The following is a 43,662-nucleotide window of genomic DNA, read 5'->3' on the forward strand; positions in this document are numbered from 1 at the left end:
CACTCCCCCAGCAGCTCCCGCTCCCGCTCCTCCCCCAGCCCGGTGACGGGGTACCTCGGTCAGAGCGCGGAAGAAGTTTCGCTTCGTGCCCGCCAGGCAGCCGCTCGCCCGATGCGGGCCAGCTGAGCGAGCATCTCGCCCGGCGGCCTCGTGACATCGATCCGCACCGGCTCGACGCGGTGACGCGAGATGGTCTCGACACGACGACGTCGACCCCGCTCGCCTGTCCCCCCTAGAACGACCGGGTCGAGCGGGGTAGCCCCCATCCGTGGTCACTCGTCCCGCTCGGCTGGGTCGCTCCTTTGCGACGGCGCGTCGAAAGGCGCGGTCTGAGCCGCATCGTCTTCGCCCTGCGATCCATTCGCGCGACGACGCAAGGCGCCTTCTGCGAGGCGGATGGAGAGGTCGTCTGTCGCTGCTCGGCCACGAGTCACCGCCTCGTCGCCGAAGCGACGGGCTGCATCGAATCCTTCAGCGCCCGTCTCGAGGACCTTGTCGCGGGCGTCGGCCACAGCGGCGAACCAGCCCCTGGCCTTCATCGAGTCGCGGAGACGTTCAAGGCCGACGTGGAGGTGGAAGTCGACCACACCGCTCGCGAGGCGGTCGCTCGATTCGACAACAGCACGGGCGCCGAGCGGATTCAACAGAACTCGCGCATTTGCACTGCCCGCAGCCGAGTCCATACGAGCGATCAGGCGCTCCGTGCTGCGAGCGATCGTGTCGAGCCGGTTCTTCCGAGCAGTCTGCAGGCCGATGCGGTGCTCATCGAGATCGTCCGCAGCCGAATCCAGGACTCGATCGATCTCGAGAATCGCGGTCGATTCCTGCAGCTGTATGCATCGGGCGAGCACGGCGAGCCACTCGCGGACCTTCGGCTCGGCCTCCCGGGTCGCCTTCGCGATGTCTCCCAGTTTCGTCGTCCGCTCGAGCTTCTCGGCCAGGGCGTCGAGCTGTCGCAGGGCGTAGGCCTGAGTGCGTGCGAGGGTCAAAGTGGTCGACTGCACTTTAGACCACGTGACCTCGGACACCCGACGAGTCCGCTCGCGAATGGTCATCGCCTCCTCGATCACGAGGTCGACGCCGATCATGTCGGCCAGTACGGCGTCCTTCTGGTTGCGGAGAAGATCGTCCACCTTCTCGTCGATCGTCGCGAGATAGTCGTTTATCTCGTCGATCGACTGCTGCATGGAAGCTTGCGCCATCATCCCCGCCACGCTCGACAACGCTGCCGGGTTGGTCAGGAGCGCCCCGGGGCCGGTCTGCGCGAACTGGACGATGCTCTTGATCCGGCCGTCCTTGCCCTGCACGACACCCATCGCGAGTCCGCTCTTGGAGTTCACCATGTGGCCGTGCTTCCGCAGCGCAGTGGCGGATTGCTCGGTCAGTTTCACCCATCGACCGGAACCGGCCGAGATCGCGGCCGCTGCCTGCACTACGCCCGCCGCCGCGCCGGCTGCCGGTCGGAGGCGCTCGAGTCCAAGGTCCTTCGATTCGAGACCCTCCGAATGCAGAAATCGGTCCACAGCCGAAGGCTCTCCGATCACGGCTATGCCGTCAGCGTCCTCGATCAGCTGAATGTCGTCGTCCATAGTCGGCTCCTGTCGGTTCGATCGCGCTCCTCTGGGAACACATGATGCTCATCCCACCATGTGCTCGGATCGGAGGAGAAGTGGGCCACGGCGCGGGCGGAAGATGACTGTCGGCTCACGAAGGATTGCTCCGTCACTCGTTACGGCGGTCCCGGGATCCACGCGAGAAAAGCTGTCAGCGCGGGGCAGGACTCCCGGCGTCAGCGGAACCACGCGAGCCCGGCACACGCCCGGTCCCCGTCACGACGCCGCGCACCCCGCCGACGTCAGCGCCCCAGCACCCCCGCGTACACCGCGAGGTACTCGTCGACCATCCGGTCCACCGCGAAGCGGCGGCGAGCCGTCTCTCGCACGGCCGCGCGGTCGAGGAGTCCGACCCGCTCGACCGCGGCGACCGCCTCCGACAGGGAGCCCACCGCGTACCCGGTGACGCTCTCGTCGATGACCTCCGCCATCGATCCGCGGCGGTACGCGATCACCGGCGTCCCGCACGCCATCGCCTCGACGACGGAGAGGCCGAACGGCTCGTCGAAGCCGATCGGATGCAGGAGCGCGAGCGCCCCGCCGAGCACGAGGGCGCGCTCCTCCGGCCCGACCGAGCCGCGGTAGACGACGCGCGTCCCGTCGACGAGCGGCTCGACCTCCTCGCGCCAGTAGCGCTCGTCCTGCACGATGCCGCAGATGAGGAGGCGGCGCCTGGCCACGGCGGCGATCCGGATCGCCTCCGCCGTGCCCTTGTCGGGGTGGATCCGGCCGAGGATCACGAGGTCCTCTCCTCCGGATCCGGCGGGGAAGCCGTCCACGTCGATCCCGTGGTGCACCGTCGCCGCGTAGTCGAGCTCGGGGGAGCGGTCGCTGTCCGAGATCGACACCAGGTGCTCGGTGCGCGGGTGCCGCAGCGCCTCGCGGTAGGCGGGCAGGATCTCGGGCCCGGAGAAGCCGTGCACCGTCGTCACCAGGAATACGGCCGCGGCGGCGTCGACGTCGACGCAGCGGCGGATCAGGAGGCCGGCGCCGCGAGTGGCGTCCTCGCGGCCGTGCCCGGCGGGGAGGACCTACTCGAGGAGGAAGGCGCGCCCGTTGATCAGCAGCGTGTCGCCGTCGGTCGCGGCGAGAACGCCGAATTCGTCGACGGAGCGGGTGGAGTCCCCGGCGGTGTCCGAGGTCGCGGCGACAGCGGGAGTGGCTGCGGCGGCGGTGAGGAGGAGCCCGCAGGCGAGTGCGGTGATCACGGTCGTGCGGTTCATCGGCGTCGTCCTTGGCGTCGTGGTGGGCCGCTTCTCGTGGAGGCGGCGGGAACTGATTCGAGCCTAGGGCGCCGAGCCCGTCAACGCCCTGGGTCGTTCCTTGGGTTCAGCTATGAAGTACCGTGCAGCCATGCCCTGGGGACGCCTCTACTTCGCCGTGCAGGCGCTCGGCGGAGCGGCTTGGTGGGTCGCCGTGGCGCTCGTCCCCGCCGTGCGGATCGCGACGCTCGGCAGCCTCGATCCCGTCCCTGTCGCGGCTCTCGACCTCCCGCTGTTCGTCGGCGCCTCCGCTCTCGCCGCCGCCGGGATCCGCTGGGCGGCCGTCACCGCGACGGCCTGGACGCTCCTCGTCGCGGTCGCCCTGGCCGTCTGGGCCACCCTGACGGGGGAGGCGGGCTGGGGCGTCGTCGCGATGCTCGCCGCGGCGGGCGGCTCCGTCGTCGCGGCGTGCCTGCTCCTGCTCGGCCGGGTGCCCACGCGCTGGATCGCCTCCGGTCCCTTCTCCTTCCGGGTCGCGACCGCGGGCCGCCGACCCGGATCGCACCTCGCCGCGACCCTCGGGCAGATCGCGGTGTTCTGGGGTGGCGCGCTGGTCGTCGTCCCGCTGGTGATCGCCGCGCTGGAGGAGCGCTGGGGCGTGGGCCTCGGAGCGGCGCCGCCCGCGGTCGTCGGCGTCGGCGTCCTGCTGCTGGTCGCGGCGAGCGCGCTCGGGATCTGGTCGGGGCTCACGATGTCGCTCCTCGGCGACGGCACGCCGCTGCCGATCGCGATGACCAACCGGCTGGTGATCGCCGGCCCCTACCGCTGGGTCCGCAACCCGATGGCGGTCGCCGGCATCGTGCAGGGAGCGGCGGTCGGGCTGCTGCTCTCGTCGTGGCTGGTCGTGCTGTACGCGCTCCTCGGCGCCGTCGTCTGGAACCAGGCCGTGCGCCCGCTGGAGGAGGCGGACCTCGCCGCCCGCTTCGGCGCCGACTTCGAGCGCTACCGCTCGCGCGTCCGCTGCTGGGTGCCCCGCCGCCCGGAGCCACTGCCGCGCCGGGGGTAGCCGCCGCCGCGGTGCGCTCGTCGAGGCGTTCCGCTCCCGCCGGGACACCGCCGCCAGGCCGGCGTCTCGCCGACGAGGGCGGTGTCTCGAGGTGACGGACGCGCCTCTCGGGACGGCGACGCGCCTCGCCCGCCGACCCCGTCACTCCGCGGTGCGCCCGCGCCCCACCACCGCGGCGACCAGCCCCGCCGAGACCGCGGCCAGCGCGACCAGCACCCCGCCCACGCCGACTGCCCCCGCCACGAGCGGAGTCGCGAGCGCCAGCGCGACACCGGGGAGAGCCAGCCGCGCGGGCATCGGCTGGTGCTCGCCGAGCGGCGCGTGCACCGCCCACAGGATCAGGACGAAGACCGCGACCGGGACCGCGACGGCCGCGCCGATCACCGTGTCGGACGCCTCGAGGTGGCCCGCGGTCGCGGCGACGGCCGCTTCCAGCCCGGATCCCAGCGCCGCGAGGGCCGCGAACGCCGCGAAGTGCGCGTAGCCCCAGCGGTAGGAGAGGCCGCGCCGCCGCTCCAGCAGCTCGCCGGAGGGATGCGAGAACGACAGCCACCACAGCGCGAACACGATCACCAGCCCGCAGGCCGCGACCAGCACGAGCGAGGTGCTGACGCCCGCCTCCGTCACCGCCCGCTGCACGCCCATCACCGCCGCGAGGACGCCCTCGCCGAGCAGGATGATCGTGAAGAGCCCGTACCGCTCGGCGACGTGGTGCGGATGCCAGTTCGCGTCCCCCGCCCGCTGCGCCCAGAGGGGCACCGCCAGCTCGCAGGCGACCAGGAGCAGGAAGCTCACCACCCCGACCTCCTCGGGCAGGAGCAGCCGCAGCAGCCAGCCGACCTGCACGATCGAGAAGCCGACGGCGTTGCGCACGGCGGAGGTGCGGTGCTCCGGAGTGGACACGGCGACGCGGATCCACTGGCTCACCAGCGCGAACCGCATGATCGCGTAGCCGATGGTGATCGCCCGGTAGTCGCCGTCCTCGAAGCCGGCCGGCACTCCCGCCGCGAGCACCAGGACGCCGCCCATCTGGGCGAGGGTCAGCAGCCGGTAGGGCACGTCGTCGGTGTCGTACCCGGAGGCGAACCAGGTGAAGTTCATCCACGCCCACCAGATGGCGAAGAACACCATGCCGAAGGGGAGGAGCCCCTCGGCGAGGTGCCCCTCCTCGGTCGCGTGGGCGAGCTGCTGGGCGATCTGCGCGATCGCGACGACGAAGGTCAGGTCGACGAGCAGCTCGAGCGGACTCGAGACGCGGTGCGCCTCGTCGATCGCGCGCGGCTGCATCCGCACGCGGAGGGGGTGCGCGGGGGAGGCGGGCATGCGCTCATCCTGCACCCGGAGGGCTTCTGCGCGAGTGCCGCGCCCGCCTCCCGCGACCCTCGGCGCGCGCCCTCGCATCGAGCGTCCAGAAGTCGTCGCACTCGAGCGCGAGTGCGACGACGATCGGACACTCGCGGACGGCCGGACCTCGCCAGGTCGGGCGCAGTCGACACCGCGAGCAGGCAGGAGTCGCGGTACTCGCGCTCCCGTACGGCCACTTCTGGGTTCTCGTGCGCCCCGGGCGACACCCGGCGGCCCCGCGCCCGCGGCCCGCGCCGGCCCGCGCAGGACCCCCGCCTACGATGGGTCGGGATGTCCCCCGAATCCGCGCTCGCCGCCCCGACCCGCGCGTCCCCGGGCGCCCGGCGGTCGCGGCGCGGGCCGCTCCTCGGGCTCGCCCTGGTCGCCGTCCTCGTGGCGACGCGCCTGCTCGCCCCGGACGCGGCGGGCGACGCCCTCTCGGACGCGGTGCGCGACTTCCTCACCCTCTCGATCAGCGTCGTCATCGAATCGCTGCCGTTCGTGTTCCTCGGCATCGTCCTCTCGATCGCGGTGCAGCTGTGGGTGCCCGAGGCCGTGCTGCTGAGGGTCCTGCCGAAGCGGGCGCTCCCGCGGCGGCTCGTGATCTCGCTGCTCGGCGTGCTCCTCCCGGTCTGCGAGTGCGGCAACGTGCCGCTCGCGCGCGGGCTGATCGTCAAGGGCCTCTCGGTATCGGAGTCGATGACGTTCCTCCTCGCCGCGCCGATCGTGAATCCGATCACCATCGTCACGACCTACCAGGCCTTCGGCTGGGCCGACGGGATCCTCGTCTGGCGCATCGTCGGCGGCTTCGCGATCGCGAACCTCGTCGGCTGGATCTTCAGCCGCCACTCCGAGCCGATGAGCCTGCTCACCGACCGCTTCCGCGCGGCGTGCGAGGCGGGCGAGCGGCCGTCCCGCTCCCTCCGCGACCGCTCCCGGCGCAGCGTGCTGCTGTTCGCCGAGGAGACCGGGGCGATGATGCCGGCGCTGTTCGTCGGCGCCGCCATCGCGGGGCTGATCCAGGTCGGCGTCTCGCGCGACGTGCTGACCACGCTCGGCGGCGACCCGCTCTGGTCGGTGCTGGCGCTGATGGTGCTCGCCTTCGTCATCTCGATCTGCTCGAACGTCGACGCGTTCTTCGTGCTCTCGTTCGGCTCCACGTTCCTGCCGGGAGGCATCATCGCGTTCCTCGTCTTCGGTCCGATGATCGACGTCAAGATGCTCGCGCTGCTGCGCACCACGTTCTCGGCCGCGACGCTGGTGCGCGTCACCGTGCTGGTCGCCCTCGCCGCGGCCGTGCTGGGACTGGCGGTGAACTATGCGCTCTGAGCGCCTCCTCGCCCGCTGGAAGGGCGTCGTCCTCAGCCTGATCGGCGTCGTCTCGACCCTGTGGCTCGCGGCGACCGGTCGGCTCGGCCTCTACATCCACCCCCGCTACTTCGAGTTCTCGGTGGTGCTCGCGGTGATCGCCGGAGTGCTGCTGATCGCGGCGTTCGCGGTCGTGCCGGGCGCCGAGGAGGACGCCCACGAGCACGAGCACGAGGACGACGTCGAGCACCTCCACGCCCCCGCACCCGCCCGCCCCTGGCGCCGGGTGGTCGCGGTCGCGGCCGGAGTCGCGGTGATCGCCTCCGCCGCCGTCGCCCTGCTCGTGCTGCCGCCGGCCGCCCTCACCGCCTCGACCGCGACGCAGCGCGAGGTCAACACCAGCGCCGTCGACGCCTCCGTAACCGCCGCGGCGCCCACCGGCGACACGGCCTCCTTCAGCGTGCGCGACTGGGCGACCCTGCTGCGCCAGGGCGCGAGCGAGCAGTTCCTCGCCGGCCGCACGGCTACGGTGAGCGGATTCGTGACCCCCGACGCCTCCGACCCCGAGAACGTCTTCTACATCGCCCGCTTCGTCGTCACCTGCTGCGCGGTGGACGCGCAGCCGGTGGGCGTGCCGGTCTACCAGGCCGGCTGGGCCGACACCTGGTCGGAGGGGCAGTGGCTGGAGGCGAGCGGCGGCTTCGGCGCGAACCCGAGCGTCACCAGCGCCGAGGCGGTCGTGCTGGAGCCGGAGGCGCTCACTCCGATCGACGAGCCGGCGATGCCGTATGTCTACTGAGCGCGGCGCGAATCCTGAGCGCGGCGCGTCTCCTGAGCGCGGCGCGTCTCTCGAGCCCGGCGCGTCTCCCGGCGGCGGCACGTCGGCGCAGAGCGGGCGACGGGCCGGAGGCGGTGCGCGGCGGGCTCCCGGCCTCGACTCCGCAGGCGCCTCCCGCTTCCCGCGGCTCTTCTGGGCGGTTGTCGCGGTGCTCGTCCTCGCGGTCGGAGGCCTGACCGCCGCCACCGTCGCGAAGGTGCCCCGGGTCGCCTCCCTCGAGGTCAGCACCGACGGCGTGGTCGAGCGCGACGGCTCCCGAGCCCGCCTGCACCTCGACCAGGCGCTCGAGCCCGACGCGCTCGACCGCGTCCGCGTCGCCCCGGACGCCCCGCACACCACCGAGCTCGACGGCGGCGTGCTCACCGTCACCTTCACCGACACCCTCCGCTACGCCACCCGCTACGAGATCGGGATCGACGACGCCCGCAGCGCCGCGACCGGCTCGGCCGCCGACGTCTCCGCCTCCTTCACCACGAAGGACCCCGACCTCTTCACCCTCGACCGCACCGCCGACGACCCCTCGCAGCCCGACGCCGTCCGCGTCCGCCCGCTCTCCGGAGGCGACGCCCGGGTCCTCGTCGCGGCCGACCGGATCCAGGACTACGCCGTCGTCGGCCCGGTGCTGGTCGTCGTGACCATCGAGCCGGACGACACGAACCTCCTCCGCACGGTCACGCTCGACACCGGCTCCGAGGGCGTGATCCCGCTCCCCGGCCCCGGGACCGTGCGCGAGCTGCACTCCTCGCCCGAGAAGGGCGTGCTCGGCTGGACCTTCACCGGGCAGGCGCCGTCGGGCCCGCTCGACCGCGCCCTCTACTCCTACGACCTCACCGACCAGAAGGCCGAGGCGGTCCCCGTGCTCGGGATCGACGGCGGGCCGCTGCGGGCGCGCGACTGGATGTTCGTGCCCGGCACCACCTCCGTCGTCACCCACTCGCTCGACGACACGGTGCTCCTGCTCGACCTGCTGACGCCCGGCTCGATCAGCCCGCTCGGGCAGCACGCGGAGCTGCGCGGATTCGTGCCCGGCGCGAACCGGCTCGTGGTCGCCGATCCGGAGTCGGGCTCGCTGATCGACCTGGCCGACGGCTCGGTCGAGACGCTCGCCCTCCCGCCGGCGGACGTGAGCGCGACCGCGTCGCCCGTGCAGATCCTGCTCCTCGACTCCGGGAGCTACGTCGAGCTCGAGGCCGAGTACGCGCCGGAGACGGGGGCGACCCAGTACTCCGTCGTCCGCGTCGACGCGTCCGGCACCTCGGAGGTGTTCCGCACCTCGCCGACGGGGCGCATCCGCGGCGTCTGCCTCTCGCCGAACGGGCAGTACCTCGCCGTCGAGACCGTCTCGGTCGAGGGTCGGCCGGACGACTACCCGGGCGAGCCGGGCTTCAGCGCGACCTCGACCGTGCTCGTCGACCTCGGCACCGGCGACACCGCGCGCAGCGTCAACGGACGCTCGCGCGACTGGTGCGCGTAGGGGCCGGGCCGACGACCGGCTCGTCCACCTGACTGATTGCTGGCGGTTCGGAAGTACCGGATCGTTCAGCAGATCATCGAGAACGACCAGCGCGCCGATCTGAGCGTCGCGGACCGCACCGCCGCGTGGGCGCAGCTCGCGTTCGAGGGCGTGTCCGCCGCAGCGATCGCCAAGCGCACCGGCACCAAGACCGACGCGGTTAAGAAGGGGCTTGCGGTCGCGGAGTCCGGCTCGAGCCGGTCCCCGCCCCCTCCTCTTCTCCCACTGCTGCACAGGAAGGCCTGACCATTACCACCACGACCACCGCACCCCGCCCCGCCCACCGCTTCGACCCGTACCAGGAGTGATCGACCTCGAAATCGGATCGCTTTCCACGGCTGGGGGACCGACGACGAGAACGACGACCACCCTCGACGCTATCGACTGCGCCGACGGCCCACACGAGATCGATCCCGCGTCGCTCGGTGAGAAGCCGATTTCGAGTGTCGACGCCACCCCATCGGACGCGGACAACGACACCGTCTGGGTCCTCACAGTGCGCGGAGACCGGGATCCCTCCTGACATCGGCGGGACTTCTCGACGCGCTCGGCCGGTGTCGTCCTCAAGCGCGTCTCGGCTCTGCTGTCCAGTACGGAAATCGTCCTACGGCCGGCCGAGTTCAGCTAGTCGACGGTCATAGCGGGCCAGTTCGGCACGCATCTGCTCGATCGACCTCGGCGTGAAACGCCTCACCTGCATGTCGAGGATCGCATCGGCCACGACGTCGCTGGTCCCGAATGCTGCGGCAACGGCCGCCCTCTCGTCGTCGCGACCTCCCGAGACGCTCGCGCACACCCGGAACAGCTTCTCGGGGTTCTCGATGGCTCTGATGCAGGCGTTGATGATCTCGGTACTCATCACGAGATTCTGACGTTCGCTGTCGTCGTCCATGCGGTCACCGTACCGGCCGAAGCGACCTGCCTCCGGGCGGCGACGGCCTCGCGGCGGGGCGGACGTTCTCGGCGCTCCAGTCGGTCGGGTCGTCGCGGGGATCGCGAGGCCGGGCTTCATGGCGACGACGATGTCCGCGTTCTCGAGGTCCTCCACTGTGACGGCGCGGGGGGTGCGGTCGCTGATGTCGAGACCGAGCTCCGCGACGGTCGCGGCAATCGCGGGGTTCACTGTGTCTGCGGGGGACAGCCCGGCGGTGGTGGCGGTGTAGCGGTCGCCGGCGAGTACTTCGAACACGCCGGCCGCTCCCAACTCGGCGCCCGCGGTCAGCCGAAGCACCAGCATCGCCTGCACGATCCACCTCACCCGGAAAGGGGACTTAGTTAGACCGTCTAGAAAATCTAGGCTGTGACCGCTCGATCGGCGATCCCTGGCTGCTGGTCGTTCGAGGTTGGCGCGCGTGCGGCCAACCGGCAGCGAGGGGTGCACCGACCCGAACGGTTGCACCCCTCGCTGTAATTGTGAAGCCACCAGAGCCCGTTGACGAGAGGGCCCGGAGGCGCCGAGACATTTTCGAGGGTCGATGCCGGTGAGGGTCAGGCGAAAGCGCTGCCCGCCAGCGGATGCGCGAGCAGGATCCCCGCGATGAGGACGAGTGCGGCGCTCGGCAGCACGAACTCGACGGGGCGTTTTCCGTGGCGGCTCAGCGCGGAGGGCGCCAGATGGATGAGCACGCCGACCGTGAGCAGGACGGCGCACGTGAGAAGACCCCATCCGCCGATGAAGAGCAGACTGACTCCCGGGCCACCCGACTCGGGGATCCCGTACCAGACGGCGTCCGCGATCCAGAGTGTCGCGGCGGCGACGCCGGTTGACGCGAGAGCGACCCAGGACACAACGGAGCTAGAGCCGGTCGAGGTCGATCTCCTGGTGTCCACCTGCCGAACGCTAGGGCAGCCGACGGCGCTGGACAACGAAGCCGGAATGAACAAGAGGTGGACGTGAATCCGTCCGGCGACGGACGGCGGTGCCCCTTCAAGGAGTTGCCGGTGGACTCCCGAGCGCAGCGTCGTCGTGTCTCGTTGCCCTGCGGTCGGGGATCGAGGAGCGGGGAGGGGGAGGCGCCGGCTGGGGGACCGACAGGTCGGCTTCGCTTGCAGTTCCCGCAGCGGAGGATCGCCATGCTCACCGGCGGTGCCGACTCGCTGCCCGTGAGGGGAGCTCTCGCTGAGCTGGCGGATGAGCCGATCGGCGATCGGGTTCAGCCGGTGAGCCGGCGGACCTGTTCAGCGGAGAGCTGGCGGTCGGCGAAGAGCACGACTCGTGCGGTCGGGTCTGGGCTGTGCGCGTCCGGACCCTCCCATCTGAGCGCGAGGCCGAGTCGTTCGATGGTGCGGCGGGAGCGTGCGTTGCGTTCTGCGACGACCGCGGTGATGGGCAGCTCCGGTCGGAGGCGGTGGGCGAGTTCGATGCCGGCAAGGGCGACTTCCTGCGCGTAGCCCTTGCTCCAGTGGTCGGGGTGGAGGGTGAACGCCACATTCCAGGCTGCATCGGAGAGCAGAGTGCATCCACCCATTCCGATCAGATCACGGCTGTCGATGGGGGAGTCGCGCCGCCGGATCACCCAGCTGCTGAGTCCGTCCCGTGTCCACTGGGTCCTTCGATACGCGATCACGGCCCGGGTCTGATCGGCGGAGAGATGGAGGAGGAGCGGATCCTCTTCCGCGATCCGCGGATCGGTGTATAGGCGGAACAGCTCGTCCAGGTCGGTCTCGGCGGGCCGGCACAGTCGGAGCCGGTCGGTGAGCACGTCGAGGTCCCGTGGGGCACAGGCCTGTCCGTCGCTCACGCTCATGGGATGAGGTTGCCATGACCCGACCGCTCGACCAGCGTTGAGTGCGCATGTGATCCGGTCGCGCGAGGTGGCCCGTACGGGGATCGGTGGCCGGAGGTCCTCAGTTGCTGACGTGAGTCAGAGTCCGCGCGTACTCGATCATCGGATGACCACCGAGCGGATGCGGCGCGGGATCCCCGTGAGGCTCGAAGCCGGACGCCTTGTAAAGCCCTTCCGCCCGATCGTTTCCGGCGCGGACGTGCAGCTTCAGGACGAGGTAGCCGAGCTGAGAGGCGGATTGGACCGCGTCGTCGAGCAGTGTCCGGCCGAGCCCGCGCCCTGTCTCGCTCGGTGCGACGGCGAGCAGTTCGAGCAGCGCACTGTGTCGGCCCGGACCATCGCCCGTGTCGACGGTGAGAGCGAACCCGAGGGGATCCGAGCCGATGACGGCGAACCGAACGAGAGGCCGGTGGAACTTCGCTCGAGCCCTCTCGGCGACCGCGTCGTCCTGACTGCATCCGTCTCGTGCTCTGAGTGCCTCCAGCCAGAGGTCGATGCAGGGCCCGCGATCGTCAGGCGAACCGGCTCGGATCTTCATGCGCTGAGGCTATCGAGGCAGCCATCGGACATGTTCCGAATCCGAGTCGCGTCCTCGTTGTGGACGCCGGCTCGCCGGCTGACGCTGGACAGCAGCTCGCCGAGGCGTGGTCGTGTCACCGAACGAGACGTCGGGCGAAGGACCGGCACATGCTCCGAGGGGCGGGCGTGCGCGAGGAGCGATTCGTACAGTGGAGGTATGAGTGTGATGAAGGAGACGGGTACCGCGCGGCGGAGCGGACGAGGGTGGACGCGGGCTGCGTTCGTGCTGGGCGTTCTCGCCGTCGTGTCCTACGCCGTCGGATACCTGGCGGTGGCCCACCTGTGGGTGGGCGATCCCCTGGTCATCGGAGTCGCGACCACGCTGCAGTACCTTCTCCCGCTGGCCGGCGTCCTCGTCGCTCATCAGGCGCGACGACACGTCGGTCCTCGCTGGGAGTCGACGGTGGGACTCGTGCTCTCCTACCTCTTCCTGGCCTTTGCCGTGGTGCCGGTCGTCATCGGCTTGGCCGGACTGCTGCTGGCACGCTGATCGATCGACGACCCGGATCATTCAGCGGTTCACGCGATTCGCGGCCGTCTGAACGATCGGCAGCTTCTTCGCACGAAGGGTGGCGGCGAGGAGCCAGCCGAGGAGGGAAGCGATTCCTGCCGTGACTGCATATTCCGTGATGAGGCCCGCGGAGGAGGGCCAGGTCGCGTTTCCCGACGCGAGTACCAGCGCGGTGGAGGCGGCGGCGCCGATCACGAGTCCCAGACCCAGGAACGCGGCCGCCCGCCCGACGCGCGGGGTGCGGCGTGTCCGCCGGTCGAGCCAGAGACTCGAGGGAAGCCATAGGAGTGCGCCCGCGACAGTGAACGCAGCTGCCGTGCCCGCGATGAGCCCTGCTGCGGACCCGCCCGATACATCCCAGCTGCCCACAGTTCGCAGCAGCGCAAGGACCGCAACGGCAGGCCACGCCAGAATGCCCCATGCCAGTTCTCGTGTTTCCATGAGCATCATGGTCCGGCACGTCGGTGAACACGCCATGAATCAGAACGTTCAGCACTCCACGATTATGTGTTCCGTAAGGGGATGGTTGAGCGGGCCATCTTCGTCGTCCGCGTGGACTCATCCCTCCACAGGACCGGGGCACGTCTCGGTGCTGAAATCGGAGGTTGCGGTGGTTGCGTCCGGGCAGAGGCCGGTGGTCCAACCGTGATCATCCGCGTAGGAGTTGTATTCGTTTGTCAGAGAGAAGACGATCCCTGCGTTCCAGGGTGCCGTGTAGGCGAAAGAGACGACGGGATCCCCTTCATCCGTGAGAGAACTCCAGGCGAGCTCCGCCTCCTCGCCCGCTGCTGCTGCCGTGTCGAGGCATGCGACCGCGTTGATGGGCACGAGCTCGGTTTGATCAAGCACGAACTCTCCGCAGGTATCGGCAGCGTTGCCTTCCTGCACGATCAGCGGCGCGTCGCGCAACGCGCGAGCTGCCCGGATCGGATCACCCTCCGGAGCTGGTGAACCTGAGCACGCGGCGAGCATCAGTGCGCCAGCAGCAATGAGCGCCGTAGCGGCGCAATGCCGTCCCGCCATTCCCTCGCCTGTTCGTTTCACGGCGCCACCGTACTCAAGACCGCGCCTTTGTCTACTTGCAACCGGCAGGCGGGGCCGGCACCGTCCCGTATCGGGATGGTTCACCGGGCCGATCTGGTGCCCGGCCGTGGAAGACTCGTTGGGCCGACGACAGCGGAGCGTGACGCCAGTGACTTCAGTAGTGAGCCTCATCCGCTCCAACAGCCTCTCCGGCGCAGCGCAGTATGCGTACGCCGCGACAGTTCCCGCCGGCTCGCGCATGATCTTCCTCGCCGGAGATGTTGCACTGGACGCGGTAGATCCCCTGCCCCGGAGTTGCCGTCACTTCGTCCCTAGTCTTTTCCTATGAACGCATCGAGCTCATTGCCCTCTCTTGACGGTTACCGCTTCGCGGCTGTCCGCGACACAGTCGGCGGCGAAGTAGGACCTGAGACTGTCTTCGACTACCACGAAGCGGACGGCGAGGTGTGGGCCACCTACGCCGGCGGCGCAGTCCGGCGGGGATTCCTTGTCGGCACTCGAACCGGTGACACGGTGGCGTTCCGCTACTGCCAGCTCAACGAGGACGGCGAGACCTCGACGGGATCCTGCGTCTCCGAGATTGTTCTCGACCCAACTGGGCTGCTTCGAATGAAGGAGACGTGGGCCTGGGAATCAAAACCCGGTAATGGCACCAGCGAAGTCACGGAGATCATCGTCCCTCGCCTAGCATCGGTCGTCACAGAACCCCGAACCCGACCCTTTCACGAGTCGTAGAATGAGTGACAAGTTATAGGACAACACTGCTCGGCGCGCCGCGTTTGTGGAGTTTATCGCTAAGTGGCGGCGTCTCTTGATCGTTGCGTGGCGCTAGTTGCCGATGACGAGGATGCTGGCAGCGGCTTCGATGACGTCGTCGGTAATGGTTTCGAGGTCGTTGATCTTGAGCACGCGGGCTATCTGCGGAAAGAGTCGTTCGAGTAGGCGGAAGTTGCCGCGGGTGATGCGTTCGATGGAGGCGATGGCTTGGGCGTCGGTGAAGTCGTCGGGGTCGAGGGTGCGGCCGAGGCGCTTCCAGTGGCGGTCGAGGACGAAGAGGAGTTCGTCGCGACCGAGGGCGCGGTAATGGTGGGAGAAGCCGAGGCGGCTGTAGAGCTGCGGGTAGTGGCGGAAGCGTTGGTCGATGCCGGGCATGCCGATCAGAATTATGGAGAGGTGTTCGCGGTCGTGTCGGTCGCGGAGCAGCTCGAGTGCGGTGGGTGTGAGTCGTTCGGCTTCGTCGATGATGAGTAGCTCGACGAGGTGAGCCACTGGTCGTGCTTTGAAAGGCGGGTCAGGTTCGAGGGAGCGCAGATGTTCGTCGGCGCAGAGGCCGACTTTGATTTGCCAATGGTTGATGTCGTGCATGAGGTCTTTGGGTCGGCAGAGTACTTCGGGTGTGTAGAACACGGTGCGGGATCGGTTGGCGAGGGCGTAGTGCTTGGCGTCGTGATCTCCTCGCGGGCCCCATTCGTTGATGTAGGGCTCGAGAGCGTCCCAGTTCGCATAGCGGCGGGCGGAGTTGGTCTTGCCGACACCAGCATCACCGTGACAGATGCCGATGGTTCGTTCCTTGCGGACGGCGTTGGCGAACTCGGTGAAGCGTCGGTGCTCTTTGGTCACGATGAAGGCCTGGTTCATCACTCGTCCTCTTCATAGGTGCGTAGCCGACGCCGATGGGGAACGGGCGCGACGCTGTGCGGCTCCTCCCGGACGGTGGCGGTGGGAATGCGGTCGTTGATGACGTGCCGGAGTTGTCGTCGGCGGGCGCGGCGGGCGGCTTCGATGTCGCGGAGGCTGAGTCGGAGGTTGGGGTGAGCTTCGTCGACGGCAACACAGACGAAGGTGTCGCGGTCGTAGATCCGGATCTCTGAGACGTCACGTGGGTCATATCGAATCGTGACGGTGTGCCCGACGAAGGGTGCGAGCGTCGGGGCGAGGTAGCGCTGGCCCTGGAAGTGAACGCCATCGCGCTGCACGACGCGATTCTTCGGAACAGTGAGAAGAAGCCCATCGAGCTGTTCGAGGCCGTCAGGCATACGCGGGAGCCAGCCGTCAGGAACCCATGCGTCTCGCGGAGAGGCTTCGAGCTCGCGATGCGGGCGCTCGTTGTAGGTCCTGACGAAGGCGCCGATCGCCTGGTCGAGGGCCGCCAGATCAAGTACTGGGTGGGGGCTTCTGCTGCCGGGCCCGAGGTGCCCCGGGAGGGTAGCGAGGAGTTCGGTGTTGATGGTGCGGAAGAAGCGTTCGATCTTGCCGCGGCCCTGGGGTCTGCCGACGATGGAATGGATGATGCGGATGCGCAGCTCGATGGCGGTGCGCTCGAGGTGGTGGCTGGTGAAGTCGGAGCCGTGGTCGACGTGGAGAACGTCAGGTATCCCGCACATAGCCCACGTCGGGTCGGGCTTTCTCCAGATCGCCTGACGGAGAGCAAGTGCTGTGTTCATCGCGGACGGTGCCCCGGCGAAGACGATGTAGCCGCAGATCGCGCGCGAATAGTCGTCCATCACGATCGTCAGCCACGGCCGATCGCGCGCCCCCGGTGCCCATGATGAGGATGTCGAGTTCGGTGTGATCCGCCTGCCACATGTGGTTGGGACGTTCGGCGCGTCGGCGAAACACCAGCTCGTGCTTGTCTCGATTGGCGGCCGGTCCTTCCAACGCGAGTGTTACGAGCGCCGGGTCTAGAGCTTGCACGATTTCCCTGACGGTGGCGTAGCTCGGCGCCGACAGGCCATGATGATCTGCTTCAGCGCTTGCTAGGCGGTGCAGCGTGGTCAGCGCTGGTCGCGGCCTGCTCAAAGCCAGTCGTTCGATGAACGCCACGAGCTCAGGCGGCGTTCGACGTACACCAGCGTCCGATCGCTGGTGCGGATCGAGAGCAGTGACGCCGCTTTCTCGGTAGAGCTGATGCCAGCGCTGTAGTGTGCGGAGGCCGATGCCGATGTCTCGTGCGAGGGCGGCGAGGGGTATCTGATCTTCGACGTGAAGTCGGAGAATTCGCCACCGCTCGTCACCGTCCATGGCATTTGCTACATGGCGGTGCTCTCGCGGCCGGCGAGGGCTTGCTGGTGACGGTAGAGGGTGGCGCGACTCCAGCCAACGAGTCGTGCTGCGTCTTCGGCGGTGCGGCCCTTCGCTCGAGCGTCGGAGGCGATGGCGAGCTTGTCGGCGATTACTGCAGGATCGGACAGTGGGCGGCCGAAGCGTGTGCCGTTCTGCCGCGCCGCTGCGATCCCCGCATTCACCCGCTCGACGATCAGTTCGCGCTCGTACTCGGCGAGGGTGGCCAGCATGTGGAGCATCAGCCGGCCCGTCGACGTCGCCGGATCGATGCCATCAGAGATAGACCGGACGTGGATGCCGCGGTCACGCAGCAGGTTCACCGTGTTCAGGACGTCCATCAAGGAGCGGCCAAGCCGATCAACTCGCCACACGACCACGGTGTCACCGGACTCTGCATGCTCGAGGAGCTTCTTCATCCCTCGGCGCTCGATCGCGGTCTTGCTCCCGGAGGTGACATCAGCGAACACGTCGCGCTTTTGAACGCCGACAGCCACCAGCGCGTCGAGCTGCAACTGCGCATCCTGACTCGATGTGCTCACGCGGGTGTATCCAAGAAGTCTCACTCGACCAGTGTGACTCACAAGCTCCTCGCAATCATGACCCTGAGACGGTTTCTGTTGAGACGCATTTTCGAGACATCTGCGACCTCGGAATCGCGCGGACCCGACACCGCGACAGCGATGCCGACCGGGCGTCTCAGAAAGCTGTTGTTTTCCGAGATGCAGTTGATGTTGCAGGTACGGTGTCTCCGTGCCGAATAGTTTCGCTCCCGTGGACCCCGTCGCGCTCACGCAGTCTTTGATCCGATGTGCTTCGGTCACCCCGAGCGACGATGGAGCCCTCGATGTCGTGGCAGGCGTACTTGAGAGCCTCGGCTTCATCGTTCATCGGCTGGACTTCGATGGCACCCCGAATCTCTACGCCCGCCGAGGAATCGACGGACCGCACCTGTGCTTCGCCGGTCACACCGATGTCGTTCCCCCAGGCTCTAACGAGTGGAGCTCCGACCCCTTCGATGCGACACTCCGCGACGGGACGATCATCGGTCGAGGTGCCAGCGATATGAAGGGCGCCATCGCCGCTTTCCTCGCAGCGGTCTCGCAGACGCAGCCCGAAGTGCTCGACCTTGGGTCGGTCAGCCTCCTGATCACCGGAGACGAAGAGGGGCCGGCCACGGGTGGCACCGTGCGTGTGCTCGAGTGGCTCGCCGATCGCGGCGACATGCCGGACTTCACCCTTGTCGGCGAAGCGACGAACCCGGAGCGGATCGGCGACGTGATCAAGATCGGACGGCGCGGAAGCCTCAACGCCAACCTGACGGTGCGCGGGTTCCAGGGGCACGTTGCCTACCCCCACCTCGTCGACAACCCGGTGCACCGCCTCATCCGCCTTCTCAACCGACTCGCCACAACACCACTCGACGAGGGGTCCGAGTGCTTCGAGCCGTCGAGTCTCCAGATAACCACGATCGACGTCGGCAATGCGGCGAACAACATGGTGCCCGCCGAAGCAACCGCGCATCTGAACATTCGCTTTAACGACCTTCATTCAGCCGAGAGCCTCGAGGGCTTGATCCGCCGGGCGGCAGAAGAGTTCGCAACCGACTTCACCCTCTTGGTCGAGGTAAGTGGCGACCCCTTCATCACTGCTGGATCGAGCCACGTCGCGCTGTTATCCGAGGCGGTAACATCCGTGACCGGGCGAACTCCCTCGTTGGATACCGGCGGAGGAACTTCCGATGCGCGATTCATCGCCCACTATGGCGAGGTCGCCGAATTCGGCCTCATCAGCAGCACAATCCATCAGATCGACGAACACGTCGTGGTAAGCGATCTGCACCAGCTCACAGTGATTTACCGCACGTTTCTCGCGAAATTCCTGACTCGCTGAAAGCGTCGGTGATCCGACGCACGCGTAGCGCGACGTCAAGGAGCGATCAAAGACTGCCGCCACAAAGCGATCAACTCCACACCCATGTGCTCATTGCTTCATTTACTCATTTGAGTTCCGGTCGGCGCCGTGCCGAAGGGGTGGTTGCACTCAGTCTACGGACGGGGCCGCCCCCGCCCTCCGATCCATTGAAGGATGCCGATCGTGACGACCGAAACCACGGCGACCAGAAGGAGGAAGGGAAGGGCACCTAGAACCAGGAACAGCACGAAGCTGTCTCCACCCTCGAACCCATCCATGACTGCAGCCGGGACTCAGAAGAGTCAGGACACCGGCATGAGCGGCCCGGTCGTGAAGTCACTGCGACCGTCCCCGCCGCAGACCTGGAAATCGGAGGGCGTGTCGATTCCCGGTCCGGCGCCGTCCGAGGTGACGAGCACCCGGACAGTCGTCGCGGTCGTCGGCGTGCAGTCGTATGCGCCGACCGCCGAGAGCTGGCCCTCCGCCTGCGCCGACTCACCCGGAGCGAGAGCCCCCGGGAACGCTTCCGCACCCGACGTGCCGGCGGTGGTGAGCTGCGTCCCATCGGCGCCGAGCATCAGAACGCCCGGCCACCCGAAGTACGAGCACGCCTGATCCGAGGCGTTCGTGAGCACGATCGCGAACCCTTCCTGGCCCGCCCCGGAAAGCTCGGGCCGGTCCTCCACCGTGACCGTGAGCTGCGTGTCCCGGCATGGGTCCGCCGGCCACACCGGACCAGCCGCCGCCGCACCCGCAGTCGCGGTCGCCGCCGGAGTAGCGGGGGCGGACGTCGGGGCGGCGGTCGCGGTCGACGCCGGCGCGGCGGCCGACGTCGATGCCGGAGCCCCCGCCGTCGAACCGGCGCAACCGACGAGCGCGAACACCGGAACGGCGAGCAGCAGGGCGAGAGTCGAGTGGGAGGTCCGAGTCGTCGTCATCCGGCGAATCTACCTTTGACTGCTCACTCCCAGTGCGAGACGACGGGCGGCGGGACTTCCCGCTCGTGGTTGAGCACTCGAAAAGCGATCGCGAGGACGACGCAGACGCCGGCACCGATCAATGCGGCAGCGCCAGCCACCGTCATCCACAGCGGTTGGACAGCCGAACCGTCCACGCACAGCGGATTCCACAGGAAGCTCTCGGAGCTGGAGTAGCTTCCACGAACCTCGCACGCCTCTGCCGGATCCCACATGTAGAGAGAGGACATCAACCCGAGAGCGGCGGCGAAAACGGTGAAGATCACGGTGAAAACGAGGGGGATCGCGTGATCCGGCCGAGGAGACTGTCTAACGCTCATCGGGAGGGTGCCCCCCCCCCCCCGGAGTTGCCATCTCTCACCACTCATCGCCCAGCTTGCGGAGACCGTTGTCTTCCGGCAGGGTCTGGCGCGAGTAGTCGTGCAGAACGTCGGGCGACGCAGTTTCGCGTCCGTCACGTTCAGCTTGGCGGATGGCCGCGATGACGACGCATGTCACAGCCACGATCAACGCCGCAGCAGTCGTCAACGTCATCCATATCGGCTGAACGGTTGACCCATCCGAGCACAGCGGGTTCCAGAGGAACCCCTCTCCCGTCAGGCTGCCTCCGCCGCGGGTCCTGCACGTCTCGCTCGGGTCCCACATGTAGATGGAGGCTACGGCTCCCACGGCGGCTGCAAGCCCACCGAAAACCAAGGCGAGAACGATGGGCGTCGCTGCACTCGGTCGCGGGGGCTCTCCAACGTTCATCGGGACATCATGCACTGCACTCCGAAGGATTGATCAAGAGCCGGAACGCCAGGCCCGGTATCGAGTACCCGCGGGGGGAGGTCATCGCGCCGCGACAGTGAGGTTCAGCTCTTCACCGACGCGCAGAATCTCGTCCGAAGGGAAGCGGAACGGGTTGAGGTAGAACAGGTCATCGGCCGTCATGCCGAATCGTGCCGCGACGTCCTCTGCGAGGTCGTTGCGAGCGACCGTGTACGACGTCGGCACTCCGTCCGTGGATGACACCTCGCCACGCGCTGCTGCACGTGGGCCGGCGTCCCGGGCCACGAGGGTGCTGCGCTGCGGCTCCACGTTCCACTGGACGTCAGCGATGGCGAGGATTTTGGTTGAGCAGTCGGGGTCGTCCTGCGGGCGGGTCGTGAGAACGAGTTGATTGATCGCTGTCGGGTCGCCATGGAACTCTGCGAGGTTCCGCCACGCTTTGTAGGGCTTCCCTGACTCCGCGTCCGCGAGACGCATCGGGAAATCGACGTCGAAACAGGTGGTATCCGCGTCGATCGGATCGAGCGCTCCCATGACCGCTACGGAACCGGAAGACGCGGTGGGGATGACGAGCTCGTCGGATGTCAGGGCCAGCCGGCCGTCCGCCGCGCTCAACTGGACGGCGCCGGTGGTCCCGTCGCTCCCGGTGAACGTCGCTACGCCTAGGTCGCCGGTCAGCGGGGAGGTGAAGCCGTCGTCCGAGTTCGTCGCCAGAGGCGGGGCCGACGGTGCAGGCTGCGCGGTGCATCCCGTCACGACCGCCAGGCATGCCGCGACCGCGACCGTGTTGCGCACTTTCGAGAACGTCCCCACCGGCTCAGGTTAAGCGACGTCATCGCTTTCCTCGTGGTCGCGTCTCGGCCTGAAATGCTCAGCACGGTTCGGAAAGGGGAACGTCTGTCGCGGGTCATCAGGAAGCCCGACGGCTCCTAGGCTGACCCGATGAGTTCCCCGGCACCGACCCGCCCATTCGTGGGTGTAGCGCGCATCGCCGTCGGTGCAGCCGCGGTCGCGGTGATCCTCCACACCTACGCGCTGAGCATCGTGGCCGGCGAGTCGAATCCGTTCGACTACTTCGGCTACTTCACGAACCAGACCAGCCTCCTCGCGAGCGCGGTGCTCATCGTCGCCGGATCGGTCGCGCTCGCCCGCCGTCCGACGCCGGTGTGGCTGAGCTACGTCCGCGGCGCGGCGACGGCCTACCTGATCGTCGTCGCCGTGATCTACAACACCCTCGTCCCCGGTACCGGCACGGCCCCGCCCTGGGTCAGCGCCGTCCTGCTCGTCCGCGGAGCGACCGACGGGTGGGTGCCCTACGGCTTCCTGCTCCCCGAGAACGGGACGCTCTCGCTCGTCCTGCACGTCGCCGGGCTGACCTGCGCGGTGCTCCTCGCGGGCGCGCTGGTCTGGGCGCTGAGCCGACGCCGTGCCTCATCTAGTTGATGTCCAGTCCTCTCTCGCCATGGATCACGAGGAGCTCTGACTCCCGACGTCAGGCGCATCACCTCTCGTATGCGTCGCGACTCGGCCCCGGCGCGCTCTGATCACGCGCAACACGAGATTGATCACCAGCAACCCCGCTCCAGCCGGGATGGCACCGGCCGTAAGAATCAACGCTTGGAAAAGGAGCGGCTGGCTCATCGGCACGGGGGTCAACGACATCGGAAAGACGACGTTCTCGAGCAGGACGGGAAACAGGCCGATAGCGATCCCGCACCAGAGGGCACTCACCACAGCTGGAAGCCACGCGACGAGAACAGGACGACGCGAGAGCCTCCGGGGAGCGACGTAACCTCCGACAGCGGCAACGACGATCCAGATGATGACACCTACACCGCCGGCGCCGATCGCGATGGCTCCCTCGGATGGATCCGCGTCCGTGATCCCCAGAGCCACCATGAAGCTGCTGAACATCAGAACCAGGGCGGCGAGCACAGTGACCACGCCGGCGGCGGTCCAGCCGATGAACGCGTTCACAGATCCATCGGATGCTGAAGTCGAGAGACGTGACGCGGTGGAAGCAGTCGGCATCGTGGGACACCTTCGTTGGTTGTTGCGCGGTAGTCGGACCGACAGATTCCCACCACCGCTAGTATGCATCGCACGCTAACATGCAAAGCATGACAGTCGACGTGGGGGCCCAGATCCGGAAGGGCGTGGTGGAGTACTGCGCCCTCGGGCTCCTATCGCGGGAGCCGATGTACGGCTGGCGCCTGTCGGAGGAGCTGGTGTCGCTGGGCATGATCGCCAGCATCGGCACGCTCTACCCGGTGCTCGGGCGGTTGAAGGATCGCGGTTTGATCACCTCCTACGCAGGGGAGAGCGGTTCGGGCCCGGTCCGGAAGTACTACAAGCTCACCCCCTCCGGACAGGCCGAGCTGGGCGAGTTCCGCCGCCAGTGGGAGCCCTTCACCCGTTCCGTCCAAGCGATCGTGGCAGGAGACGACACATGACCCCGACCAGCGCACCCCGCGAGGTCCAGACCTACTTGAAGCGGCTCGATCGGGCGCTACGGCCCGTCCCTCGTGACGTCGCCTCCGCGATCCGAGACGGGATAGATGAGGAGCTGGCCGGCCTCGAGCCGGCAGAAGCCATCGAGCGCGTGCGGTCCTTCGACGAACCGGAATCCATCGCGGCCGCCGCCCTGGGCGAGAGCCGCACCCACCCCACGCCAGCCGGCCGCGCGAGGGTGATCTGGATCGTCGCCGCCGGAGCCGTCATCGTCCTCGCGGTCGCCCTGGTTTCGACGTGGGCTCTCGCACCTGGCCCCACCCCTGAGGCGACCAGTTCCTCTGTCGTCGCCTACCCGATGCCCGATCTTGGTCCCTCTCCCGCCCCAACACCTCTCGCGCCCGACGAGCAGGAGCAGCTGCGCATCCAGGAGTAGGACCGCCAATGGGAAGGAGTCCTGGCAGGCTTCCCTGACGCGACGAGACCCGCCGACCCGTTCCAGGAATACCGCGACCCGAACGATTCGACAGCACTCCTGGGCTGCCTCACCGCGGCCGGCCTAACGGTCGACCTCGGCTCGAACGCCGCCGGCGGCGGACCCGTCAGCATCATGACGTCCGCCTCGACGGAAGCCGAATCGGTCGCCGCGTTCACCTGCTGGTCGAGCTATCCCACGACCCCCGTGGTGCCCATGACGTCCGAGCAGATCGACTACCTCTACAGCTACCTGACCGAGTACCTCGTGCCCTGCTACGAAGCGAACGGCATCGAGAACCCCGACGCGCCCAGCCGCACCGACTTCATCGACCAGTGGCCGAACCAGGGATGGTTCCCCAGCACGAGCGAAGCGTGGCTGACCGACGACGAGCAAGAAGCGATTGACGAAGCCTGCACTCGACCCATTTGACGGACCGTCTTACAGGCGTCCCGTTTGGGGATCGTTCACCGGTCGCGTATGCAGCTATGGGCAGCGGTAGGTCTTCGCGAAGTCGGTTGCCGTGAACTGCCTTCCCTCGGTCATGGAGTTCAGTGACGGGCAGATGTCGTTGTTGTGCGCCGCCGCTACGAAGGGGGTCGCTGCTTGTGGGACGCAGCCGTAGTCCTGGTCGGGCTGGTCGAGGATGCGCAGCTGACCCGTCTCCCCGGCGGCGAGGTGAAGATCGGACCAGGAGCAGGACCAGGTGAGTGAGGCTCCGGTGTCGTTGGTGATGCTGACGTAGTGCGAAGGGCCATGCACTCCGAACAGCAGATCACCCACCCACAGAACCGCGGCCGCCACGACGGCTAGAGCGCCCAGCACGAGCGACAGTCTTAACAACCGTCGTTGGCGGGGTGATGTCTGCCGGTCCGGCGAGAGTCCACTCGGATCCCAACTGTCCAGACGTTCAACCACGGCGTATCCACCCCTCGGCGCGACGAGAAGCGGCCTCGACCGCCGCCGCGCTCGTTCCCTTGAGTTCTCCCACGGGAGAACAGTAGGCGTGACGCGGCTCTCACCACGAGGAGCAACCGACTCGCGACCGAGAGCGTCCCGTAAGGGGATCGCCCAGTGCGACACTTTCCGCCATGCCGGACGATGAGACTCGCTCGACCTAATCCGGTCGGACCTAGGGTGGGCAGATGAGTCGTCGTTCTGTTGCACTCACACTCCTACTGGCTGTCGTGGGCACCATGACCGCATGCGCGCCGGAGCCCGTTGATCGCGCACAGCTCACCCAGTGGCGCTCGGATCGTCAGGCTGACATCGACGCGGGAGGTCCCTTCCTCGCTGTGCTGTCGTCCGATTCGAGCGCGGGACGGGAGGGGGATCGGCTGGTATCTGCCTTCGACCAACCGGTGCTGCCCGGCGCCATTACCTTCGAATGCTTCGGGGATGGCACAGTCGAACTGCAGCTCGACTCCGACTCCAAGACCGGCACGGTCACGACAGGCAAGACCACTGTCCGGACCGTGGACTGCGGCGATGGCCCGCTCGACATCGATCCGGCCTCCCTCGGCACCGACCCCATCAATCTCGTCGGCGCGGCTACAACTGACGCCGATCGCGACACGGCTTGGTTCCTGACCATACGTGGGGCGCAGAGCACGCCCTGACGGTTCACTGCTCATGTCGGCTCCCGCGGGGCAAGCTGGTTCGTCCCATAAGGGGATGGGTTACCGCTCAACGCAGCTTCGGCGCGCGGACCTGCTCGCCGGGCGCGCTCAAATCGGATACCCGAAGTAGCGTTCGATCCAGCTCGAGTTGCTCATCACGCGCGGTCCGTCGTATCGGGCCCAGAGCGTTTCTTCGGCAGTGACTGTGAAGTTCACGGTGTCGAGGGCTGCCAGTATCGATGACAAGTCCTCTGGTTCGACCAGCGCATCGAACTCCTCGCGTGTATACGCTTCCTGGGCTTCGAGGGCAATGAAGCAAAGGTCTCCGTGTCGGCTGATGCAGATGACGAGGTTCGCCGAAGTGCGGTTTGCTGCACCGTCGACCGTGACGTGCGTGAAGGTCGCGGAGTCCTGCCATTCCCAGGGACGATCCGCCGTTACAGCCCTGGGAAAGCTCTCATCGAGCAGTGCGACGAGGGCGTCCACCTTTGCTGCCAGTCGCTGACCGTCGAAGTCAACCGGCTCATCGCCGGGCCCAGGGGTGTCCAGCTCGCGTAACCGCCGCTCAAGCGCGATTCCCTCTAACCACATGCCCCAAGTCTCTCCCCAGCTGTAGTTCGGCGCTTACCAGAGCAGTGCCGAAGAGAGCGCATGGGCGTTCCGTCGGGGGATGGCTTAGAGAGATGCTGAGAGCATCATCTGCTGTTGGAGCAGGTGGCTTGGGTTCACCTCGCCCAGCGACGCAGCTGGCGGAGCGTCTTGCGGTCCGTGTGAACGAGGCCGACGGTCGGGTGGAACCGGAATTGAGGTGGGGCCTCGACCAGTTGCAGAGCAGCGCGTGCAGACTCTCGTACGGCGTCGACGTCGCGCTTGATCGTGGCCGCGCTGATGCGCGCTAGATGCCACCGGAAGATCTCGGACGAGAGTTGGAAGCCGACTTCAGCCGGCCACGAGTCGAGGTGGGCGATGGCCTCCTCGACGTCTCCTGGCCCCTTTCGGGTGAGGAGCACCTCGGCGGCAGCGATGCGTATCGACCCCGATGTGCCGTTCAAGGTCGGATTCTCCTGGATCACCGTCCGGTACTGGTGCAGGGCCTCCTCCACGTCGCCGGTCTGCACAGCAATGTTTCCGAGCAACTCGCGACTATGCGCGCGTTCAACGGCGAGATCCGGCTCGGGGTAGTCCACTGCGCGGATGAGCAGGGATCGAGCGGCGTCGATCAGGCCCGCGTCACGAAGAGCTATGGCCTTGAGCTTGAGGTACTGCTGACGGTTGTGCGGTCGTGCTCGGCTGAGACGACGCTCGAACTCGTCACGGTCAGCGGCATCCCACCCAGGATCGCGGTACCAATCATCTGCCACCTTCGAGATGATCCTCCGCACGACGCTGCGCGAGCAAGGCGAGATGCTCCGAGCGCGGCGTCCCGTATGGGGATGGTCGACCGGGCGGCCGGTAGGGGTCGTTCGCACGTGCTCGTCCGCGCGGTCGACGTGAGGAACAGGGTGGTTAGTACCGGCGGATGGACACGTTCTCGCCAAGGCTCGTCCAGTCGAGGCCAGTAGCGTCGTCTGGACCGGCGCCATCGGTGTGAATCTGGACGGCCCATGCTCCGTTCAGCGACAGCTCATCCCCGCAGCCGCTTCCGTCTTCGTTGTCGCCGTCTCCGTCCACGATGACGCACCGGCCTCCGGCCGTGGTCTGCGACCCGATCCAGACGTCCAGTCCGTCGGCTGACCCGACGTAACGGATCGAGGCGGGGTCGTAGCCGTCTCCTACGGTGCCGACGTCGGGAAGAGTGTCCCGCTCGTCCTGCGCCCGCTCGAAATCGGAGTAGGCCTCGGTGTCGGGGCCGGAACACCCGGCCATGAGCGTCATCGTGAGCGCCGTCACTGCCGCTCCGGCCACCCGCCTCAGGCGCGTCGTCGATCCCACCGCATCCCCCGTGCCTCGTCAGCACACCGTATCGCGCTGCGAAGGAGACGAGCGCTGGCGCTGTGATGATGGGTCTTCTTCGGCGTCCTGTGCCTCTACTGTGGAGCAATGAGGCCCCGCCCCATCCACACAGCAGCTGGTCTTGTTCTTGTGGCGGCTCTCGCCGGCTGCACACCGGTACCAGGCGAAGATCCTCGAATCACGCAATGGCGCGAAGAGCGCCAAGCGGACGTGGCAGCGGATCGCGACGTCGTAGCGGTCCTCTCACTGAATGTCGAGGCCGGCGATGACGGCGGCCGCGTCGACGTCACCCTCGAGAGGCCGGCGCTGCCGACCGCGATCACCTTCGACTGCCTCGGCGAAGGAGTGATCGACCTCGAAATCGGATCGCTTTCCACGGCTGGGGGACCGACGACGAGAACGACGACCACCCTCGACGCTATCGACTGCGCCGACGGCCCACACGAGATCGATCCCGCGTCGCTCGGCGAGAAGCCGATATCGAGTGTCGACGCCACCGCATCGAACGCGGACAACGACACCGCCTGGTTCCTCACAGTGCGCGGAGACCGCGACCCCTCCTGACATCGGCGGGACTTCTCGACGCGCTCGGTCGGTGTCGTCCTCAAGCGCGTCTCGGCCCTGCTGTCCCGTACGGGGATCGTCCAGCGGGTCCATCCGAGGAGCTGTAGATGTCAGCGGGCGTGAGCGTCCGCGGCCGCAGCGGTATTGAAGAGGCGGCGTGCACTCAGGGTGAAGGCTCCGACGTATAGGAGGAGGGCGAGCGCGATGGCTGCCATCAGGTTCGCCGGTCCGCTTCCGGCTTCGCCCGAGAGGAGGGCCGCGATCCCGGCGCCCAGCTGGAGAAGCCCACCTGTGGCGTATCCGATCAACGGCACCACCATCAGGCAGAGGGCGACGACCGCCGCGACCAGACCGACGAGCGGTGCGATCGCGCGTTGCGAGACTCGACGTCCGCGCTTCAGGAGCAGAGCGACAGCGAACGCGGCCAGCCCGATGAGCACACCTTCGATCAGGGCGGACGGAATGAGGTAGACCGCGAAGAACGCGACTGTTCCTGCGGAATTTTGCCCAGTCCCGTCCTGCGCGAGCTGCTGGGTAGTCAGCACATACAGCTCGACCAGGTGGAGAGCGGTGAGAATCACCGTCGCGACGATGGCGACTGCGACGAAGGGGAATGGCGCCCAATGGCGCAGTGCTGACACTCGGCCAGTCTGGCTCAACCTTGCACCCCTGATGGCATGACACGGATGCACGATTCTGTCGGGGAGAGAGTCGGCGTACCGGCCGTCCCGTAAGGGGATCGTTGACCGGCAGAGGGGGCGCTGCGCTATGTCGTCGCTCGTTCTTCCTGCGACTCGGTGATGAGCTCCTGCTTGCGTTCGGCTCTGAGCGCGACGACGGTTCCCGCGAGAGCGAGTGCGGCGGCTGCGGTGAAGAGGGCGGTGGCGTCCCACCTGTAGTGACGGATGGTGATGCCCGGTGAGGTCTCGCTGGCTGCGTAGGTGCAGGACAGGCCGAGCGGGTAGAGGATCTTCTCGCCCGATACGCGGCTGGAGTAGAGGTCGATCCCGTCGGGGTATTCGCTGTGCTGGCACTGCACGGCGGCGGGTTCCCAGCCGGTCTGAACCCAGCCGATCGTGTGGGTGAGGAGGGCGACTGGGGTTCCGATCACCATCGCGAGGATGCCGAGGGTCTTCGCGGTCCGGAGTTCCATCCCGTCAGAGTAGGGCGGACGCTACCCACCACACGCGTCCCGAAAGGGAATCGCTGACCGGTCGCGTGGGACGTCATGCGACGCGCTCGTCGGGTGGCGCGTCGATTCACTCTTTCCCAGTGAAATGAAGCTCTCCGCCGTTGTGAGCTGCGGCCGTGATGAGGAGGATGACTCCGGCCATGACGATCGCGGCCGGCGCTAGCCAGGCCCAGCCGAGCACTCGAGATCCTGAGCGCAACCACCACCAGCCCCGTGTCACGCAACCGAGAGCGGCTATGCCGACGCAGGCGAGACCTGACCATCGAGCGAAGGCGGTCATTTGCAGGCCGAGGGCTACGCCACCCCAGACAATCGCCATTGCAACGATGGTCAGCCCGGCTGAAGAGAACAAGAGGACGATGGCAGAGAAATCGAGCCGGTCTCCCGGCGGTGGTTCCCCGTAGGGGTGCTCTTCATCGAACCGTGCGCGATAGCGCTCGACCAGAGGGAGCAACTCGAGAGCTTCTTGAGGAAGATCGCGAGAGGGCAGAGCGAGGAAGTCGGGCAGATCCCGGTCGCGGACGCCTGCCCCTGCCAGTAGGCGCGCAGCCCTGTCTCGTTCAAAGTCCGAAGTCTCGCCATCCAGAGCGAGCCCCCAGCGACCTGCTTGGTCGGGGGCGCCGAGCTCACGGTACTTCGCGATCAGCGCGAGCCTGGCCATCGTGTCCGAGGGGAAGCGGCGAACCTGCATGCGCAAGAGCTCAAGAGCGACCGCTCGGCGACCTTCCTGCCACAGCAGGTCAGCGCGCCGTACTGTCGCCGCTTCATCCATGCGCTCATCGTTGCACCTCGCTCTCAATTAGATGACGAGCTCCCGAGCGCGCCGTCTCGTATGGGGATCGTTCACTGGGACCCGCGAGGCCCCTCTGAGTGTCTAGCGGGGGATGCTGCTGCGAGCGGACGGCGCCACAAGAGAGAGGATCTCAGCGACCGCAACCAGCCTGCCTCCTTCGGCGATGGCTAGCGTCCCTCCGGTTTTCACCTCTCTGGCGGCAATCTTGTGCGAGAAGAAGTCGAGCTTCCACTGCTCGGCCGAGTCGGGGTTCACGCGTTGCATGATCACGCTGAAGTGTTCGCTGCGACCGATGTGTCGTGGCTTCAGGTGTACCGCGAAGCAGTTCACGGCATAGACGCCCGCCGGGGGCCCGTTACGGCGTCCGCCGGCCTCGGGCGAGAGCCACTCGATCTTCGCGAAGGCGAAGGGCTGGTCGACATCTCTCATGCGTGGACAGTACCGCCGAGCGGATCCCTCCCCGGAGTCTTCCCGGCGATCAGGTCGGCTGGCGCGAAGAAAACCCACGGGGACGGGCGCCCCTTGCGGAAGCGTGTCGCGGTCCTGCGAGCGACTGGATCCCGCCTCGCGTCATTCGGTCGATGGGCTCACGTCGAACAGGAACACTGAGTTGAAGCGGAACTCTTTCACGGGGCTGTTCTCCCACGCTTGCCCGGCGGAGCTCAGCAGCCGACGGAAGGTCGCTCGTTCCAGCGGCTCATCGGCGAGGATGAACGCGGCGTGCTCGATGACGGTCAAGTAGGAGAAGGCCTGGAACCAGGACAGGTCGCGAATGTACTCGTGAAAGGCCGGCCAGTTCTCCACTGTGGTGGGGAACGAGAAGTGACGGCCGTACACGTCCCAGAGCTCGTCGGCCGTCCGCATCGCCCGCGCGTCGAGACGGACGAGGCCGCCGTCGTCCTCTGCCGACTCGATCGCAGCGTCGAGGTCGGAGCTCGACCCGAGTGCGTCGAACACCCAGGGCCGCCCTGTGAATGCTGGCATGACAGGGATGATCCTCTTCTGCCGGGAGCGCCGCACGCCGGACGGCTGCAACCGTTCTGTGCCGTTCCGTATGGGAATGGTTCACCGAACGCTCTGCTGCGATTGCCGGAACCCGTTCCGGTCGTCAGTTGCTGTCGGGTGGTGAACCGGGAAGTCCTGGCGTCGGTAGCCAGTCCGAGAAACTCGCTCGCAGGTCTTCCTGCTGTCGCTTGTCCTTGAGGAAGACGTCGACACCTCCGTCGTAGGGGGCGAAGAGCCAGCTCGCGGTGGCGTCGGTGACGGCGACGTGCGCCTCCTCGTTCGAGACGGCGCGGAACAGTGGCTCGAGTTCTTCGGGTCGGTGTGGCCCGAAGCTGATCGTCAGAGCTGGGAGATCGTAGAGGGTCTCGTCGTGCACGGAGGTTCTCCAGTGGACGGCATCGGGAAGAAGAGCTTCGATCCACGGAGTCCACGCGAGGTCGTCTCGATCCCATTCCTGCGCGATGACGAGCAGAGGGGCTGCAGGATCGCCCGCGACCTCGGTCAGCAAGGTGACGTAGCGATCGAGAACCGTCTGCATCTCCTCCAGGCTCTCGGGGTACTGCTTCGACTTCGGCAGGGTGTGAAATCTGCTCCACCGGTCGGCCCCGGAGCCGAGCGCGCGCATGTGCCATCCGATCGGCGCCACGTCATCGCCCCACTCGGCTCGCCAGCGTTTGTCGAAGGCCCTAACTTGTGAGTTCACGCGGTGATCGTCGCACGATTCCGTCGGGGAGAGGCGGCGTACCGGCCGTCCCGTATGGGGATGGCTCATTGGAGCGTCTGAGCGCCGATCGTCGTCGTTCCGCCATCCGTGTTCTCGATGGTGATGCTTCCATCGAGGAGAAGGGTGTCGTCGGTGCTAGGCCACCAGGCGGACCACCACCCGTTAGAGATGGTCGCCGCGACCTCATGGCCGTCCTCGGTCAGCGTGATGCTGGCGACGTCCTGACCGACCGTGCCGGCGGCGAAGCCGTAACCGTCCGGCGGGAGGTGCCCTCCGGACGCGAAGAGCTCGATCGAGCCGGATGAAGGAGCCTGAGTGGCGTTGCCGGGGCCGTCGAGCAGTAGATAGGTCGGGACGGTGGCGCTCTCTCCGACGCACCAGGCCACGTAGGGACCGCTCTCGACAAGCACTGATTCGACGGTGCCTCGTGTATCCGCGGACACGACGTCGGCAGGCTCGGTGGTGTTCGGGTTGGCGTCGAGGGTGTCGATGCAGTTTTCAAGGACGGAGGAGTTGCCTGGGCCTGCCTCCGGTTCAGGTGTCCAGCTCGCCAGGCCCGAGGGGGAGATCTTTCCTGCGCTCAGCGCCACCGTGCTGACGGGAGCCGCTGGACGACCGGCGATCGCCGCTACGGCGACGAGGGACGCAGCGAACCCGAGCGCGCACACGCCCACGATCAGCCGCCGACGGATATCCGTCCTCGGGCTCTCGCGGTGTGTTGTCTCGGACTCGATGCTGACGAGGATGCGCTCGTGGAGTCGCTCCGCGTCGGCCGCGTCGTCTCCTCGGCGTGCGGGGTCGGCCCGCTTGAGGGCGTGCAGTTCGTCGGTGGGCGTCATGAGAGACCTTCCGTGGGGAGCGCGGTGAGCCGCGCACGGCTCGGCCGAGTCGGGTCGAGGATCGCCGCGTACCTCTTCTTCGCCCGCGACAGGCGCATCGAGAATGCGGCACGACTGCATCCGAGCACTTTCGCCGCCTCCGCGTCCGAGAGGTCCTCCCAGACGTGCAGGGCGAGCACCTCCTGGTCTGCCGCGGACATCGATCGCAGCGCGTGGAGCGCATCGATCTCGGCGGAGCTGTCGGCATCGGCTGCGTCCGGCAGCCAGACGCGCTCAGCGACAAGATGCTCGCGCGCCTCCCGCCGGACGGCGTTGCGCAGAACGTTCGAGGCCGTGGCGAAGAGCCAGGGACGCGGATGCGCGGGAAGGTCCCCGCGCCGGCGCCATGCGATGAGGAACGTTTCGGCCACCACGTCGTCCACAAGTTGCTCCGGGGCGCGACGCCGGACGTAGCGGATCAGGTCGTTGAAGTTCGCCGCGAACAGCTCCTCGAAGACGTCGCGATCGCCCTTCTCCACGTTGCACCCCCTCGGCCCCTCACTCTGTACATGTCTGCACGACGAGGAGTTGCAACACGACGAACGCGCAGCGTTGCGAGGACGCTCCGGATCGTCCCGAAAGGGGATGGTTAACCGGTCGCAGGGGCACCGCCTCACATTGGTGGCTACTGTCCGGCGATCATCGCGAGGGAGGGCGCCCGGCCCTTCTCGATGTGGGTGAAGGCGATCGACTCGGCGAGGCGGTCGTTGCCGGCGCGGATCGCGTCGAGGAGGCCGTGGTGCTCGTCGGACTGCTGGCGCTGGTCGCGTGCGCTGGTGAGGTAGAACAGCCACGTCATCCGCCCAGTGACGGCGCGCATCAGCGAGGAGAGCAGGGCGCTGCCGGCGACTTCGACGATTGCCTCGTGCACGACGGTCGAGGTCTCGGCGACCTCGAGCCAGTCCTCGCTGTCGAGGGCGCGGTGCTCCGCGTCGATCGCGTCGAGCAGCGGTTGCAGTGACGCGCCGGCGGCGACGGCCTGTGCGGCCAGCCGCGCGGCGAGGGTCTCGAGGCTGAGTCGGACGTCGAAGAGTTCGACGACGTCCTCGATGCTCCACTGGGCGACGCGGGTGGAGCGGCGTGGGAGCATCCGCACGAAGCCCTCGTTGGCCAGCTGCGGCACGGCCTCGCGCACCGGCAGTCGTGAGACGTGCAGCTCGGCGGCCAGTGAGGCCTCGACCAGCCGCGATCCCTGCGAGTGCTGGCCGAGGATGATCTGCCGGCGCAGCGTCCGGTAGGTCTGGCTGGCGAGCGACTCCTCGGTGCTGGCGAGTGTCATGACGGTCCTCCTCGCGACGCCGGTGCGACCATTCAACACGCTCGGCCCTGCCTGTGCGGTCCGCCGGCCACCCCGCTCGGCCCCGCGCTCAGCCGCCGGGCCAGCTGCGCTCCTTCGGCAGCGGGCGGGCGTAGCTGTCGATCCGGCTGGTGCCGAGCCGCTGCCGGACGAGCGTATCGACGAGCGCGGCCGCCGCCGCGACCCCGTCGACCACCGGCACGGGCAGCCGCGCGCCGACGTGCTCCTCGAGCCCCGCCATCCCCGCGCAGCCGAGGCAGATCACCTCGGCGCCGCGGGCGATCGCGCGCTCGCCCGCCGCGACGAAGGCGTCGAGGGTCGCCTGCGGATCCTCCTCCAGCTCGAGCACGCCGAGGCCGGTGTCCTCGATCGCGGCGCAGTGCGCGATCAGGCCGGCGGTGGTGAGGCTGTCCTCGATCTGGCCGACCGCGCGGCGGACCGTGGTGACCACTCCGTAGCGGCGGCCGAGCAGCATCGCGAGGTGCGCGGACGCCTCCGTGATGTCGACGACGGGCACGTCGAGCAGCTCGCGCGCGCCCTCGCGGCCGTGCTCGCCGAAGCCGGCCATCACGACGCCGTCGATGCCGGCCGGCAGCCGCTCCAGGGTGTGCAGGACGGCCGCGGCGCTGAGGAAGCTGTCGTACCAGCCCTCGGCCGAGGCGACGCCCCAGCTCGGCGTGATCGCGACGATCTCGGTGCCCGGCCCGACGGCGAGCCGGGCGCGGGCGGCGGCCGTCTCGGTCATCGACTCGGTCGTGTTGCAGTTGACGACGGCGATGCGCATCAGCGGCCCGCCGCCGCGGGGACGCCGGACAGTCGGACAGCGCTGCCCGCGTCCCGCAGCCGCGCCAGATCGATCAGCGCGGCGGCGACCGCGAGGTCCTGCGCGGCGAGGCCGACGGAGTCGAACACGGTGATCTCGTCGTCCCGGGTGCGGCCGGGAGCGGTGCCGGCCACGACGTCGCCGAGCTCGAGCAGCCCGGCCGCCGCGTCGAGGGCGCCCTCCGCGATCGCGAGGACGAGGTCTCCGGACTTCGCCCGCGCGGTGGCCGCGCTGTCGACGACGAGCGTGCCGAGCGCCATCGCCGCGGAGTCGAGCTCGCGGTGCTCCGGCCGCGGACGGGCGCCCACGGCGTTCACGTGCTGGCCGGCGTGCAGCCAGGCCCCGTGCACGATCGGCTCGACCGACGGCGTCAGCGTGCAGAGCACGTCGGAGCACTCGGCGACGGCCCGCGGATCCGCGGCGCGGGTCACGGGGTGCCCGACCGCCTCCTCGAACCGGTCGAGCGTCGCGTCCGACCGCGACCAGACCACGATCTCGTCCAGGTCGCGCACCGCCTGCAGCGCGCGGACGTGCGCGACGGCGAGGTTGCCGGCGCCGATCAGCCCGAGCACCCGGCTGTCCGCCCGGGCGAGGTGCCGGGTGGCGACCGCGGAGGCGGCGGCGGTGCGCGCCCGGGTGATCAGCGCGCCGTCCAGGACGGCCACGCACTCCCCGGTGAGCAGCGAGGTGACCAGGATGGTCGAGCGCTGCGTCGGCAGCCCGCGCGCTGCGTTTCCGGGTAGGTCCGCCATCAGCTTCACGGCGGCCAGGCCCAGGGCATCGGAGCGGACCGCCATCGGGAGGATCAGCCCGTCGTCCTCGCCCGCGAGGGCCGTCGGCGCGCCCTGGTGCAGCGCCCCGGAGCCGAGGTCCGCGAACACCTGCTCGACCGCGCCGAGCACGTCGACGTCGGGGAGCAGCCCGGCGATCTGCTCGGAGGCGAGGACGAGCGTCATCAGCGCGCGCCGACCGTCGCGCGGCCGGTGAGCTCGGCGAGCGAGGGGGCGCGGGTGACGAGGCCGGCCTCGGCGAGGATCCGCATCCAGCGGTCGGAGGCGGCCTCGTCGATCACGGTCGTGTCCCAGACCCCGCCGGCGGCCATCTCGTCGGCGGCCTCGTGCAGGAGCGCCGAGTCGCGGTCGGGCCAGCGCGCGGCGAGCACCGCGTCGATCTCGGCGCCGGCCTCACCCGCGGTGATCCTCTGCATCGCCGTCTCGATCGCGTCGACGAAGCGCTCGGTGCGGTCGGCGAGCTCCTCGACCCGCTCGGTGCGGGTGTAGTAGACGCTGTTGGGCATCACGCCCGCGTCGAGGTGGCGGAAGACGATCTGCCCGCCGCCGGCCGCGACGAGCTCCTTCGCCGAGAGCAGGTCGAGCACGATCGCGTCGCCGAGGCCGTCGCGGTAGAGCTCCAGCATCATCGCCGTGGACAGGTCGCGCGCCCAGCGGGTGGCGGAGACGTCGAGCCCGGCCTCGCGGATCAGGCCCGCGGTGAACTCGAACGGCGCGCTGCCGCCGGCGCCCGGGGCGAGCACGACCTTGCCGGCCAGCCAGTCCAGCCCGACCGGTCCGGAGCCGTCGCGGGCCACGATCGTCATCGGGAAGCGGTGGTTGAGCTGGCCGACGACGGTCAGCTCGCGGCTCGTTCCGGCGTACATCCCGGGCACCCAGAGCCCGCCGAGGGCGAGGTCGGCGGCGCCGGAGTCGAGGTCGTCGAGGACGCCGGTCCAGGGGTCGCAGGCGGTGGCGGTGACGGCGAGGCCGCGCTCGGCGAACAGGCCGCCGACGTCGGCGACGTACTCGGGGAGGTAGTTCAGTCCGTTGGCGGTGGCCGAGACGGTGAGGGTGTCCATGGTGCTCCTTGTGGTGCTGTCCGGTGGATGGTTGCGCCCAACGGTGCCGGAGCGCCAGGGGGCGGGGTGGGTCAGTGGGCGGCGGCGATCGCGTTCTCGTTGACGTCCTCGAGTGAGCGACCCCGGGTCTCCGGGGCGAAGCGGGAGGCGACGACGAGCACCGCGTACATCACGGCGGCGAGGCCGAAGACGCCGGCGAAGGCGAACGAGCCGTAGAGCGCGACCGCGAGGAACGGCATGACCGCTCCGGCGATGTTGCCGATGCCGTTGACGATCGAGGCTCCGGAGGCGCGGATCGCGGTCGGGAAGATCTCGGCGGTCCAGGTGGCGAGGGTCGTGTTGGTGACCATCGTGAAGAACTGGAAGAGGGCGCCGAGCACGAGGATCGCGGCGGTGCCGTTCCCGAAGCCGGCGAAGGCGAGCGCGGTGAGGCAGCCGAGGACTCCGGCGGCGCCGACGGCGGTGCGACGGCCGACGCGACCGGCGATCAGGGCTGCGGTGGTCGCTCCGAGGAGCGAGCCGATGTTCATGATCATCGTGTAGAGCAGGCTCTCCGAGACGGAGTAGCCGCGCTCGACCAGCAGGGTCGGCATCAGGAAGTTCAGCGTGACCTGCGACCCGAAGGCCATCCAGGACGCGACGCCAAGGGCGGCGGTGCGGCGGATCACCGGGCGGCTGAACACCGCGGCGGGCGAGGCCGACATCTTCACGGGCGGCAGGTCGTCCGGCGAGAGCTCGACGGGCGGACGGGCGGCGGTGGGGGTGAGCGAGTTCGAGGCGAGGATCGCGAGCGAGCGGTTCGCCTCCTCCGTGCGGCCCTGCGAGAGCAGCCAGCGCGGCGTCTCCGGCAGCTTGCGGCGGTAGAAGACGACCAGCAGCGCGGGGACGGCGAGGATCACGAACGACCAGCGCCACACGGAGTCGGGGCCGCCGAGCGGGGTCTCCAGCGGGCCGAGCAGCAGCAGGAACAGGCCGTAGGAGAGGAAGTTGCCCAGGCCCCCGGCGCCGACGTTGACGGCGCCGATCGCGGTGCCGCGGAAGCGGGTGGAGACCATCTCGGAGAGCATGACCAGGCCGATCATGAACTCGCCGCCGATGCCGATGCCGACGATCAGGCGGCTGACGAGCAGCATCTCGTAGTTCATCGCGACGGCGCTGAGCAGGCCGCCGAGCGTGTAGATCAGCAGGTTGAGGCTGAGCGAGAAGCGGCGGCCGTATCGGTCGGCGAGGTAGCCGGCCAGCACGCGGCCGATCAGTCCGCCGATGACCGTGGCGGTGTTGATCGTCGTGAGCTGGATGTCGCCGATCTGCAGCGTCTCCTTGATGTGGCTGCCCATGGCACCCACCGAGTTCTGCTCGAGGGTGTTGAAGAACTCCCCGGCGAGGATCAGTAGGAAGATCCAGAACTGCGCGCGGGTGAAGCCGATGGAGTCGAGGACGGAGGCGACCGTGTGTCCGGAGGCGGGCGGAGCGGTGGTGCGGGATACAGCTGACATGTGTAGCTCCCAGCAGGGCGAGGGGGGAAGCGGCTCCAGAGTGATGGTCACCGCGAGGACTCCTCTTTTGTATCCCAAACACCGTTTCGGGCAGGTTTCCACGATGCTACAACCTCCCCCTGAGCTGCAGTGACCGCGCAGAACCGCATACACCTCGAAACGTTCGCTGGCGGTGGTATACAAAAGGGCCTCGATGCGCGCAGGGGCTACATGGACCCGTAATGCGGGAGATGTGGGGCACGAGCCGCCGTCGTCATGCGTCTCACGACCCCGGCTGGCCGCGTCTTCAGGCCCCCCGAGGAGTAGGGGCGGCGACCTGAGATGCGAACCCGGATCGTCGCGCTCCTCGTTGAGCTGCGCGGGCGCCTTCTCGGCGAAGCTATCCGCCACCCCGCCGCTTCACCGTCGGGCCCGTCGTCACCGCAGCTGTCGTCGAGACCGTCGACCACAGCGTTCTTCCGACGCTCGTCCGCAGATCTTGAGCAGCGCCGAGTTCAGCTAATCCTGCGTCCCGTATGGGGATCGGTCTCCGGGACAGATCCGACCCGGATGGACCAGTGCGCTCCTGCCGTTCACTCGCTGGTCCGAGAGTGATGGTGTGCAGACACTGTCGCTCAATGCTTCCGCCGTGATCGCGGGCGTAATCACTCTCCTCGCCCTCGTCGCGGGCGTCTTCCTCGACGGATTCACGTTTGCGTGCAACGAGTCCCTTCCTCCTCAATGCACGGGGTTCCACGTCGCGTGGCCGGCTCTGTGCTCTGTCGCCCTCGCGACCCTCGTTCTCCTGGTCGTAGCGATGCGCGTCAGCACGCGCTCCCACGCTCGATGGAGGTCGCTGCTGCTCGCCTTGGGGGTGGTCGGCGCCGTCACCAGCTGGGTTCTGGCTCTGCGTACCGCCGTGATCGTCGGTTGAGCAGACCACGGCACGTTCCGTATAGAGATCATTGACCGGTCAGCCATCGATCTTCTGAGGTATCGGACGAGCGGTCGGATGGACCGAGGGGGTGGGGTCGTATGGCGGAGTCGTGTCCCGAGGGGAGTCGAGGGACGCCAACCCCAGGAGGGTGATCGTCGCCACAAGAGCGCAGGCAGCAGTGATGAGCGCCGCGAGCAGTAGCCGCTCAAGGGTGCGCATGGCACGAGGTTATGGCACGAGGTGAGCGGCTTAGGCCGTTCCGCGCGCATACCGTATGGGGATGGTTGGCCGGGCGCCTAGACGTCTGCGGGCAGCGGTATCGTCCCGCGAAGCCTGTGGCGGTGAAGATCGCACCGTCGATCATTACTCCGACGTTCGGGCCGGAGGACATCAGCGCGGGATGTTCCTACTGCGCTCGGAACTGGCGCTGGTCGCTGCAGTAGCAGTGATGGCCGCGAGCGGCTGTCCTGCGGAACGCTGCCGCCCGCGCCCGCGCGCGGCGCATCCCGCGCGCCGGGCTGGTGCGGGGAACGGCCCTCCCGCAGACGCCAACTTGCAGCTCGCTGCCACGAACACTGTCCCACTGATGATCTTCGAAGGGCATGCGTGTCCCGCTGCCAAGCCCGGGTGTCGGCAACACCCAGGGTTGTATTGCCGAGCTATGCGGAGTAGACCTAGACGTGCACGACGACCGCTCACAAGGGGTGAGCGCGGGGACTTGGATGAAGGTCGTAATAGTCATGCACACCTCACGAAATCGGTCCGCTGGCAAAATCGCCACGGTGTTCGTTGCGCTCGTCCTGGGTACGGTTGTCGCACCTGCCGCTGCGTTGCGGAAATTCCCGGTTCGGACTGAATCACATCATCGCTCGCGGCCACTTTGACGCGGACACCAACTTCGATATTCAGCAGACACTCAGCTACGGCCTCTACGCACCCGGGAGCTCAGGCTCTAAGACGCTCTACGACGCGAACTGCACACCCGTCTACTTCGTTCTCTTCGGATATAACGCCTACAACGGCTCCGATGCCCTCGCTAACCCCATCGGCATCGTCAACGCCTACAAAATCGACAGCACCATAAACACCCGATCTACCAGCAGCACCACCGCCGCACCCATCATCCAACCGCCCTACGGGACCGGATGCCCCGTCTACACCCCGATCGAGAACGATTGACCGACACCCGCGACCTCGCCGACGTCGTGGGGTGGATGCGCCGCCACTACTCCACCCCGTACGACGTCATCGCGGCTACCGCAACCCACAGCTCAAACGGATGGAGCGTTGACACAACCATTCGAGCTACACCCACCTCCACTGACGAGGTAGTGAATCTCGACCAGTGGGACCCTGCCGCAATCGATTCCCTGACCACCGGAGGCGACCTTGCAGTCGAAGCCTTCGCGCTAATCTTGCACGCCAACCTCATCGAATGGTGGGATACGGAACGACCGAAAACGTCGACGCGATACTGAACCACTAAACAATGTGACGAATCAAGCATAAGATCCGAGCAGACACCCCCTGCGAGGCGACGGACGGAAAGCAGCTGATTGCTCCGTTGAGCGGCTCTTCACCGGCACGCCGACAGCATCACGGGCCGCCGACCGACTCGACCCTTCCCTCGGCAGCTCCCAGAACCGCGCCACCCCGGGCACGCTGCTTCAACTTCGATCCCATCGCCAACACTCCGACTCACGGTTATATTGCAACGACCGGCTGAACCCAAGTCCCCCTAACGGACACCTCCGGAGTAGATGAGGACAGCCGCTCCGGCGTCGAGGAGCCTCTCCGGCCCCTGTTCGATGCGCGAGGATTTGGACATGCGTACCGATAGGGAATCGCTCTCCGCGTCGAGCGGGAGCCTCGCGCCCGCAGCGCGAGGCTCCTCTGACCCGGCCCGGCTCGAACGGGCTGCCACCCTCACCGTGCTGCGGGCAGGACACCCCCTTACTGGATTAGGGGTGCCTTGGGCGGGCGCATTCGACGGTAGTGCGGCGCGAGCCTCGGAGGGCTAGTGCGTCGATGCGTCCGGCGTCCGATGAGGGGTCGTCATCCGGCCGCCCAGGATGGCCGCGCATGAGACCGGAATCTCGCGGCGCTGTTTGTCGCAATAGACCCGCCCGATGAGATGCCCGATGGTGGGGCGTCAACTGACACACTGAGCGCACGGTAGCTCGTGGGATACGCCCGCGTCTCAACCGACAAGCAGGATGCGACCGCTTAGCGGGACGCGCTCCGGGCGGCCGGCGTCCCATCCGATCGGATCTACGCCGACTCGGGTCTGACCGGCCGGAACCGCGAGCGTCCCGCGCTACGAGAGGCGCTGGCTGCGTGCAACGCCGGATCGACTCTGCTCGTGACGAAGCTCGACCGGCTCGCGCGGTCCATCACAGACCCTCGCGACATCGTTGATGAGCTGACCCGCCGCGGGGTGAAGCTCAGCATCGGGGGATTGGTCCACGATCCGGAGGATCCGATCGGCCGGCTGCTGTTCAACGTGCTCGCGATGGTCGCGGAGTTCGAGGGGGATCTGATTCGTGCCCGCACTCGTGAGGGGATGAAGGTCGCGAAGGCCAAGGGGCGTCTGCGTGGCCGTCAGCCGAAGCTGTCGCCGAAGATCGAGGCGCATCTGGTCGCAGAGCATCGTGCCGGGAACTGCACCGTTGCCGAGTTCGCGGCGGATTTCAAGGTCGCGCGGTCGACGGTCTATCGGGCGGTGCAGCGGGCTGATGCGCGCGCCGCTGGCGCTGTCGCCCTGGCGCCGCCGACGGAGGGCGCATGATGTCGGGGGCGGAGAGGGTACCTGCGCTGGTGCCGGAGAGGGTGGAAGTGCTGCCCGGTTGGTCTGCGCTTACACGTGTTCTCAGCACCGGGTGGGGAACTCTCGCCCAGGCGATCGCCTGTATCTGGCTCTTCGTCGGGTTCGCGGTCCTTCCTCCGGGATCGCGTCTGCCCCTTTTCGTGCAGCTGGTGCTGTTCTTCGCCGCTCTCGCTTGGTCAGTGATCTGTCTCGCGATCGGCACGTCCAGGGTCACCGGTGAGAAGGAAGCCGGTTACACGACCCTGGGGCTCGGGCGCATCACGGTTCCTGCGGTTGATGCGAGAACGGGCGTCGTCCTGCGGGCGGCAGGCGAGCCGCACTGCCGACTCGTCGACCGGGTCCGGCACTCCACCGCCGACGCGTCCGCCCCTCAGTCGAACCGCGCGCCCTCCGGCCGCGGCGGCAGCACGAACAGGATCAGCAGGAACACGTAGCCGGCGATCGGCACGAGGATCGCGAGGATCCACAGCCCGCTGCGGTTCACGTCGTGCAGCCGCCGCCAGATCAGCGAGAGCGACGGGAGGAACGTCGCCAGGGCGATCGCGCCCGCGGCGAGCGACACCCAGAAGGTCTGGAACGGCGCGCCGCTCGGGTACGGGGTCAGCGTGAAGTCGAGGCGCCACGGACCGCCGTCGGCCAGCTGCAGCAGCCCTGTGAGGACGCTGCCGAGGAGGATGATCCACCAGTACTCGGCCCGGCTCGCCCTCCCGCGGAAGCGGAGGTAGTTGCCGAAGAAGCGGCGGAGCGCCGCCATCGGCGGAGCCCCGTAGTAGGGGAGGGCCAGCGGCGGCTCGAGGGTGCTCGGGCTCATCGGGTTCCGTCTCTCATCCCTCGACCGTATCCCCTGCTCCCCGCGGCGCAGCGTCGGCCGTGCGGACGACATCCCGGTGTTCGCGCCGGAGGAACGCCGCCGTGTCCACGAAGCCGGAGGCCGCCGTCTTCACAACGGAGGAAGAACGTTCCAGCTCGAGCGTGAACACGCGGATCGGCGCGCGCCGGAGCACGTTCTACCTCCGTCATGAACAGGATCAGCGAGTAGGAACCGCCTCCGCCCGCACCGCCGCCGTCGCCCGGGCGTCGACGATCAGGCTGACGACGAGCCCCACCGCGACGATGACGATCGCGACCCACGGCAGCACGTCGAGCCCGCTCGCGTCGATCGCCAGTCCGCCGACGACCGCGCCGCCGCCGATGCCGATGTTGAACGCCGTCGTCTGGAGCGCCGCGGCGAGGCTCCGCAGCTGGAAGGAGGAGGTGCGCAGCATCCGGGTCTGCAGCATCGCCGGGATGCCGCCGAACGCGATGTTCCAGACCACGGCGGCGACGACCACGGCCGTGGCGGCGCCGGTGCCCGCGGCGACGGCCAGGCCCGCGAGCGCCAGCACGACCGCGATCGCGGCGACCACGAAGCCCGAGCGGGGGAACCGGTCGGTCGCGAAGCCGGCCAGGACGAGTCCGACCGCCCCTGCGCCGCCGAACGCGAAGAGCACGAGCGGCACCGTGTCGGGGGCGAAGGAGGCGTTCTCGAGCCAGGGCGTGATGTAGGTCGAGAGGGTGTTCTGGCCGATCAGCACCAGCAGGATGACGACGCAGACGCCGATGATGCGGGGGAGCGTCCGGTCCTTCCGCGCCGGCAGGCGGATCTCGCCGGTCCGCAGCGGGATGTGGTGGTCGACCGCGGGCAGGAACTTCACCACGATCAGCGCGAGCACGAGCACGACGCCGCCGAGGATCGCGAAGGTGGGCCGCCAGCCGAACGCGTGCCCGAGCGCCGTGCCCAGGGGGACGCCGAGGACGAAGGCCGCGGATCCGCCGCCCGCCGTGATCGCGGTCGCGCGGCCGAGCTGCTCCGGAGCGACGAGGTGCGCGGAGTAGGCGGCGACGATCGCCCAGAAGAGGCCGTGGGCGAGCCCGCCGAGGATGCGCGCGCCGATGAGCAGCCCGAAGGTGGGGGCGAGCGCGGCGAGGACGTTGGCGACCGCGATGGTGCACAGCGCCACGAGGAGGAGGCTCTTGCGCGAGAAGCGCTGGGTCACCAGGGTCAGCGGAGTCGTCGCGACGACGACGGTCGCGGCGAAGATCGTGACGAGCTGGCCGGTGAGCGAGATGCTCACCCCGAGGTCGCGCGACATGTCGGGGATGAGCCCGGTCGGGAGGAACTCGCTCGTCACGGAGACGAAGACGGCGCCGGCGAGCGTGAGCAGGCCGATCCAGGGGAAGGCGGGGGCTTTCGCGGTGTCCTGAGGGTTCACGGTGTCCTGAGGTCGGGGG

55 protein-coding genes and 1 pseudogene are annotated in these 43,662 nt (G+C 68.1%); 18 read left to right on the plus strand and 38 right to left on the minus strand.

The genetic code is table 11. The features are described 5' to 3' along the window. Positions 1–272: 272 nt before the first annotated feature. The 3 genes from C5C71_RS13375 to C5C71_RS13385 form a co-directional block, all read right to left on the minus strand. Positions 273–1,589: a hypothetical protein gene (locus tag C5C71_RS13375; RefSeq protein ID WP_219813477.1), complete on the minus strand. Its 1,317-nt coding sequence runs from the start codon at positions 1,587–1,589 to the stop codon at positions 273–275. 266 nt (positions 1,590–1,855) lie between these two features. After that, complete coding sequence (locus tag C5C71_RS13380; protein WP_258068731.1) at positions 1,856–2,545, minus strand: glycosyltransferase; 690 nt, start codon at positions 2,543–2,545, stop codon at positions 1,856–1,858. A 99-nt stretch (positions 2,546–2,644) separates the two neighbouring features. Then, positions 2,645–2,836, minus strand: a complete 192-nt coding sequence (locus tag C5C71_RS13385) for a hypothetical protein (RefSeq protein WP_104223384.1) — start codon at positions 2,834–2,836, stop codon at positions 2,645–2,647. 130 nt (positions 2,837–2,966) lie between these two features. Here C5C71_RS13385 and C5C71_RS13390 point away from each other — a divergent pair, with 130 nt between their 5' ends. Then, positions 2,967–3,881, plus strand: coding sequence for an isoprenylcysteine carboxylmethyltransferase family protein (locus tag C5C71_RS13390; RefSeq protein WP_104260808.1), 915 nt, complete (start codon positions 2,967–2,969; stop codon positions 3,879–3,881). Between the two features lie 141 nt (positions 3,882–4,022). Here C5C71_RS13390 and C5C71_RS13395 read toward each other — a convergent pair whose 3' ends face one another. Beyond that, positions 4,023–5,204, minus strand: a complete 1,182-nt coding sequence (locus tag C5C71_RS13395; RefSeq protein ID WP_219814197.1) for a low temperature requirement protein A — start codon at positions 5,202–5,204, stop codon at positions 4,023–4,025. Positions 5,205–5,516: 312 nt separating this feature from the next. On the opposite strand from C5C71_RS13395, the gene C5C71_RS13400 reads away from it, so the two are divergent. The 5 genes from C5C71_RS13400 (at position 5,517) to C5C71_RS17335 (ending at position 9,407) form a co-directional block, all read left to right on the plus strand. Further along, on the plus strand, positions 5,517–6,554 hold the full coding sequence (locus C5C71_RS13400) for a permease (RefSeq protein ID WP_104337847.1): 1,038 nt from the start codon (positions 5,517–5,519) through the stop codon (positions 6,552–6,554). Next, positions 6,544–7,332, plus strand: coding sequence for a TIGR03943 family putative permease subunit (locus C5C71_RS13405; protein ID WP_104248332.1), 789 nt, complete (start codon positions 6,544–6,546; stop codon positions 7,330–7,332). Before C5C71_RS13400 ends, C5C71_RS13405 begins: the two co-directional genes overlap by 11 nt. Before the next feature lie 187 nt (positions 7,333–7,519). Next, positions 7,520–8,845, plus strand: a complete 1,326-nt coding sequence (locus tag C5C71_RS13410) for a hypothetical protein (protein WP_104337848.1) — start codon at positions 7,520–7,522, stop codon at positions 8,843–8,845. Between the two features lie 36 nt (positions 8,846–8,881). Continuing rightward, positions 8,882–9,130: a hypothetical protein gene (locus C5C71_RS18065; RefSeq protein WP_104337849.1), complete on the plus strand. Its 249-nt coding sequence runs from the start codon at positions 8,882–8,884 to the stop codon at positions 9,128–9,130. Positions 9,131–9,188: 58 nt separating this feature from the next. Next, positions 9,189–9,407 carry a hypothetical protein gene (locus C5C71_RS17335; protein WP_146076619.1) on the plus strand — a complete coding sequence of 73 codons (219 nt, stop codon included), beginning with the start codon at positions 9,189–9,191 and terminating at the stop codon, positions 9,405–9,407. Between the two features lie 81 nt (positions 9,408–9,488). Here C5C71_RS17335 and C5C71_RS13420 read toward each other — a convergent pair whose 3' ends face one another. The 4 genes from C5C71_RS13420 to C5C71_RS13435 all read right to left on the minus strand — a co-directional run bounded on the left by C5C71_RS13420 (position 9,489) and on the right by C5C71_RS13435 (position 12,208). Next, the gene (locus C5C71_RS13420; protein ID WP_258060023.1) at positions 9,489–10,142 is read right to left on the minus strand and encodes a low molecular weight phosphatase family protein; all 654 of its coding nucleotides are present in this window, start codon (positions 10,140–10,142) and stop codon (positions 9,489–9,491) included. A gap of 230 nt (positions 10,143–10,372) precedes the next feature. Next, positions 10,373–10,714, minus strand: a complete 342-nt coding sequence (locus C5C71_RS13425; protein ID WP_146084467.1) for a hypothetical protein — start codon at positions 10,712–10,714, stop codon at positions 10,373–10,375. Positions 10,715–11,037: 323 nt separating this feature from the next. Continuing rightward, on the minus strand, positions 11,038–11,631 hold the full coding sequence (locus tag C5C71_RS13430) for a GNAT family N-acetyltransferase (protein WP_104247869.1): 594 nt from the start codon (positions 11,629–11,631) through the stop codon (positions 11,038–11,040). Between the two features lie 100 nt (positions 11,632–11,731). After that, positions 11,732–12,208 carry a GNAT family N-acetyltransferase gene (locus C5C71_RS13435; RefSeq protein ID WP_104223376.1) on the minus strand — a complete coding sequence of 159 codons (477 nt, stop codon included), beginning with the start codon at positions 12,206–12,208 and terminating at the stop codon, positions 11,732–11,734. Between the two features lie 198 nt (positions 12,209–12,406). On the opposite strand from C5C71_RS13435, the gene C5C71_RS13440 reads away from it, so the two are divergent. Next, positions 12,407–12,739, plus strand: a complete 333-nt coding sequence (locus tag C5C71_RS13440) for a hypothetical protein (protein WP_104337851.1) — start codon at positions 12,407–12,409, stop codon at positions 12,737–12,739. Positions 12,740–12,760: 21 nt separating this feature from the next. On the opposite strand, the gene C5C71_RS17340 is transcribed toward C5C71_RS13440, so the two are convergent. Beyond that, positions 12,761–13,201: a hypothetical protein gene (locus C5C71_RS17340; protein WP_146084468.1), complete on the minus strand. Its 441-nt coding sequence runs from the start codon at positions 13,199–13,201 to the stop codon at positions 12,761–12,763. A gap of 117 nt (positions 13,202–13,318) precedes the next feature. Then, a complete protein-coding gene (locus C5C71_RS17345; protein ID WP_146084469.1) occupies positions 13,319–13,804 on the minus strand; it encodes a hypothetical protein in 486 nt (161 codons plus the stop codon). A 324-nt stretch (positions 13,805–14,128) separates the two neighbouring features. Between C5C71_RS17345 and C5C71_RS13450 the strand changes: the two genes are divergently transcribed. Next, entirely contained in the window at positions 14,129–14,539 is a 411-nt protein-coding gene (locus tag C5C71_RS13450) for a hypothetical protein (RefSeq protein WP_104223373.1), read from the plus strand. A 93-nt stretch (positions 14,540–14,632) separates the two neighbouring features. Here C5C71_RS13450 and C5C71_RS13455 read toward each other — a convergent pair whose 3' ends face one another. The 4 genes from C5C71_RS13455 to C5C71_RS13465 are packed head-to-tail and all read right to left on the minus strand — an operon-like array spanning position 14,633 to position 17,430. Next, positions 14,633–15,442 carry an AAA family ATPase gene (locus C5C71_RS13455; protein ID WP_104337852.1) on the minus strand — a complete coding sequence of 270 codons (810 nt, stop codon included), beginning with the start codon at positions 15,440–15,442 and terminating at the stop codon, positions 14,633–14,635. Further along, a complete protein-coding gene (locus C5C71_RS18070; RefSeq protein ID WP_308471173.1) occupies positions 15,442–16,287 on the minus strand; it encodes a Mu transposase C-terminal domain-containing protein in 846 nt (281 codons plus the stop codon). Before C5C71_RS18070 ends, C5C71_RS13455 begins: the two co-directional genes overlap by 1 nt. Next, positions 16,172–16,825 carry a helix-turn-helix domain-containing protein gene (locus tag C5C71_RS18075; protein WP_308471753.1) on the minus strand — a complete coding sequence of 218 codons (654 nt, stop codon included), beginning with the start codon at positions 16,823–16,825 and terminating at the stop codon, positions 16,172–16,174. Before C5C71_RS18075 ends, C5C71_RS18070 begins: the two co-directional genes overlap by 116 nt. Positions 16,826–16,833: 8 nt before the next feature. Next, the gene (locus C5C71_RS13465; RefSeq protein ID WP_104336051.1) at positions 16,834–17,430 is read right to left on the minus strand and encodes a recombinase family protein; all 597 of its coding nucleotides are present in this window, start codon (positions 17,428–17,430) and stop codon (positions 16,834–16,836) included. A 208-nt stretch (positions 17,431–17,638) separates the two neighbouring features. Between C5C71_RS13465 and dapE the strand changes: the two genes are divergently transcribed. Beyond that, on the plus strand, positions 17,639–18,757 hold the full coding sequence (gene dapE, locus C5C71_RS13470) for a succinyl-diaminopimelate desuccinylase (RefSeq protein WP_219813642.1): 1,119 nt from the start codon (positions 17,639–17,641) through the stop codon (positions 18,755–18,757). 323 nt (positions 18,758–19,080) lie between these two features. Here dapE and C5C71_RS17975 read toward each other — a convergent pair whose 3' ends face one another. The 4 genes from C5C71_RS17975 to C5C71_RS13490 all read right to left on the minus strand — a co-directional run bounded on the left by C5C71_RS17975 (position 19,081) and on the right by C5C71_RS13490 (position 21,339). Beyond that, positions 19,081–19,716, minus strand: coding sequence for a DUF4232 domain-containing protein (locus tag C5C71_RS17975; protein WP_104223368.1), 636 nt, complete (start codon positions 19,714–19,716; stop codon positions 19,081–19,083). 23 nt (positions 19,717–19,739) lie between these two features. Beyond that, complete coding sequence (locus tag C5C71_RS13480) at positions 19,740–20,021, minus strand: hypothetical protein (RefSeq protein WP_104223367.1); 282 nt, start codon at positions 20,019–20,021, stop codon at positions 19,740–19,742. Between the two features lie 91 nt (positions 20,022–20,112). Next, positions 20,113–20,289 (minus strand): hypothetical protein, encoded by a 177-nt coding sequence (locus C5C71_RS17660; protein ID WP_181028852.1) that lies wholly within the window; start codon positions 20,287–20,289, stop codon positions 20,113–20,115. A 297-nt stretch (positions 20,290–20,586) separates the two neighbouring features. Then, positions 20,587–21,339: a LysM domain-containing protein gene (locus C5C71_RS13490; protein WP_104337854.1), complete on the minus strand. Its 753-nt coding sequence runs from the start codon at positions 21,337–21,339 to the stop codon at positions 20,587–20,589. A 129-nt stretch (positions 21,340–21,468) separates the two neighbouring features. On the opposite strand from C5C71_RS13490, the gene C5C71_RS13495 reads away from it, so the two are divergent. Then, the gene (locus C5C71_RS13495; RefSeq protein WP_104310019.1) at positions 21,469–21,969 is read left to right on the plus strand and encodes a hypothetical protein; all 501 of its coding nucleotides are present in this window, start codon (positions 21,469–21,471) and stop codon (positions 21,967–21,969) included. Between the two features lie 24 nt (positions 21,970–21,993). Here C5C71_RS13495 and C5C71_RS13500 read toward each other — a convergent pair whose 3' ends face one another. Continuing rightward, positions 21,994–22,503, minus strand: a complete 510-nt coding sequence (locus tag C5C71_RS13500; protein WP_104323999.1) for a hypothetical protein — start codon at positions 22,501–22,503, stop codon at positions 21,994–21,996. 143 nt (positions 22,504–22,646) lie between these two features. Between C5C71_RS13500 and C5C71_RS13505 the strand changes: the two genes are divergently transcribed. The 3 genes from C5C71_RS13505 (at position 22,647) to C5C71_RS13515 (ending at position 23,884) form a co-directional block, all read left to right on the plus strand. After that, positions 22,647–22,979: a PadR family transcriptional regulator gene (locus tag C5C71_RS13505; RefSeq protein ID WP_104223417.1), complete on the plus strand. Its 333-nt coding sequence runs from the start codon at positions 22,647–22,649 to the stop codon at positions 22,977–22,979. After that, complete coding sequence (locus C5C71_RS13510; protein WP_104337855.1) at positions 22,976–23,413, plus strand: hypothetical protein; 438 nt, start codon at positions 22,976–22,978, stop codon at positions 23,411–23,413. The genes C5C71_RS13505 and C5C71_RS13510 overlap by 4 nt, the downstream gene beginning before the upstream one ends. A gap of 174 nt (positions 23,414–23,587) precedes the next feature. Beyond that, the gene (locus tag C5C71_RS13515) at positions 23,588–23,884 is read left to right on the plus strand and encodes a hypothetical protein (protein WP_104337856.1); all 297 of its coding nucleotides are present in this window, start codon (positions 23,588–23,590) and stop codon (positions 23,882–23,884) included. A gap of 54 nt (positions 23,885–23,938) precedes the next feature. On the opposite strand, the gene C5C71_RS13520 is transcribed toward C5C71_RS13515, so the two are convergent. After that, positions 23,939–24,277: a hypothetical protein gene (locus C5C71_RS13520; RefSeq protein ID WP_104337857.1), complete on the minus strand. Its 339-nt coding sequence runs from the start codon at positions 24,275–24,277 to the stop codon at positions 23,939–23,941. Positions 24,278–24,639: 362 nt separating this feature from the next. On the opposite strand from C5C71_RS13520, the gene C5C71_RS13525 reads away from it, so the two are divergent. Then, positions 24,640–25,071, plus strand: a complete 432-nt coding sequence (locus C5C71_RS13525) for a hypothetical protein (RefSeq protein WP_146084470.1) — start codon at positions 24,640–24,642, stop codon at positions 25,069–25,071. 108 nt (positions 25,072–25,179) lie between these two features. On the opposite strand, the gene C5C71_RS13530 is transcribed toward C5C71_RS13525, so the two are convergent. From C5C71_RS13530 to C5C71_RS13540, 3 genes are all read right to left on the minus strand, one after another. After that, entirely contained in the window at positions 25,180–25,662 is a 483-nt protein-coding gene (locus C5C71_RS13530; protein ID WP_104223359.1) for a hypothetical protein, read from the minus strand. A gap of 134 nt (positions 25,663–25,796) precedes the next feature. Beyond that, positions 25,797–26,432 carry a tetratricopeptide repeat protein gene (locus tag C5C71_RS13535; protein ID WP_146076931.1) on the minus strand — a complete coding sequence of 212 codons (636 nt, stop codon included), beginning with the start codon at positions 26,430–26,432 and terminating at the stop codon, positions 25,797–25,799. 145 nt (positions 26,433–26,577) lie between these two features. Continuing rightward, positions 26,578–26,961, minus strand: coding sequence for a hypothetical protein (locus tag C5C71_RS13540; protein WP_104337859.1), 384 nt, complete (start codon positions 26,959–26,961; stop codon positions 26,578–26,580). Positions 26,962–27,111: 150 nt separating this feature from the next. Here C5C71_RS13540 and C5C71_RS13545 point away from each other — a divergent pair, with 150 nt between their 5' ends. Continuing rightward, positions 27,112–27,588, plus strand: a complete 477-nt coding sequence (locus C5C71_RS13545) for a hypothetical protein (protein ID WP_146084471.1) — start codon at positions 27,112–27,114, stop codon at positions 27,586–27,588. 110 nt (positions 27,589–27,698) lie between these two features. Here C5C71_RS13545 and C5C71_RS13550 read toward each other — a convergent pair whose 3' ends face one another. The 13 genes from C5C71_RS13550 to C5C71_RS13605 all read right to left on the minus strand — a co-directional run bounded on the left by C5C71_RS13550 (position 27,699) and on the right by C5C71_RS13605 (position 37,648). Next, the gene (locus C5C71_RS13550; protein ID WP_104337861.1) at positions 27,699–28,229 is read right to left on the minus strand and encodes a hypothetical protein; all 531 of its coding nucleotides are present in this window, start codon (positions 28,227–28,229) and stop codon (positions 27,699–27,701) included. 125 nt (positions 28,230–28,354) lie between these two features. Further along, on the minus strand, positions 28,355–28,741 hold the full coding sequence (locus C5C71_RS13555) for a hypothetical protein (RefSeq protein WP_104337862.1): 387 nt from the start codon (positions 28,739–28,741) through the stop codon (positions 28,355–28,357). Positions 28,742–28,847: 106 nt separating this feature from the next. Continuing rightward, positions 28,848–29,552: a DUF6584 family protein gene (locus tag C5C71_RS17350; protein ID WP_146082457.1), complete on the minus strand. Its 705-nt coding sequence runs from the start codon at positions 29,550–29,552 to the stop codon at positions 28,848–28,850. Positions 29,553–29,654: 102 nt separating this feature from the next. Then, the gene (locus C5C71_RS13560; protein ID WP_104269203.1) at positions 29,655–30,002 is read right to left on the minus strand and encodes a hypothetical protein; all 348 of its coding nucleotides are present in this window, start codon (positions 30,000–30,002) and stop codon (positions 29,655–29,657) included. 141 nt (positions 30,003–30,143) lie between these two features. Then, positions 30,144–30,530: a barstar family protein gene (locus tag C5C71_RS13565; protein WP_181065713.1), complete on the minus strand. Its 387-nt coding sequence runs from the start codon at positions 30,528–30,530 to the stop codon at positions 30,144–30,146. A 151-nt stretch (positions 30,531–30,681) separates the two neighbouring features. Then, complete coding sequence (locus C5C71_RS13570; protein WP_146084472.1) at positions 30,682–31,281, minus strand: hypothetical protein; 600 nt, start codon at positions 31,279–31,281, stop codon at positions 30,682–30,684. 65 nt (positions 31,282–31,346) lie between these two features. Then, positions 31,347–32,141 (minus strand): hypothetical protein, encoded by a 795-nt coding sequence (locus C5C71_RS13575; protein ID WP_104337863.1) that lies wholly within the window; start codon positions 32,139–32,141, stop codon positions 31,347–31,349. Next, positions 32,138–32,659, minus strand: coding sequence for an RNA polymerase sigma factor (locus C5C71_RS13580; protein WP_104337864.1), 522 nt, complete (start codon positions 32,657–32,659; stop codon positions 32,138–32,140). Before C5C71_RS13580 ends, C5C71_RS13575 begins: the two co-directional genes overlap by 4 nt. Positions 32,660–32,805: 146 nt before the next feature. Next, positions 32,806–33,459 (minus strand): GntR family transcriptional regulator, encoded by a 654-nt coding sequence (locus tag C5C71_RS13585; RefSeq protein ID WP_104224667.1) that lies wholly within the window; start codon positions 33,457–33,459, stop codon positions 32,806–32,808. An 88-nt stretch (positions 33,460–33,547) separates the two neighbouring features. After that, a complete protein-coding gene (locus C5C71_RS13590) occupies positions 33,548–34,261 on the minus strand; it encodes an aspartate/glutamate racemase family protein (RefSeq protein WP_104337865.1) in 714 nt (237 codons plus the stop codon). After that, positions 34,261–35,256 (minus strand): ornithine cyclodeaminase family protein, encoded by a 996-nt coding sequence (locus C5C71_RS13595; protein ID WP_104327208.1) that lies wholly within the window; start codon positions 35,254–35,256, stop codon positions 34,261–34,263. The genes C5C71_RS13590 and C5C71_RS13595 overlap by 1 nt, the downstream gene beginning before the upstream one ends. Beyond that, positions 35,256–36,152, minus strand: a complete 897-nt coding sequence (locus C5C71_RS13600; RefSeq protein ID WP_104327209.1) for an ABC transporter substrate-binding protein — start codon at positions 36,150–36,152, stop codon at positions 35,256–35,258. Before C5C71_RS13600 ends, C5C71_RS13595 begins: the two co-directional genes overlap by 1 nt. 71 nt (positions 36,153–36,223) lie before the next feature. Beyond that, a complete protein-coding gene (locus C5C71_RS13605) occupies positions 36,224–37,648 on the minus strand; it encodes an MFS transporter (protein WP_104337866.1) in 1,425 nt (474 codons plus the stop codon). Positions 37,649–38,246: 598 nt separating this feature from the next. Here C5C71_RS13605 and C5C71_RS17665 point away from each other — a divergent pair. The 3 genes and pseudogenes from C5C71_RS17665 (at position 38,247) to C5C71_RS13615 (ending at position 41,352) form a co-directional block, all read left to right on the plus strand. Beyond that, positions 38,247–38,561 (plus strand): hypothetical protein, encoded by a 315-nt coding sequence (locus tag C5C71_RS17665; protein ID WP_104224248.1) that lies wholly within the window; start codon positions 38,247–38,249, stop codon positions 38,559–38,561. A gap of 813 nt (positions 38,562–39,374) precedes the next feature. Beyond that, positions 39,375–39,743: a hypothetical protein gene (locus C5C71_RS17355; RefSeq protein ID WP_146076920.1), complete on the plus strand. Its 369-nt coding sequence runs from the start codon at positions 39,375–39,377 to the stop codon at positions 39,741–39,743. A 1,003-nt stretch (positions 39,744–40,746) separates the two neighbouring features. Continuing rightward, a pseudogene (locus C5C71_RS13615) lies at positions 40,747–41,352 on the plus strand (recombinase family protein). A gap of 409 nt (positions 41,353–41,761) precedes the next feature. Here C5C71_RS13615 and C5C71_RS13625 read toward each other — a convergent pair. Together C5C71_RS13625 and C5C71_RS13630 are read right to left on the minus strand one after the other, a co-directional pair. After that, a complete protein-coding gene (locus C5C71_RS13625) occupies positions 41,762–42,202 on the minus strand; it encodes a DUF805 domain-containing protein (protein WP_181065714.1) in 441 nt (146 codons plus the stop codon). A 217-nt stretch (positions 42,203–42,419) separates the two neighbouring features. Further along, positions 42,420–43,662 (minus strand): MFS transporter (locus C5C71_RS13630; protein ID WP_219813009.1); only part of this gene is annotated, 1,243 nt, incomplete at its 5' end.

The organism is Rathayibacter sp. AY1C1 (assembly GCF_002932105.1).
Lineage (GTDB): Bacteria > Actinomycetota > Actinomycetes > Actinomycetales > Microbacteriaceae > Rathayibacter.

Coding starts and splice junctions, on each gene's coding strand:
- C5C71_RS13435 (WP_104223376.1), bottom strand. CDS start 12,208: ATGAAGATCCGAGCCGGTTCGCCTGACGATCGCGGGCCCTGCATCGAC.
- C5C71_RS13595 (WP_104327208.1), bottom strand. CDS start 35,256: ATGACGCTCGTCCTCGCCTCCGAGCAGATCGCCGGGCTGCTCCCCGAC.
- C5C71_RS13455 (WP_104337852.1), bottom strand. CDS start 15,442: ATGAACCAGGCCTTCATCGTGACCAAAGAGCACCGACGCTTCACCGAG.
- C5C71_RS13575 (WP_104337863.1), bottom strand. CDS start 32,141: ATGACGCCCACCGACGAACTGCACGCCCTCAAGCGGGCCGACCCCGCA.
- C5C71_RS13400 (WP_104337847.1), top strand. CDS start 5,517: ATGTCCCCCGAATCCGCGCTCGCCGCCCCGACCCGCGCGTCCCCGGGC.
- C5C71_RS13375 (WP_219813477.1), bottom strand. CDS start 1,589: ATGGACGACGACATTCAGCTGATCGAGGACGCTGACGGCATAGCCGTG.
- C5C71_RS17350 (WP_146082457.1), bottom strand. CDS start 29,552: ATGGATGAAGCGGCGACAGTACGGCGCGCTGACCTGCTGTGGCAGGAA.
- C5C71_RS17660 (WP_181028852.1), bottom strand. CDS start 20,289: ATGACGTTGACGACTGCTGCGGCGTTGATCGTGGCTGTGACATGCGTC.
- C5C71_RS13405 (WP_104248332.1), top strand. CDS start 6,544: ATGCGCTCTGAGCGCCTCCTCGCCCGCTGGAAGGGCGTCGTCCTCAGC.
- C5C71_RS17975 (WP_104223368.1), bottom strand. CDS start 19,716: ATGACGACGACTCGGACCTCCCACTCGACTCTCGCCCTGCTGCTCGCC.
- C5C71_RS13555 (WP_104337862.1), bottom strand. CDS start 28,741: ATGGAACTCCGGACCGCGAAGACCCTCGGCATCCTCGCGATGGTGATC.
- C5C71_RS13440 (WP_104337851.1), top strand. CDS start 12,407: ATGAGTGTGATGAAGGAGACGGGTACCGCGCGGCGGAGCGGACGAGGG.
- C5C71_RS13600 (WP_104327209.1), bottom strand. CDS start 36,152: ATGGACACCCTCACCGTCTCGGCCACCGCCAACGGACTGAACTACCTC.
- C5C71_RS13450 (WP_104223373.1), top strand. CDS start 14,129: ATGAACGCATCGAGCTCATTGCCCTCTCTTGACGGTTACCGCTTCGCG.
- C5C71_RS13590 (WP_104337865.1), bottom strand. CDS start 34,261: ATGCGCATCGCCGTCGTCAACTGCAACACGACCGAGTCGATGACCGAG.
- C5C71_RS13625 (WP_181065714.1), bottom strand. CDS start 42,202: ATGAGCCCGAGCACCCTCGAGCCGCCGCTGGCCCTCCCCTACTACGGG.
- C5C71_RS13605 (WP_104337866.1), bottom strand. CDS start 37,648: ATGTCAGCTGTATCCCGCACCACCGCTCCGCCCGCCTCCGGACACACG.
- C5C71_RS18075 (WP_308471753.1), bottom strand. CDS start 16,825: ATGGACGGTGACGAGCGGTGGCGAATTCTCCGACTTCACGTCGAAGAT.
- C5C71_RS13395 (WP_219814197.1), bottom strand. CDS start 5,204: ATGCCCGCCTCCCCCGCGCACCCCCTCCGCGTGCGGATGCAGCCGCGC.
- C5C71_RS13495 (WP_104310019.1), top strand. CDS start 21,469: ATGAGTTCCCCGGCACCGACCCGCCCATTCGTGGGTGTAGCGCGCATC.
- C5C71_RS13515 (WP_104337856.1), top strand. CDS start 23,588: ATGACGTCCGCCTCGACGGAAGCCGAATCGGTCGCCGCGTTCACCTGC.
- C5C71_RS13585 (WP_104224667.1), bottom strand. CDS start 33,459: ATGACACTCGCCAGCACCGAGGAGTCGCTCGCCAGCCAGACCTACCGG.
- C5C71_RS13385 (WP_104223384.1), bottom strand. CDS start 2,836: ATGAACCGCACGACCGTGATCACCGCACTCGCCTGCGGGCTCCTCCTC.
- C5C71_RS13510 (WP_104337855.1), top strand. CDS start 22,976: ATGACCCCGACCAGCGCACCCCGCGAGGTCCAGACCTACTTGAAGCGG.
- C5C71_RS13390 (WP_104260808.1), top strand. CDS start 2,967: ATGCCCTGGGGACGCCTCTACTTCGCCGTGCAGGCGCTCGGCGGAGCG.
- C5C71_RS13560 (WP_104269203.1), bottom strand. CDS start 30,002: ATGAGAGATGTCGACCAGCCCTTCGCCTTCGCGAAGATCGAGTGGCTC.
- C5C71_RS13430 (WP_104247869.1), bottom strand. CDS start 11,631: ATGAGCGTGAGCGACGGACAGGCCTGTGCCCCACGGGACCTCGACGTG.
- C5C71_RS13530 (WP_104223359.1), bottom strand. CDS start 25,662: ATGTGGTTAGAGGGAATCGCGCTTGAGCGGCGGTTACGCGAGCTGGAC.
- C5C71_RS17340 (WP_146084468.1), bottom strand. CDS start 13,201: ATGGAAACACGAGAACTGGCATGGGGCATTCTGGCGTGGCCTGCCGTT.
- C5C71_RS13545 (WP_146084471.1), top strand. CDS start 27,112: ATGAGGCCCCGCCCCATCCACACAGCAGCTGGTCTTGTTCTTGTGGCG.
- C5C71_RS13505 (WP_104223417.1), top strand. CDS start 22,647: ATGACAGTCGACGTGGGGGCCCAGATCCGGAAGGGCGTGGTGGAGTAC.